The organism is Halomonas sp. I5-271120 (assembly GCF_030553075.1).
Taxonomy (GTDB): Bacteria; Pseudomonadota; Gammaproteobacteria; order Pseudomonadales; family Halomonadaceae; genus Onishia; species Onishia taeanensis_A.
Window position 1 is genome coordinate 1,202,397 of the sequence record NZ_CP130701.1, and the last position, 57,540, is coordinate 1,259,936.

Annotated in this window: 48 protein-coding genes and 3 tRNA genes (2 of these 51 running past the window's edge); 11 read left to right on the forward strand and 40 right to left on the reverse strand. The window is 65.4% G+C overall.

What is annotated here, in order from left to right:
* Positions 1–561, forward strand: partial view of an ion transporter gene (locus Q2K57_RS05290; RefSeq protein WP_304526261.1) — the 3' portion only. It extends 402 nt beyond the left edge of the window; the window shows 561 of its 963 coding nt (coding positions 403–963); its start codon lies off the left edge, out of view; its stop codon occupies positions 559–561.
* 54 nt (positions 562–615) lie between these two features.
* Here Q2K57_RS05290 and Q2K57_RS05295 read toward each other — a convergent pair whose 3' ends face one another.
* Positions 616–1,239: an L-threonylcarbamoyladenylate synthase gene (locus Q2K57_RS05295; protein WP_112053822.1), complete on the reverse strand. Its 624-nt coding sequence runs from the start codon at positions 1,237–1,239 to the stop codon at positions 616–618.
* A 42-nt stretch (positions 1,240–1,281) separates the two neighbouring features.
* On the reverse strand, positions 1,282–2,121 hold the full coding sequence (locus Q2K57_RS05300) for a PHP domain-containing protein (RefSeq protein WP_258395977.1): 840 nt from the start codon (positions 2,119–2,121) through the stop codon (positions 1,282–1,284).
* Positions 2,122–2,334: 213 nt separating this feature from the next.
* Between Q2K57_RS05300 and Q2K57_RS05305 the strand changes: the two genes are divergently transcribed.
* Positions 2,335–2,634, forward strand: coding sequence for a YciI family protein (locus tag Q2K57_RS05305; RefSeq protein WP_092523101.1), 300 nt, complete (start codon positions 2,335–2,337; stop codon positions 2,632–2,634).
* Positions 2,635–2,936: 302 nt separating this feature from the next.
* A complete protein-coding gene (gene mnmC, locus Q2K57_RS05310) occupies positions 2,937–4,994 on the forward strand; it encodes a bifunctional tRNA (5-methylaminomethyl-2-thiouridine)(34)-methyltransferase MnmD/FAD-dependent 5-carboxymethylaminomethyl-2-thiouridine(34) oxidoreductase MnmC (RefSeq protein WP_304526262.1) in 2,058 nt (685 codons plus the stop codon).
* Between the two features lie 142 nt (positions 4,995–5,136).
* Here the strand turns inward: mnmC and Q2K57_RS05315 are convergent, their stop codons facing one another.
* The 7 genes from Q2K57_RS05315 to Q2K57_RS05345 all read right to left on the reverse strand — a co-directional run bounded on the left by Q2K57_RS05315 (position 5,137) and on the right by Q2K57_RS05345 (position 15,116).
* On the reverse strand, positions 5,137–5,331 hold the full coding sequence (locus Q2K57_RS05315) for a hypothetical protein (protein WP_112053825.1): 195 nt from the start codon (positions 5,329–5,331) through the stop codon (positions 5,137–5,139).
* A 16-nt stretch (positions 5,332–5,347) separates the two neighbouring features.
* Complete coding sequence (cydB, locus tag Q2K57_RS05320; RefSeq protein ID WP_112053826.1) at positions 5,348–6,481, reverse strand: cytochrome d ubiquinol oxidase subunit II; 1,134 nt, start codon at positions 6,479–6,481, stop codon at positions 5,348–5,350.
* Positions 6,482–6,484: 3 nt separating this feature from the next.
* Positions 6,485–8,065 (reverse strand): cytochrome ubiquinol oxidase subunit I, encoded by a 1,581-nt coding sequence (locus tag Q2K57_RS05325; RefSeq protein WP_112053827.1) that lies wholly within the window; start codon positions 8,063–8,065, stop codon positions 6,485–6,487.
* A 132-nt stretch (positions 8,066–8,197) separates the two neighbouring features.
* The gene (gene cydC, locus Q2K57_RS05330) at positions 8,198–9,991 is read right to left on the reverse strand and encodes a thiol reductant ABC exporter subunit CydC (protein WP_304526263.1); all 1,794 of its coding nucleotides are present in this window, start codon (positions 9,989–9,991) and stop codon (positions 8,198–8,200) included.
* Positions 9,988–11,787 (reverse strand): thiol reductant ABC exporter subunit CydD, encoded by a 1,800-nt coding sequence (gene cydD / locus Q2K57_RS05335; RefSeq protein WP_304526264.1) that lies wholly within the window; start codon positions 11,785–11,787, stop codon positions 9,988–9,990. The genes cydC and cydD overlap by 4 nt, the downstream gene beginning before the upstream one ends.
* A 282-nt stretch (positions 11,788–12,069) precedes the next feature.
* Positions 12,070–13,974 carry a PhoX family phosphatase gene (locus Q2K57_RS05340; protein ID WP_304526265.1) on the reverse strand — a complete coding sequence of 635 codons (1,905 nt, stop codon included), beginning with the start codon at positions 13,972–13,974 and terminating at the stop codon, positions 12,070–12,072.
* Between the two features lie 224 nt (positions 13,975–14,198).
* Positions 14,199–15,116, reverse strand: coding sequence for a LysR substrate-binding domain-containing protein (locus Q2K57_RS05345; RefSeq protein WP_304526266.1), 918 nt, complete (start codon positions 15,114–15,116; stop codon positions 14,199–14,201).
* 93 nt (positions 15,117–15,209) lie between these two features.
* Between Q2K57_RS05345 and Q2K57_RS05350 the strand changes: the two genes are divergently transcribed.
* Both Q2K57_RS05350 and Q2K57_RS05355 read left to right on the forward strand, forming a co-directional pair.
* Complete coding sequence (locus Q2K57_RS05350; protein WP_304526267.1) at positions 15,210–16,367, forward strand: TauD/TfdA family dioxygenase; 1,158 nt, start codon at positions 15,210–15,212, stop codon at positions 16,365–16,367.
* Positions 16,364–16,951 carry an HD domain-containing protein gene (locus Q2K57_RS05355; protein ID WP_304526268.1) on the forward strand — a complete coding sequence of 196 codons (588 nt, stop codon included), beginning with the start codon at positions 16,364–16,366 and terminating at the stop codon, positions 16,949–16,951. The genes Q2K57_RS05350 and Q2K57_RS05355 overlap by 4 nt, the downstream gene beginning before the upstream one ends.
* Before the next feature lie 112 nt (positions 16,952–17,063).
* Here Q2K57_RS05355 and Q2K57_RS05360 read toward each other — a convergent pair whose 3' ends face one another.
* Positions 17,064–18,629, reverse strand: coding sequence for a DHA2 family efflux MFS transporter permease subunit (locus Q2K57_RS05360; RefSeq protein ID WP_304526269.1), 1,566 nt, complete (start codon positions 18,627–18,629; stop codon positions 17,064–17,066).
* Complete coding sequence (locus Q2K57_RS05365; protein WP_304526270.1) at positions 18,626–19,747, reverse strand: HlyD family secretion protein; 1,122 nt, start codon at positions 19,745–19,747, stop codon at positions 18,626–18,628. Before Q2K57_RS05365 ends, Q2K57_RS05360 begins: the two co-directional genes overlap by 4 nt.
* 197 nt (positions 19,748–19,944) lie before the next feature.
* Here Q2K57_RS05365 and Q2K57_RS05370 point away from each other — a divergent pair, with 197 nt between their 5' ends.
* Positions 19,945–20,613 (forward strand): TetR/AcrR family transcriptional regulator, encoded by a 669-nt coding sequence (locus tag Q2K57_RS05370; RefSeq protein WP_304526271.1) that lies wholly within the window; start codon positions 19,945–19,947, stop codon positions 20,611–20,613.
* A gap of 205 nt (positions 20,614–20,818) precedes the next feature.
* Here Q2K57_RS05370 and Q2K57_RS05375 read toward each other — a convergent pair whose 3' ends face one another.
* The 13 genes from Q2K57_RS05375 to ccmA all read right to left on the reverse strand — a co-directional run bounded on the left by Q2K57_RS05375 (position 20,819) and on the right by ccmA (position 36,011).
* Complete coding sequence (locus Q2K57_RS05375) at positions 20,819–21,082, reverse strand: YheU family protein (RefSeq protein ID WP_304526272.1); 264 nt, start codon at positions 21,080–21,082, stop codon at positions 20,819–20,821.
* Positions 21,079–23,169 (reverse strand): NAD-dependent DNA ligase LigA, encoded by a 2,091-nt coding sequence (ligA, locus tag Q2K57_RS05380; RefSeq protein WP_304526273.1) that lies wholly within the window; start codon positions 23,167–23,169, stop codon positions 21,079–21,081. The genes Q2K57_RS05375 and ligA overlap by 4 nt, the downstream gene beginning before the upstream one ends.
* A 143-nt stretch (positions 23,170–23,312) precedes the next feature.
* Positions 23,313–24,980 carry a cell division protein ZipA gene (zipA, locus tag Q2K57_RS05385; protein WP_304526274.1) on the reverse strand — a complete coding sequence of 556 codons (1,668 nt, stop codon included), beginning with the start codon at positions 24,978–24,980 and terminating at the stop codon, positions 23,313–23,315.
* A gap of 256 nt (positions 24,981–25,236) precedes the next feature.
* The gene (gene smc / locus Q2K57_RS05390) at positions 25,237–28,761 is read right to left on the reverse strand and encodes a chromosome segregation protein SMC (RefSeq protein ID WP_304526275.1); all 3,525 of its coding nucleotides are present in this window, start codon (positions 28,759–28,761) and stop codon (positions 25,237–25,239) included.
* Between the two features lie 2 nt (positions 28,762–28,763).
* Positions 28,764–30,098, reverse strand: a complete 1,335-nt coding sequence (ccmI, locus tag Q2K57_RS05395) for a c-type cytochrome biogenesis protein CcmI (RefSeq protein ID WP_304526276.1) — start codon at positions 30,096–30,098, stop codon at positions 28,764–28,766.
* Positions 30,099–30,545 (reverse strand): cytochrome c-type biogenesis protein, encoded by a 447-nt coding sequence (locus tag Q2K57_RS05400; protein ID WP_304526660.1) that lies wholly within the window; start codon positions 30,543–30,545, stop codon positions 30,099–30,101.
* 89 nt (positions 30,546–30,634) lie between these two features.
* Positions 30,635–31,162 carry a DsbE family thiol:disulfide interchange protein gene (locus tag Q2K57_RS05405; RefSeq protein WP_304526277.1) on the reverse strand — a complete coding sequence of 176 codons (528 nt, stop codon included), beginning with the start codon at positions 31,160–31,162 and terminating at the stop codon, positions 30,635–30,637.
* A complete protein-coding gene (locus Q2K57_RS05410; RefSeq protein ID WP_304526278.1) occupies positions 31,159–33,192 on the reverse strand; it encodes a heme lyase CcmF/NrfE family subunit in 2,034 nt (677 codons plus the stop codon). Before Q2K57_RS05410 ends, Q2K57_RS05405 begins: the two co-directional genes overlap by 4 nt.
* A 12-nt stretch (positions 33,193–33,204) precedes the next feature.
* Positions 33,205–33,705, reverse strand: coding sequence for a cytochrome c maturation protein CcmE (gene ccmE / locus Q2K57_RS05415; RefSeq protein WP_304526279.1), 501 nt, complete (start codon positions 33,703–33,705; stop codon positions 33,205–33,207).
* On the reverse strand, positions 33,695–33,895 hold the full coding sequence (ccmD, locus tag Q2K57_RS05420; protein ID WP_112053844.1) for a heme exporter protein CcmD: 201 nt from the start codon (positions 33,893–33,895) through the stop codon (positions 33,695–33,697). Before ccmD ends, ccmE begins: the two co-directional genes overlap by 11 nt.
* Entirely contained in the window at positions 33,895–34,635 is a 741-nt protein-coding gene (locus tag Q2K57_RS05425) for a heme ABC transporter permease (protein WP_304526280.1), read from the reverse strand. The genes ccmD and Q2K57_RS05425 overlap by 1 nt, the downstream gene beginning before the upstream one ends.
* A 13-nt stretch (positions 34,636–34,648) precedes the next feature.
* Positions 34,649–35,380 carry a heme exporter protein CcmB gene (ccmB, locus tag Q2K57_RS05430; protein ID WP_304526281.1) on the reverse strand — a complete coding sequence of 244 codons (732 nt, stop codon included), beginning with the start codon at positions 35,378–35,380 and terminating at the stop codon, positions 34,649–34,651.
* Complete coding sequence (gene ccmA / locus Q2K57_RS05435; protein ID WP_304526282.1) at positions 35,367–36,011, reverse strand: cytochrome c biogenesis heme-transporting ATPase CcmA; 645 nt, start codon at positions 36,009–36,011, stop codon at positions 35,367–35,369. Before ccmA ends, ccmB begins: the two co-directional genes overlap by 14 nt.
* A gap of 236 nt (positions 36,012–36,247) precedes the next feature.
* Between ccmA and Q2K57_RS05440 the strand changes: the two genes are divergently transcribed.
* Complete coding sequence (locus Q2K57_RS05440; RefSeq protein WP_112053848.1) at positions 36,248–36,718, forward strand: LexA family transcriptional regulator; 471 nt, start codon at positions 36,248–36,250, stop codon at positions 36,716–36,718.
* Positions 36,718–37,335 carry a YigZ family protein gene (locus Q2K57_RS05445; RefSeq protein ID WP_304526283.1) on the forward strand — a complete coding sequence of 206 codons (618 nt, stop codon included), beginning with the start codon at positions 36,718–36,720 and terminating at the stop codon, positions 37,333–37,335. Before Q2K57_RS05440 ends, Q2K57_RS05445 begins: the two co-directional genes overlap by 1 nt.
* Positions 37,336–37,427: 92 nt before the next feature.
* On the opposite strand, the gene Q2K57_RS05450 is transcribed toward Q2K57_RS05445, so the two are convergent.
* The 3 genes from Q2K57_RS05450 to Q2K57_RS05460 all read right to left on the reverse strand — a co-directional run bounded on the left by Q2K57_RS05450 (position 37,428) and on the right by Q2K57_RS05460 (position 40,914).
* Positions 37,428–38,750: a sodium ion-translocating decarboxylase subunit beta gene (locus tag Q2K57_RS05450; RefSeq protein WP_304526284.1), complete on the reverse strand. Its 1,323-nt coding sequence runs from the start codon at positions 38,748–38,750 to the stop codon at positions 37,428–37,430.
* Between the two features lie 12 nt (positions 38,751–38,762).
* Positions 38,763–40,577: a sodium-extruding oxaloacetate decarboxylase subunit alpha gene (gene oadA, locus Q2K57_RS05455; protein ID WP_304526285.1), complete on the reverse strand. Its 1,815-nt coding sequence runs from the start codon at positions 40,575–40,577 to the stop codon at positions 38,763–38,765.
* Between the two features lie 94 nt (positions 40,578–40,671).
* A complete protein-coding gene (locus Q2K57_RS05460) occupies positions 40,672–40,914 on the reverse strand; it encodes an OadG family protein (RefSeq protein ID WP_112053852.1) in 243 nt (80 codons plus the stop codon).
* 159 nt (positions 40,915–41,073) lie between these two features.
* Between Q2K57_RS05460 and Q2K57_RS05465 the strand changes: the two genes are divergently transcribed.
* A complete protein-coding gene (locus Q2K57_RS05465; protein ID WP_304526286.1) occupies positions 41,074–42,087 on the forward strand; it encodes a tRNA-dihydrouridine synthase in 1,014 nt (337 codons plus the stop codon).
* 7 nt (positions 42,088–42,094) lie between these two features.
* Here Q2K57_RS05465 and Q2K57_RS05470 read toward each other — a convergent pair whose 3' ends face one another.
* The 12 genes from Q2K57_RS05470 to Q2K57_RS05525 form a co-directional block, all read right to left on the reverse strand.
* Complete coding sequence (locus tag Q2K57_RS05470; RefSeq protein WP_304526287.1) at positions 42,095–43,057, reverse strand: biotin-dependent carboxyltransferase family protein; 963 nt, start codon at positions 43,055–43,057, stop codon at positions 42,095–42,097.
* Entirely contained in the window at positions 43,054–43,776 is a 723-nt protein-coding gene (pxpB, locus tag Q2K57_RS05475) for a 5-oxoprolinase subunit PxpB (protein WP_304526288.1), read from the reverse strand. The genes Q2K57_RS05470 and pxpB overlap by 4 nt, the downstream gene beginning before the upstream one ends.
* Positions 43,773–44,528 (reverse strand): 5-oxoprolinase subunit PxpA, encoded by a 756-nt coding sequence (locus Q2K57_RS05480; RefSeq protein ID WP_304526289.1) that lies wholly within the window; start codon positions 44,526–44,528, stop codon positions 43,773–43,775. Before Q2K57_RS05480 ends, pxpB begins: the two co-directional genes overlap by 4 nt.
* 535 nt (positions 44,529–45,063) lie before the next feature.
* A tRNA-Arg gene (locus Q2K57_RS05485) sits at positions 45,064–45,140 on the reverse strand.
* Between the two features lie 87 nt (positions 45,141–45,227).
* Positions 45,228–45,304 (reverse strand) — tRNA-Arg (locus Q2K57_RS05490).
* Between the two features lie 56 nt (positions 45,305–45,360).
* Positions 45,361–45,453 (reverse strand) — tRNA-Ser (locus tag Q2K57_RS05495).
* A 263-nt stretch (positions 45,454–45,716) separates the two neighbouring features.
* Positions 45,717–45,917, reverse strand: coding sequence for a carbon storage regulator CsrA (gene csrA / locus Q2K57_RS05500; protein WP_304526290.1), 201 nt, complete (start codon positions 45,915–45,917; stop codon positions 45,717–45,719).
* 199 nt (positions 45,918–46,116) lie between these two features.
* Positions 46,117–47,370 carry an aspartate kinase gene (locus Q2K57_RS05505; protein WP_304526291.1) on the reverse strand — a complete coding sequence of 418 codons (1,254 nt, stop codon included), beginning with the start codon at positions 47,368–47,370 and terminating at the stop codon, positions 46,117–46,119.
* Between the two features lie 102 nt (positions 47,371–47,472).
* A complete protein-coding gene (gene alaS / locus Q2K57_RS05510; RefSeq protein WP_304526292.1) occupies positions 47,473–50,082 on the reverse strand; it encodes an alanine--tRNA ligase in 2,610 nt (869 codons plus the stop codon).
* Between the two features lie 135 nt (positions 50,083–50,217).
* Positions 50,218–50,715, reverse strand: a complete 498-nt coding sequence (locus Q2K57_RS05515; protein WP_304526293.1) for a regulatory protein RecX — start codon at positions 50,713–50,715, stop codon at positions 50,218–50,220.
* Positions 50,716–50,718: 3 nt separating this feature from the next.
* Positions 50,719–51,780, reverse strand: a complete 1,062-nt coding sequence (gene recA / locus Q2K57_RS05520) for a recombinase RecA (protein WP_304526294.1) — start codon at positions 51,778–51,780, stop codon at positions 50,719–50,721.
* 149 nt (positions 51,781–51,929) lie between these two features.
* Entirely contained in the window at positions 51,930–52,436 is a 507-nt protein-coding gene (locus Q2K57_RS05525) for a CinA family protein (RefSeq protein ID WP_369700307.1), read from the reverse strand.
* Between the two features lie 198 nt (positions 52,437–52,634).
* Between Q2K57_RS05525 and mutS the strand changes: the two genes are divergently transcribed.
* Positions 52,635–55,244 (forward strand): DNA mismatch repair protein MutS, encoded by a 2,610-nt coding sequence (gene mutS, locus Q2K57_RS05530; RefSeq protein WP_304526296.1) that lies wholly within the window; start codon positions 52,635–52,637, stop codon positions 55,242–55,244.
* A gap of 304 nt (positions 55,245–55,548) precedes the next feature.
* A complete protein-coding gene (gene fdxA / locus Q2K57_RS05535; protein ID WP_092523025.1) occupies positions 55,549–55,872 on the forward strand; it encodes a ferredoxin FdxA in 324 nt (107 codons plus the stop codon).
* A gap of 704 nt (positions 55,873–56,576) precedes the next feature.
* Here the strand turns inward: fdxA and eno are convergent.
* A protein-coding gene (gene eno / locus Q2K57_RS05540; protein ID WP_304526297.1) for a phosphopyruvate hydratase crosses the window boundary here: on the reverse strand, positions 56,577–57,540 show its 3' portion. Its footprint extends 332 nt past the window's final position; the window shows 964 of its 1,296 coding nt (coding positions 333–1,296); its start codon lies beyond the right edge, outside the window; it ends in the stop codon at positions 56,577–56,579.

Consider the following 57,540-nt stretch of genomic DNA (forward strand, 5'->3'; position numbering starts at 1 on the left):
CTGATGCAGTTCGTCGGCGAGGGCCGGCTGTTGATCGAGGCGCTCAAGCGCAGCTCGCATCAGATCCTGCTGTTCCTGTTCACGGTGTTTATGCTGGTGACCATCTTCGGCTCACTGGTCTACATGATCGAGCCACCCGAGGCCGGCTTTACCAGCATTCCCAAATCCATCTACTGGGGCATCGTCACCCTGACCACGGTCGGCTATGGCGACATCACGCCCACCACCCCGCTGGGGCAGTTCATCTCGATGACGGTAATGCTGATGGGCTACTCGATCATCGCCATTCCCACCGGGGTGTTCTCGGCCGAAGTGATTCGCTCGATTCGCGCCGACCGTTACTCCGATGAAGCCTGCCCGGGCTGCGGCTACGACCGTCACGAAGAAAAAGCCAAGTATTGTATGAAATGCGGGACCTGGCTCGACGAAAACACCGAAGACCCACGCGAGGCCGAGCATCGCGAAGAAGCCGAGCGAGAAGAAGAGGAAGAGCGAGCGAAAGAGGAGGACGACGAACAGGACACAGAGAAGGCCCCGGATAAGGGCTCTGAGAAGGAATAAGGCTCGCGGGACAGCCGGGGCGACACCAGCGCTGGCGTCGCCCCGGCAAGCGGTTCAGACCTGGAAGGGTGCCAGATCGCCACGCCCTTCACGCAGGATCACCGGCGGCAGGTCGCGCAGGTCGATCACGCTGGTCGGCTCCAGGTGGCAGGCGCCACCGTCGATGACCAGGTCCAGGTGCGCTCCGAAGCGCTCGCGGATTTCCTCGGCATCGGTCATCGGCAGTTCCTCGCCGACCGGGATCAGGGTCACGCTCATCATCGGCTCGCCGAGCGCCTCGAGCAGCGCATGGGTGATGCGATGATCCGGCACCCGCACACCGATCGAGCGGCGTTTGGGATGCAGCAGCAACCGCGGCACCTCGCTGGTGGCGTTGAGGATGAAGGTGTAGGCCCCCGGCGTGTGAGTCTTCAGCAGCCGAAATACCGCATTGTCGACCTTGGCGTAGGTGCCGATCGTGGACAGGTCCGAGCACACCAGCGTGAAGTTGTGCTTGTCATCCAGCGAGCGCAGCCACTTGATCTTCTCGATGGCCTTCTTGTCGCCCAGGTGGCAACCCAGTGCATAGCCGGAGTCGGTGGGATAGGCCACCACGCCGCCCTTGCGGATGATCTCGGTCGCCTGGTCGATCAGGCGCTTCTGGGGATTTTCGGGGTGCAGCTGGAAGAATTGCGTCATGCTCGCTCCTGAGTTGCGTGATCCGTGATGATAAACCGCAGGTCAGGCCGCCTGATCAAGAATCGCCGCCAGACGAGGGTGCTGCCAGACAGGGCGCAGCGCGGTGCGCGGCACCGGGCTCATGCTGCCCGGGGCCACCGGCCCGCCGGGAAAGTGGAAGTCGCTGCCCAGCGAGCCATACAGGCCCCGCTCGTCGAGCTGGCGCGCCAGGTCGCGGGTCACATCGGCGTTCTGGAAGCCGCTGACCAGCTCGCAGGCCTCGCCGCCGGCGGCGGTGAAGGCATCCAGCAGCAGACCGCGCTTGCGCCGGGTCAGCCCGTAGCGCAGCGGATGCGCCAGCACCGCCACGCCGCCGGCATCATTGATCCACTCGACCACCTCGGACAGGTACGGCCAGCCGGCCTTGACGTCACCTCGCTTGCCGCTGCCCAGATACTTCTTGAAGGCCGTGCCCATGTCCTTGACCAGGCCATCGGCGACCATCGCGCGGGCGAAGTCCGGGCGCCCCAGCGGGCGATCGCTGCCGGCCTGAGCTCGCGCCTTGGCCAGGGCGTCGTGAAGCCCCAGCTTCTCCATGCGCCGGGCGATCTCTTCACCGCGGGTCACTCGCGCCTTAGCCTGCGCCTCGAGACCGGCGACCAGGCTGCCCTGTGCCCCCTGGGGCAGCAGGCCCACCACATGAATGTTCATGCCCTGCCATTGAGACGACAGCTCGAGCCCCGGCAGCAGCGTCATGCCCAGCGCATCGGCGGCCTCTTGCGCCTCGGCAACGCCATCCAGGGTGTCATGATCGGTGAGCGACAGCCTGGTGAGGCCGCGCTCGCGGCACAGCGACATCAGCGCGGCGGGCGAGAGAGCACCGTCGGACGCGGTAGAGTGCATGTGAAAGTCGATGCCCTGGGCATCGGCGAGAGAAGTATCCGCCTGGGTGGCGGGAGCAGCGGGTGTGGCAGGTGACACGTGAGTCTCGTTCATCGGCATGACGCCGGCAGGCGACTTTGTCAGAATAGGACTACCATGGTGCGCGCCGCGCCGGTTGCGGTCAATTTCAGGTGCGTCGGCGCCTTCCTGCCTCACCCATCGAAGGAAACTGCGATGCTCTACGCCATCATCAGTGAAGATGTGAAGAATAGCCTCGAATGGCGCATGGCCGCCCGTCCCGACCACCTGGCCCGCCTCGAGAAGCTGCGCGATGAAGGCCGCCTGGTGCTGGCCGGCCCGCATCCGGCCGTTGATGCCGAGACCCCGGGCGACGCCGGCTTCAGCGGCAGCCTGGTGGTCGCCGAATTCGAAGACCTGCCCACCGCCCAGGCCTGGGCCGACGCCGATCCCTACGTGATCGCCGGCGTCTATGCCAAGGTGACCGTTAAGCCTTTCAAGAAAGTGCTGCCCTGAGCGGCGCCTGAGACGGCCCGCCGCCGCCTTTTTCACAAGCGCTTTTCCACAGCCAGTTTTGCACAGTGGCTGTGGAAAAGTTTGTTGAAAGCCCGCGGACGCCTTGCCATAAGCCAGCCAAGACGCCCGGTTGGCGAAACTGGTCATTTTCTGATCAATTCTGCGCAGATCAACGCTGTCCAGGTCAATCCTGTTCGGGCCAACACCGTCCAGAGCGACGCTACCCTGACCGACCCCGTCTCGATCAGCCGTACCCCGATCAGCCGTACCTCTTTAACCCTGCCGATTTCCGGAGCCCTGCCTTGAGTGCCGCCGACGAACGCCCCGCGCCCCTGCCTGCCCTGGCCGCCCTTGAGGTCGCGCACCTCGATTGGCCTCGGGACGACAACGACAGCGAGGCGCCCCACTCCAGCGCTTTCGATGATGTCTACTTCTCGCGCCACGACGGCCGCGCCGAGACAGAGCACGTCTTCATCAACGCCAACCGCCTGCCCGAGCGTTTGGCGGCCTGGCAGGGGCCGCGGCCCTTCGTGATCGGCGAGACCGGCTTCGGTACCGGGCTCAACATGCTGTGTGCCTGGGCCGCCTTCGAACGCCACGCCCCGGCCACGGCGCGGCTGCATCTGGTGTCTACCGAGCGCTTCCCGATGACCCGGGACGATCTCGAGCGGGCGCTGACCGCCTGGCCAGAATTTCACGACAAGGCCGCCTGCCTCACGGCCCAATGGCCGGCGCCGGTGGCCGGGGTGCACCGGCTGCGCCTTAGTGAGCGGGTGATCCTGGATCTGCACTTCGGCGACAGCGCCGAGCGGCTTGGCCAGCTCGATGGCCGGGTCGATGCCTGGTTCCTGGATGGCTTTGCGCCGTCCAAGAACCCGGAGATGTGGCAGCCCGCGCTCTTTACCGCCATGGCCCGTGCCAGCCGGCCGGGCGCCACCTTTGCCACTTTCACCTGCGCCGGCGTGGTCAAGCGCGGCCTCAAGGCGGCGGGCTTCGCCTGGCGCAAGGTGCCAGGACACGGACGCAAGCGCGAGATGCTCGCCGGCGAAATTGAAACGCCACCCCACCATCACCCGCGACCCAGCACCCCCTGGTTCACGCCGCCCACAACGAAGCCCGCACGGCATGTCGCGGTGATCGGCGCCGGGCTCGCCGGCACCACGGTCGCCGAGGCCCTGGCGCGACGCGGCGTGGCGGTGACCCTGATCGAGCGCGAAGCCCCCGGCGCCGGCGGCTCGGGTAACCGCCAGGGCGCGCTCTACGTGAAGCTCGCCGCCGAGACCAATGCCCAGAGCCGCATGTATCTCTCTGGGCTCCTGTACAGCCGGCGCTGGCTGGCGACCCTGGACCCCGAGCACACCATCTGGGACGACTGCGGCGTGCTGCAGCTGGCGACCAGCGAGCGGGAAGCCAAGCGCCAGGCGCGCTTTCTGGCCAACCATGCGCTGCCAACGCAAGTCGTGACAGGCGTGGACGCCGAGGAAGCCAGCGCGCGATCCGGAGTGGCCATCGACTCGCCGGGGCTCGACTATGCGGGCGCCGGCTGGGTACGGCCGGATCTGTTGTGCGCCCGCCTTGCCGCCACACCGGGCATCACCCTGCACCGAGGCGAGGTCACCGAACTCATTCCAGGGGCTAATCCCGTGACACATGAAGGCGGCTGGACGCTGAGCTTCAAGGATGGCGAACCCCTCGTCGCCGATCAGGTGGTGGTGGCCACGGCGGCGCTGGCCAACCATTTCGCTCAAACCGCCGCGCTGCCGCTGCAGCCGATCCGCGGCCAGGTCAGTGCCGTCAGGCTGCCCCAGGGCGCTGAGGTACCCACGCTCTCGCGGGTGGTCTGCGCCGGGGGCTATGTGCCCCCGGCGACGGACGAAATTCTGAGCTTCGGCGCCACCTTCGCGCCCCATGACACCGACACGGCGCTGCGCGACACCGATCATGCGGCGAACCTTGCCGAGCTGGAGGCGAGCCTGCCGCACTTCACCGCCGCCCTCAGAAAGGCCGGCGTCGACCTGACGCCTGATCATCTTGAAGGCCGGGTGGCGATCCGCGCGGCGAGCCCCGACAAGACGCCCTACGCAGGCCCGGTGCCGGACGCCGCGCACTGGCGCGAGGCCTACTCGACGCTAGCCAAGGACGCCAGACGCATCCCCGACATGCCCGGCGCCCATCACCCGGGGCTGTGGATCAGCGCCGCGCATGGCTCCCGCGGGCTTGCCAGCGCCCCGCTGTGCGCCGAGGTGATCGCCTCACGAATCTGTGATGAGCCGCTGCCAGTAGAGCGCACCCTGGCCGACCACCTGCATCCGGGTCGGCGGCTGATCAGCGAGCTGATCAAGGGACAAACGAACGGTTGATGGATCAGACAGGGCCCTTCAGCCTCATTCAACCCCATGCAGGCGCGTCAGCAGCGTGATCAAAACCGGAAGTCCCTGGCCCGAAACGCCGACGCCCCGGCAATAGCCAGGGCGTCGGAGAACAGGGTGAACGAGGTATCGTTCAGTACTGGTCGTCGCGATGCTCATCGTAACGGGCATCGATGATCGCCGTACCCGCCGCGGCGATCAGCACGATCATCACCGTGCCCAGCACCCAGGCGAAGTACCAGGCGCCGCGCTCGCCCAGCACGATAGTCAGGGCGATCGCCACCACGGCGACGAGCAGCCAGAAGAGAAAGATCAGGACATGTTTCATGGTGCGCGCTCCGCAATCAGTAGGCGTGTTCGTCGTGGGCGATCGATTCCGGCGTCACCTTGCCGCGCATCACCCAGAAGGCCCAGCTGGTGTAGATGACGATGATCGGGATGAAGACCACGGTGAAGGCCAGCATCCAGCCCAACGTACCCAGGCTCGAGGAGGCGTCCCACACGGTCAGGCTGTGGCTGGGCTCGCTGGACGACGGCATCAGGAACGGGAACATCGCCGCGCCCAGCGTGACCAGGGTGGCAGCCCAGGCCAGCGCGCCCAGCCACCAGGCCAGATGCGACAGGCCGGCACGCGCCGAGGCGATGCCGCCCAGCACGGCCAGGTAGACCGCCGCCGGGACCAGCCACAGTGCCGGATGCGCCATGTAGTTGGCGAGCCAGGCACCGGATGCGGTTTCCACCGTCTTGTTGAGCGGCAATGCCGGGCCGGCGGGATCGCCACCCGCGGTGATCTCGTAGCCGTGCATCATCGACACCCAGATGCCACAGATAGTGAACACCGCCAGAGCCGTCAGACCGGCGACCGTGACCAGTCGGCAGGCGCGCTCGCGAATCACCCCGGTGCCTCGGTTCATCACCATCGCCCCGCCCTGGTAGAGCGCCAGCGCCAGCGACATCACCCCGCACAGCACGGCGAAGGGGTTGAACAGGGTGATGAAGCTACCGGTGTAGTAGGAGATCATGTTCCAGGAGAAGTGGAACGGTACGCCTTCGAGCATGTTGCCCATCGCCGCGCCGAAGACGATCATCGGTACCGCGCCTGAGACGAACAGCATCCAGTCCCAGGCACCGCGCCAGCGATCGCTGGGCAGCTTGCTGCGGTACTCGAAGCCCAGCGGACGCACGATCATCGACCACAGCAGCACCAGCATGACCACGTAGAGCCCCGAGAAGGCGGTGGCATAGATGGTCGGCCAGGCGGCGAACACCGCGCCGCCGCCGAGGACGAACCACACCTGATTGCCGTCCCAGTGCGGGGCGATCATGTTGATCACCGCGCGGCGCTCGCCGTCGGTGCGTCCCAGGTAGCGCAGCGCAGCGCCGACGCCCATGTCCATGCCGACCATCACCGCCAGGCCGATCAACAGCACGCCCAGCAGCACCCACCAGGTCACTTTGAGTAGTATGTACGGATCCATGGCTTAGGCCTCGCTCCACTGGGATGAATGACGTTGGGTCGGTTCGGCAGGCGACTCGAGATTGTCTTCGCTCGGCCCCAGGCGAATGAATTTCACCATCAGGAACATCTCGATAACGATGAACAGGGTGTAGAGCAGGACGAAGCCGACCAGCGAGAAGATCATGTAACCGACGCTGTGGGTGGAGGCGGACAACCAGGTCGGCAGTTGACCGTAGACCGTCCACGGCTGGCGCCCCAGTTCGGCGACTATCCAGCCGGCCTCGTTGGCGATGAACGGCACCGGAATCATCCACGGCGCCAGGCGCAGGAACCAGTTATTGCGATGCAGGGTGCCGCGCAGCGAGTAGATGACCGCGAGGATCAGGAAGGCCATCATCAAGAAGGCCGTCACTACCATGACGCGGAACGACCAGAACACCGGCGCCACTGGCGGGATGGTATCCGCCGCCGCCTGAGCGATCTGCGCATCGGTAGCCTGCGAGACATCCTCGGCGTAGCGCTGAACCAGCAGCGCGTAGCCCAGGTTGTCCTGATGGGCGTCGAAGGTCGCGCGCGCATCGGCATCATCCGGGTTTTCGCGCAGGGTCTTCAGCGCGGTCAGCGCCGGGATACCGTCGCGGATCTTCGCCTCGGCATCGGCTTCCAGGTCGCTTACGCCGGGAATCGACTCGTCGAAGGTGTGGGTGACCAGCGGGGTGAGCAGGTAGGGCACCTGCAGCTCGAAGTCGTTGCGCCGCTCCTCCTGGTTGGGCCAGGCGATCAGATTGAAGCCGGCCGGCGCCTCGGCGGTCTCCCACAGCCCTTCCATGGCAGCCAGCTTGGTGGGCTGGGCGTTGCCGTTGATGAAGCCCAGGGCGTCGCCCAGCGAGATCACGCCGACGGTAGCGAACACGCCGAACAGCGCGGCGACCCGGAACGAGCGCTTGGCCAGCTCGATATGGCGGCGGCGCAGCAGGTAGAAGGCGCTGATGCCCACCACGAAGATCGCTGCGGTCACGTAGCCGGCGATGCTGGTATGGACGAACTTGGCCTGCGCCTCGGGGCTGAAGATCAGGTCAGGCAGGCTGGTCAGCTCCATGCGCATGGTGTCGGGATTGAACACCGAGCCGGTGGGATTCTGCATGTAGCCGTTGGCGACCAGGATCCACAGCGCCGAGAGGTTGGATCCCAGCGCCACCATGTAGGTCACCAGCAGGTGCTTGCCGCGCGACAGCTTGCCCCAGCCGAACAGCATCAGGCCGACGAAGGTCGACTCGAGGAAGAACGCCATCAGGCCCTCGATGGCCAGCGGTGCACCGAAGATGTCGCCGACGAAATGCGAGTAGGTCGACCAGTTGGTGCCGAACTCGAACTCCATGGTCAGCCCTGTGGCCACGCCCAGGGCGAAGTTGATCGCGAACAGCTTCGACCAGAAGTGAGTCATCTGGCGATAGATATCGCGCCCGGTGATGACGTAGATGGTCTCCATCGTCGCCAGCAGGACCGACAGGCCCAGCGTGAGTGGCACGAAGAGATAATGGTACAACGCCGTCGCCGCGAACTGAGTCCGCGACAACTCGATGACGGTGTCTAGTTCTTGCATGGCGGAAGTGCTCTCTATGATCCCTGCGGAGGAACCGGCGCCCGATGCGAGACACAAGCGAGACCGGAGAAAGATACCTAATCAGGGTAACCCAATGCCTGGGCGGGCTTTTTGACCTGCATCAAGGGCCGTTCAGGGGTAGACGCCGGCAGGCCGCGGCGCGGCGTCGCAGGCGCTGTCATAGTCACCGGCGCCACCCGACAGCCCACCACCGGCGAGACGCCGGTAATCGGCGCAGTCGTGCGCCAGCATGGCATGACCGCCCTCGGCCAACAGGCGACCGCGCTCGAGCATCAGCACGCGGTCGACCTCGCGCACCCAGGCCATGTGGTGGCTGATCAGCAGCAGTGTGCGCCCCGCGAGATAGCGGTCGAGATTGCGCCATAGGCGGGCCGCGGTGGCGTTGTCCAGCCCCTCGCAGGGCTCGTCGAGGATCACCAGTGGCGCGTCGCGCAGCAGCGCCCGGGCGATGCCCAGGCGGCGGATCTGGCCACCGGAAAGCTTGAGCCCTTCCTCGCCCACCAGGGTGTCGTAACCCGCGGGCAGTGCCAGGATCTCGTCGTGCAGGCAGGCCAGCCGCGCGGCCTCGATCATCGCCGCCTCGTCGGCCTCGGGATCGCCGATCAGCAGGTTGTCGCGCACCGAGGCGTGGAACAGATAGATCTTCTGTGGCACGTAGGCGATGCGTGCGCGCAGGTCCTCGCTGCGATAGTCGCCGATCGGCCGGCCGTCCCAGTGGAGCGTGCCGCGCTCGGCCTCGACCAGCCGCAGCAGCAACTGGGCGACGGTACTCTTGCCGGCGCCGCTGGGCCCGACCAGGGCGACCCGCTCGCCCGGCGCGATGGTCAGATCGAGGCCATCGAGCGCCGCGGCGCCCTCCGGCGCATGGCGCACGCCGACGCCCACGAAGCGCAGCGCGTCGCCGGCCGGCGCGCCGGCCGGTGTTTCGGGTTCGGCCACCCCCGGACGCAGCGCCTCGAAGGCGCGTAGCCGGCGCGTCGCAGCGCGCATCTGGCCCAGTGCCTGCCAGGCCCCGGGCAACTGGGCCACGGCCTCGAAGCAACCCATCGCCAGCAGCACCACCGGGGCGAAGTCCACCGCGTCAAGCCCCGACGACTGCAGCCGCGGCACCATCAACCAGGCGGTGGCCAGCACCGCCAGATGGGTGAAGACCAGCACCCCGGCCTGAGACAGCCCCGAGAGCCGCGACAGGCGCGCCTGACAGGCGATCCAGCGCCGGCCCAGAGTATCCACCCGGCGCCGGCGTTCATCGAGCCCACCGAACACCGTCAGCTCGCCGAGTCCTTCGACGGCATCGACCACCTCGGCCTTGAGCGCCGCGCCGACCTCGACCGCCTCGGCCCCGGGACGACGCCCGAGCCGCTCGACCAGTGCCGGCAGTAACGCCCCAGCCGCCAGCAGCAGCGCCAGATCGACCAGCGCCACCGCCGGGCTGTAGACGGCGAGCACGGCCACCGCCCCAGCCACGCAGACCAGCGCCACCACCGCGGGAGTCAGCAACCGCAGGTAGACGCTATCCAGGGTGTCGATGTCGGCACGGATGCGCGCCAGCAGGTCGCCGCTGCGCAGGCCCTGCAACTGCAGCGGCGAGAGCGGCTCCACCTGGCGGTAGAACCACACCCGCAGGCCGGTGAGCAGGCGCAGCGTAGCGTCGTGGCTGACCAGACGCTCAAGATAGCGCCCGGCGGTGCGGGTGATCGCCAGGCCGCGGATCAGCGCCGCCGGGGTGAAGTAGTTGAAGTCAGCCGCGGCGAGCCCCGCCGCCGCCATGCTGGCCAGAAACCAGCCCGATACGGCGAGCAGCGCCATGTTGGCGGAGACGGTCACCACGCTGAGCAGGATGCCCAGCGCGAAGTAGCCGAGATAGGGGCGGGCCAGAGTCAGCCACCAGCGCAGATCGCTCATGACAGCGCCTCCCCGGCAGCGCCTGAAACCAGCCGGGCATAGAGCCCGCCGGCCGCGAGCAGTTCATCGTGGCTCCCTTGCTCGCGAACGCGTCCGGCCTCGAGTACCACGATGCGATCGGCGTGGCGCACGGTCTCCAGCCGGTGGGCGATGACGACCAGGCTGCGGCCCTCGCCCAACGCCTTGAGGGCCGTGACTAGCGCACGCTCGTTGTCGGCATCGAGATGGGCGCTGATCTCGTCGGCGACCACGAAGCCGGCGTCGCGCACCAACGCCCGGGCGATCGCCAGACGCTGCGCCTCGCCGCCGGAGAGGCGAACACCGCGCTCGCCGAGCGGGGTGTCGAGTTCCTGCGGCAGGGTCGCAACGAAGTCCCTTGCCTGTGCCTGCTCGAGCGCACGCCACAGCGCGGCGTCGTCGACGTCTCGCCCCAGGCAGAGGTTGTCGCGCACCGTGCCGAAGAACAGCCGCGGCTGCTGCGGCACCCAGGCCAGCGACTCACGCCAGGCGGCGATGTCGATCTCGTCGAGGACCACGCCATCGACCGTCACCGCGCCGCGGTCGGGGCGCAGCAGGCCCAGCAGCATCAGCGCCAGGGTGCTCTTGCCGGCGCCCGAAGGGCCGACGATCGCCACCGTTTCGCCGGGGGCAATGCCCAGCGAGACGTCATCGAGCGCCGGCTTGCGCGGCGCATGCGTCTCGCCGGCGGAGGAGTCGTCGTCGCCGAAGACCTCATCGGCGGGATACGCATAGCCGAGCCCGGTCAGCTCAACGCGCGGCACCTGCCCCGCGCCGAGGCCGTCGCGCCGCGTTCCGGTCCACTCGAGGGTCGGCGCGTCGAGCAGTTCGACGATGCGCTCGGCGGCCCCGAGCGCTTCCATGCGCGCGTGATAGACCCCGCCCATGTTGCGCAGCGGCAGGTAGAACTCCGGCGCCAGCAGCAGCACCAGAAAGCCCGACTCGAAGTCCAGCTCGCCCCACAGCAGCCGAAAACCGATCAGCACCGCGACCATGGCGATGCTCACCGTGGCCAGGAACTCCAGGACCAGCGACGAGACGAAGGCCAGGCGCAGCACCTTGAGCGTACTGGTGCGGTACTCGTCGGAGAGCCGTTCGATCAGTCGCGCCTCGCGCCGCCCCAGGTTGAAGACCTTGAGCGTGGTCAGCCCCTGCAGGGCGTCGAGGAAGTGCCCGGAAAGCTGGCCCATGCGCCGCCACTGGCGCTGGTTGAGCTTCTCCGCGCCCTTGCCGATGAAGATCATGAATACCGGAATCAGCGGCGCGGTAACCATCAGGATCAGCGCCGAGACCCAATCGATGGGCAGGATCACCGCCAGGATCGCCAGCGGGATCAGCGCGGCCAGCGCGGTCTGCGGCAGATAGCGGGCATAATAGGCCTCGAGGTGCTCGACGCCGTCGGTGACGGTGTTGACCACGTCACCGGTCTGCGCGCCGCGCTGCCAGACCAGCCCCAGCGCCTGCAACTGGCGCATCAGGCGCTCGCGCACCGCGAGCTTGACGGTGCTCGCCGCAGTGAAGGCGAAGTGTTCAACGGCGTAGGTCAGCCCGGCGCGCAGCAGCAGGATCGCCAGCATGGCGGCGAACGCCGGCCACAGCGTGGCGAGCGGCGTCTGTTGGAAGATCGCGCCATCGGCGACATGGGCGAGCAGCGTCGCCTGGACGATGAGTAGCACGCCGCTGGCGAGTCCCAGGCCGATGGCCCAGGCGACGGGCGTGCGCACGCGGCGGCTCTCCTGCTTGAGCCAGCCGAGGGGTTTGGTCGTTGTGGTTTGCATCGCGAAGCCGGAGTCAGGGAGTCAGTCTCGTTATGGGACGCGACATGCCATCGGGCGCACCGCAGTCCGTTTCGAGCCCAGTCTACGCGTTGCGCTTTGTAACCCCTTGACCTGAATCAACATGGCTCGCGATGCATCGCCTCGAGGGCATCGCTCAGACTCCGCTGCGCGCCGAGGTGATCGCCTGATGATTCAGGCGGGCTCACAGTCGCGCTGTCAGATGGGAAGACACCCTCGGCCGAAGCCGGCCGAGGGTGTAGGAGTAACGCGGGACAGGAGTGATCAGCCGAGCTTGGGCATGCCGGTGATGTAGCCCACCGCGGCACCATAGCGGTCCTTGAAATTGGCGCGCACATAGGGGTCCAGGGTCTCGCGGACCTTGTCGTGCAAGGGGCTGTCCCAGTCTCCCGGATGCTGGAAGTTGCTCATGATGTAGGTCCAGCCATTGATCGCATCGACGGCCTGCAGCCCGGTGGACTCGGCGCCGGCCGGACAGGACAGCAGACGCGTCAGGTCGCCGCTGTCGACGTTGTAGGCCCACAGGAAGTTGTTGACGTGATTGCCGCTGTCTTCGCCGATGAACAGCGTGCGCAGCGCCTCGGAATACTTGATGTTGTCGGGGTTGGCAATGCGTTCGGCATGCGCCGTGTTGCCCAGCGCGTCGGGCTCGGCCAGGTCCTCACCGATGAGGTTGGGCGGCACCGCCATGTGCACCGACATCCACTCGCTGTCGATGGGCTGACCATCGCTGTCCTTCTGGCCGCCGCGCAGGGTGTGCTCGTAGACCGCACCGGCGGTCGGGCCTTCGACGTGGATCTCGTTGCTGCCGTCGGTCATCGTCTTATAGACGTAGGACATGGCCGAATAGGCCTTCTTGTCGGCGGCATTGACGGTGGTGCCCTCCATCTTGGTAAAGCCCATCGAGGCTCCCATCAGCGCCGCGTAGCGATGGGTCTCGAGGAAGGCGGCGGCCTTTTCCATGCCCGGCTTGAGCTTGACCCAGTTGAGCTTGCCGCTGAAGGGAATGCGGGTGAAGCCATCGTCCTGGGGATCCTCGGTGCGGATGTCCATGATGTCCGCCGCCTGGATGCCGTCGTCGATCATTGTCTTGATCTCGGCACTGCTGGCATGTCCCAGGCGAATCCAGCTGATATCGCCTGCGCCGGGCCCTTCGCCCGAGACCTGGGTCCACTTGCCCACGTACAGGGTACCGGACGACAGATCCCGCGGCTGGTCGGCGACGAACATGAACAGGCCACCGTTGGTGGCGTCGTCGCCCATCAGCACGGTGCGCTCGTCCGGCATCACCTCGATCAGCTCATGAGAGATGCGGCCCAGGTTGTAGTGTTTGGCAAGGGTGCCGCTGCCGTCGGGGTTCACCGTCACTTCCGGCAGGTGGCCATAGTGATAGGGGTTGCCGCGACTCTCGTCGCCGAACAGGTGCTTGCAGAAGCTCCTGAAGGTGTCGTCGGGCGCCGAGGCATCCGGCTCGTATTCTTCGCTCGACAGGTGCGTGCCCCAGGGCGACAGACTGGCACCGCAGGTGATCCACAGGCCGTTGACCGGCGAGGTATCGACGTTGTGGTACTTGACCAGCGTCAGCTCGCCGGTTTCCGGGTTTTGATCAAGCGTCAGCACCGCGATCGGCGAGGGCAGTTGACCGTACATCCCTTCTTCCGCGCCGTTGCGGGTGGTGTACTCGAACTGCACGACGGCAAACACCGGGTTGCCGTACACGCCATCGACCCGGGCGTTCTCGACCGTCAGCAGGCTGGTGCCGTCCGGGCAGTCGGAGAAGAACTGGCGATTGTCGGCCGACGGATCCAGGATCGGCTGGTTATCGATATCGTAATAGCCGCCGGCGACCACGGTGCCGCCCTGGCCGTCGGGCACGCGATCACCGGTGATGAAGAAGGGATGATAGGCCAGCTTGACCTGGCGACTGGTGCCGTCGCTCATCTTCAGCTGCATGGCCGAACCAATGGTGGTGGTCGCCATGGCTGCCGGATTGCTCAACGAAGGCGCCGCCATGGGCAGGAACTTGACGGACGTCACTGTCGCCTGGCTATCGGCGAAGGCTGAAGTGCTGGCGCCTAGGCTGGCAAGGCCCCCGGCGAGGGGCAGCAGGGGCGCTCCCGCCATGAAGCCGAGGAGACGGCGGCGATTTCTGTCGACAGACTGAGTCATTGGAACGTCCTTGGTCATCAAGAGGATCGAGATCATCACGGGTAGAGGTCATGTCGAACGGCGACGCCTTCGCCTCTCGGCGAGCACCGACGCCGTTGACCGGCACTAAGAATAGTCTCTCGATTTGATGACATATCGCTGACAGTTCCATGTCCGCCGGGTGTAACCGTCGTGACAGGATCAAGGTCAAGGGAGGGCATTCGCCGCCGGGGTACGCCCGCAGCTTAGGCGGGCGCGCGGCCGATTTCCGCCGTGACCCAGCGCATGATTTCGCCGATCAGGGCACTGTGGGCATAGCGGGTGCGCAGAATATAACCGTGGCTTTCGCGCCGGATCGGCGGCGCCAGCGGTATCAGACTACCGTCCTTGAGCGCATCTTGGACCAGCAGGTCCCAGCCAAGCGCGATCCCCTTGCCGGCCTGGGCCGCGTTAAGCAGCAACGGATAGTTGTTGTACTTGAAGACGGCCCCCCGCTCTTCATAGGGCACCTCATAAGTCACCCCAGCCAGGGCGCTCCACTCGCGCCAGTCGATCCAGCGCGAATTGCGCTCGTCCATGTGCAGCAGCGGCAGCGCCGACCAGCGCGCCGGGGTGTCGCCCTCGAGCAGGCCGTGCAAAGCGGCGAAGGCGGGGCTGCAGACCGGAAACACCTCTTCCGGAGTGAAGATATCGTCCTGCTCGCTATCGCGGTCGCAATGAATGGCGATATCGGCGCGGTGGTCCTGATCGTCCTGATCGACGGCCAGCACCTCGATATCCACCTGCGGAAAGGCCGCTTCGAGCCTCGAGAGCCTGGGCAGCAGCCAGAGATGCGCGAAGCCGAAGTTGGCGGCGATCAGCACCCGTTGGCGGGTCGAGCGCGCCCGGGCTCTGAGCGAGTGAACGGCGCTGTCGATGCGGTTGAGCGCAGGGGCGATATCGTCATAGAAGCGCAGCGCCTCGCGGGTCGGCGCGAGGCGGCCGCCACTTCGCTCGAAGAGCACCAGCCCCACCTGGCTCTCCAGCCCGCGAATGCGCTGGGAGATCGCCGGCTGGGTGGCGCCGAGCACCTTGGCGGCGGCGGTCAGCGAGCCCAGGCGAAGGGTGGTTTCAAAGGCGATGAGTGCCTTGAGGCTAGGCAATGACTCGTCAATTTCGGCCATAAGGCAACTCTATGGGATGCATAAGATGGGCGCGCCTTCCCGGCATTTGCGCGATGCGTAAAATGCCGGCCCACACGTTCCGTCAGAGCCGAGATGATGTCAGAACCCGCTTTTCACGTCCAAGAATCCCCCGCCAAGGTCTTCGCCACGGACGCCGCCGGCACCCGCACCGAGCTGCCGGCCCTGTGGCTTCGCGAACGCTGCCAGGAACCGGAGAGCCTGGACGTCGCCACCCAGCAGCGCCTGTTCAACCCGCACCACCTGGATGAGGACCTGACGCTGGTAGAAGCCGAGCTTATGGACGACCAGGAGGTACGCCTGAGCTTCAGCGACGGCCACAGCGGGCGCTATGATCTGCGGCATTTCGCCGATGACTTCGATGATGACGACGGCCTGCCTGCCCCGCGGCTCTGGGACAGCAGCATCGACTTCGCAAGCATCACCCGCGACTGGGAGAAGATCGACGATCACGACTACTTCCGCGAGGCCCTCGAGACCTACCTGCGCCATGGGGTGATCATTCTCAAGAATGTGCCGACCGACGGCGGCCACCTGGTCGATGTCGGCGAAACCTTTGGCCACGTGCGTTCCACCAACTTCGGCAAGTACTTCGAGGTCTGCTCGCGCCCCGAGTCCAACGATCTGGCCTATCGCAGCGTGCCCCTGGCGCCGCACACCGACAACCCCTATCGCGAGCCGGTCCCCGGCATCCAGCTACTGCACTGCCTGACCAACGAGACGACCGGTGGCCTGTCGACGCTAGTCGACAGCCTGGCCGTCGCCGAGCAGTTGCGCGCCGAGGACCCGGAAGGCTACCGGCTGCTGTCCACTATCCCGGTGCGCTTTCGCTTCATCGACGATGGCGTCGAGCTGATCGAGCGCCGGCCGATGATTCACCTCGATGCCATGGGCAAGATGGACGGCGTGCACTACAGCCCGCGTCTGGACTACCTGCCGCTGATGGACGAGGAGAGCACCAAGGCCTTTCATCGTGCCCGGCGCCGCCTCGGCGAGCTGTTCGCCCACGCGGACTATGAGATCCAGTTTGCGCTGGGCGATGGCGAGCTGATGATGTTCGACAACAACCGGGTGCTGCACGGCCGCACCGCCTACGATCAGAACGAAGGCTTTCGCCACCTGCAGGGCTGCTACATCGACCGGGACGGCCCCACCGGCCATTTCCGGGCGATCGTCAAGCAGGAGCGCGCCTTTCAAGCCACCGTTTCAACCGAGAGCGCGACTGCCGCATGAATACCGTAACGTTCACCCAGATGAAGGATGGCACCAAGGACGAGTACATGATGCTCGGCGAGCTCGAGGAGCGCTTCGTCGAGGGCCTGCCGGAGCGCATTCTCGAAGCGCTTCGGGCGCTGGAGAATACCCTCTCCGGCTACCGGGTCTCGCGGCTCGATCATGTGCTGCAGTCCGCCACCCGGGCCGAGGAAGACGGCGAAGACGAGGAAATGATCGTGGCGGCGCTGATCCACGACATCGGTGACGACCTGGCGCCCCACAATCATTCGCAGTATGCCGCGTCCATCATCCGCCCCTATGTGCGGGCCGAGGTTACCTGGATCATCGAGCACCACGGACTGTTCCAGAACTACTACTACATTCACCACTTCGGCGGTGATCCGCTGGAGCGCGACCGCTACCAGGGCCACCCCTGGTATCAGCGCTGCGTCGACTTCTGCGAGCGCTGGGACCAGGCCTCCTTCGACCCGGACTACCCCACCCGGTCGCTCGAGCACTTCGCGCCCATGGTCCGGCGTATCTTCAGCCGCCCGGCTTTCGATCCGGCCTATGTCGGCGACGAAAGCGCCCGCCACCTGTGAGGCGCTGATAGCGCGTCCTGGCGCTTGATACCGGCAGGTCATAAAAACGACGCGGCCCCTGTTTGTGCAGGGGCCGCGTTTGCATGCGAGGCTCATCTGACGCGTCGGCGAGTCAGGCCGATAGCCGCCGCAGCAGAAACACCAGCGGCACGCTCAACAGATAGATCAGCCCCATCCAGGTGAAGATGTCGTTGAAGGCCAGCACCTGCGCCTGCTGCGAGACCCGCTGCACTAGCATGCCAACGGCGGCGTGGTAGGCATCGGGCACCGAGCCTGCGAGCATTGCCTCATACTTGGCGATTTCCGCCACCACCACCTCACGGCCGGTATCGATGGCCGGGGCCAACTGGTTCCAGTGAAAGTCCTCGCGGATGTCACGCACCGTATCGAGCAGCGCCAGCCCCATGGCGCCACCCAGGTTGCGCATCACGTTGAAGAGCCCGCTGGCGTTACCCACTTCGCTGGGCGGCAGGGTGCCCAGCGCGATGCGCGAGGCCGGGATGATGCACATGATCAGTCCCATGCCGCGCACGATCTGCGGCACGCAGAACTGCCAGAACCCCGACTCCACGGTGAGATTGGCGTTCATCATGGTGCCCACGCCGACCAGCAGTAGCCCAAAGAACAGCAGCACCCGCAGGTCGAGACGGTTGGAAGCCTGGCCCACTATCGGCGCGCACAGGAACATCGTCAGCCCGGTGACGAACATCACCTGGCCGATCTGCAGGCTCGAATAGCCGCGCACATAGCCGAAGAACAGCGGCATGATGTAGACAAGCCCGTAGAGCGCAATGCCGATGATGAAGCCCATCCCGGCGCCGATCGCGAAGTTGCGATTGGCGAAGGCGCGCAGATCAACGATCGGATGGTCGCTTCGCAGGGTGCGAGTGAAGAACCACACCCCGGCCGCCAGACAGGTCAGGCTAAAGAGGATAATACGGTCGCTGTCGAACCAGTCATCGCCCGGACCCTCTTCGAGCACGAACTCCAGCGAGCCCAGAAACACCGCAATCAGCACCAGGCCGATCAGGTCGAGATGGCGCGCCACCGCATGGTTGGGCTTGTCGATATCGAGATAGGTCCAGGCGGCCCAGCACACCAGCACGCCGGGGATCACGTTGGCCAGGAACAGCCAGTGCCAGCTCATCGCCTCGGTGATATAGCCGCCTACCGTGGGGCCGATAGAGGGCGCCATGGTCACCACCATGCCGATCACCGCCTGCACGCTGCCCATCACCCGCCGGGGAAAGATCGAGAAACTCACCGCCTGGGTGATCGGGATCATCGCCCCGCCCATGAAGCCCTGGATGGCGCGCAGCACGATGAGCTGTTCGATCGAGGTGGCCAGCGCACAGCCAAAGCTTGCCAGGGTGAAACCGGCACAGGACAGGGTGAAGGCTACCCGGGTCGAGAGGATGCGCATCAGCATGCCCGACAGCGGAATCATCACGATTTCAGCGATCAGGTAGGAAGTCTGTACCCAGGAGATCTCATCTTCGCTGGCCGAGAGCCCCGACTGGATCTCGTTGAGCGAGCTGGCGACGATCTGGATGTCCAGGATCGCCATGAACATGCCGAACACCGCGGCGATGAAGCCAACGCGCTGCCGCCAGGGCGGCATGTCGCTGACCGGCGCCGCCAAGGCTGAGACGGCCGGACTGGCGGACCGCTCGCTCACGAGTCGGCCTGATCGTCGGAGAGAGAGTCTGCTGCCTGGGCCACGCCTTTAGCGGGACCACCAGCGTCAGGGGAGCCTTTGTCGGGGGTCAGGTCACGGGTGTCCACTTCAGGCACCGCCGACAGCCCGGCGCGCAGCTGGCCAAGCGACTCAACGGGGCCGGTAATGCGGATATTGACCGGCACCCGCTGCACGATCTTGTTGAAGTTGCCGGTGGCGTTGTCCTGGGGCAGCAGGCTGAACTCGGTGCCGGTAGCCGGTGACAGGCTATCGACCACGCCATCAAAGGTAGTGTCCGGGTAGGCATCCAGATGCACCTCGACCGGCTGGCCAACGCGTATCCGCTCGAGCTGGGTTTCCTTGAAGTTGGCCGCCACATAGGCCGACTCGATGGGCACCAGCTGCAAAAGCGTCAGCGACGGCTGGGCCAGGGTACCGGCCTCGACCCGCAGGTTGCCGACGACGCCGTCGCGAGGTGCGACGATGCGGGTCTTGTCGAGCTGATGGCGGGCATAGTCGAGATCGGCGTTGGCGGCGTCGAGGTTGGCCTCGGCGCGGGTCACGTCGCTCTCGGCTACCGCCAGCTGACGCTTGGCCGAGACCACCGCCGCACGGCTCTTGGACAGGTTGGCCTCGGCGACCCGCAGCGCCGCCTGGTCGTCTTCGCGCTGCTGGCGTGAGCCGTAGTTGTTGGCGGCAAGCGATGACGAGCGCTCGAGGTGCTGGCGGGCCTGATCGCGATAGGTCTCGGCGTCCAGGCGCACCAGCAAGTCGCCCTGCTTGACCGTCTGGTTGTCGTCCACCGCTACCTCGGCGACCCGCGCCGACAGCTCGGCCCGCACGGCCACGCTGTCGGTGCGCACATAGGCATTGTCGGTCTCTGCGATGAAACGCCCGGTCTGCCACCAGCCCACGCCCCACCAGCCAAGCGCCGCCAAGGCGATGAGCACCGCCAGCGCGACCAGCATCTTGCCGCTCGATTTCCCGCTGGGCCGGGTATCTGGGCGCGCGACCGAATCGTCGCTCTGGTGCGCGACCGAGCCCTCGCTCTGGTGCGCGACCGAACCCTCGCGCTGGTGCTCGTCCGGGGTTTCGCCCTGCTTGCCATCCGATGTCATGGCCACTCCTCAATGCATGTCGCCCCGACGGACGTCTCTGAAAAGTCGGCTCCTCGGGAGGGAAGCCCTATAGTGTAATGAATGCTACACTACATGACCACCATGGAAGAGCCCGCGAAATGGGCGCATTCCGCAAGGACCGACCTCACAGCCGTGGCCACCCCAGGTGCCACTGACATGCCGCGACAGGAATGTGAATGACCCGCTCAGCCTCTCCCGATCCCCACGATATCGCTGACAAGACCGACGCCTCCCTCACCCCGCGCGGGGTAGCGAGACGCGAACGGCTGCTGGATGCCGCCCGGGATGTCTTTCTCGAGCAGGGCTATGCCGGCGCCAGCGTCAACGAGGTGGTGGCCCGCGCCGGCGGCTCACTGGCCACGCTGTACAAGCAGTTCGGCAACAAGGAAGGACTGTTCACGGCGGCCATGGAGCGCCATATCGCCACCGCCTGGGCGGTGCTGGAAGAAGGGCGACGGGATCGCCAGGCTCCCGAGCAAGTGCTGTACGAACTGGGCCGCCGCATGCTGGCGCTGGTGTTCGATCCGGGCGTGATCCGCCTGGTACGCGGCCTGGCCTTCGAGGCCGAGCGGGCGCCCGAGCTTGGCGAGCTGTTCCTCACCCGCGGCCCCGACCAGACCCGTCAGGCACTTGCCACCTATCTCGGAGACCAGGTCGACAGCGGCCGCCTCGATCTGGATGACCCGCGCGAAGCGGCCGGCATGTTCATGGGCATGCTGCTCGGTGAATGGCACATCGACGCCCTGCTCGGCCGCGACCTGCGCCTCGATGAGGCACAGCGCGACGCCCGGGCCATGCGCTGTGTGGCGATCTTTCTCTCGGGGGTCACCCGTCCGTCGGCCTAGGGCTTTCTCCCGGTCCTTATCCAGGACTCAGCCGGAGGCTGCCAAGGCCTGCAGCGCCTGATGATCGAGGCAGCGATAGCGGAACGACAACGGCCCCGCCTGGCGGGGCCGTTGTCGTGTGCAGGGTCTCAGTGCGCTCGAGAAGCCTCTTTTAAAGCCCTCTTGATCGCCCTTTGTGATCGACCCTTTTGATCAAAAGAGTTGATCAATCCTCTTCGTCGTCGGCGATATCGCGTCCGAAGGCGCGCCACTGAGCAAGCGTCATCACCTCGGTGAGCTCGGTCTGCAGGTCATGGGCGATCAGCAGTTCGCCGCGTTCGAGCTGACTCTTGAGCTCGCCGGCCCAACCGCGCATGCCCTCGCCGGTATCGGTGGTGTCATAGCCCTGACGGGTGACGAAGGCCTCGAGCAGGGCGTCCAGGGTCTCGCCGGGCAGCATGCGATAGGGGACTTCCACGAAACGGCTCATTGCGTCTCCTCTTCATTGTCAGCGTCACATTCAGAGCCGAAGGATTCGCCGCGCTCCCAGGCGGCCAGGCGGCTCAGGAATTCGGCCTCGTCGATCACCTGTACACCGAGATCCGTCGCCTTGGTGAGCTTGCTGCCGGCGGCCTCGCCGGCCACCAGGCAGGCCGTCTTCTTCGACACGCTGCCGGCGACCTTGGCGCCCAGCGCCTGCAGACGCGCCTTGCCCTCGTCGCGGGTCAGGTTCTCGAGGGTGCCGGTCAGCACCCAGGTCTCGCCGGTCAGCGGCTGCGGACGTTCGCTCACAGCTTCTTCCTGCCAGGTGAGACCCTGCGCGATCAGCGCTTCGATGGTCTCCCGGTTGTGGGGCTGGCGAAAGAACGTATGCAGATGGGCGGCGACGATCGGTCCCACGTCATCCACGGCCTCGAGGTCCGCCTGCTCGGCGGCCATCAGCCCCTCGAGGCTACCGAAATGGCGGGCCAGATTGTTGGCGGTGGCTTCACCGACCTCGCGGATGCCCAGGGCATAGATAAAGCGCGAAAGAGTGGTCGCTTTGGCCTTCTCCAGCGCCGCGACCAGGTTGGCCGCCGACTTCTCGCCCATCCGCGGCAGACCGGCCAGGACCTGGGCCGACAGGGTAAAGAGATCCGCCGGGGACGTCACCCAGTCGCGCTCGACCAGGGCATCGATCAGCTTCACGCCGAGCCCTTCGATATCCAGGGCGCGACGGCTGGCGAAATGCTTGAGCGCCTCCTTGCGCTGAGCCGGGCAAAAGAGCCCGCCGGAGCAGCGCGCTACGGCCTCGCCTTCCAAGCGCTCGATCTGCGATTCACAGACCGGGCAGCAGCTGGGGAAGACGATCTCGCGGGCATCTGCGGGCCGCTCTTCCTCGATCACCCTCACCACCTGCGGGATGACGTCACCGGCGCGGCGAATGCTGACCCGGTCGCCAATCTTCACGCCCAGCCGCGCGATCTCGTCCTGGTTATGCAGGGTGGCATTGGACACGGTAACGCCGGCCACCGAGACCGGTGCCAGCCGCGCGACGGGGGTGATGGCGCCGGTACGCCCGACCTGGAATTCGACGTCTTCGAGCGTCGTGACCTGTTCCTGGGCGGGAAACTTGAAGGCGATAGCCCAGCGCGGCGCCCGAGCCACGAAGCCCAGCTCGCGCTGAAGGCGCAGGTCATCGACCTTGATCACCGCGCCATCGATATCATAGCCAAGCCCGTCTCGCTTCTCGCCGAGGCGTCGGCAGTAGTCGATGATGCCTTCAGCTCCCTCGACCACTTCCAGTTCAGGGCTAACGCGAAAGCCCCAGTCACGCAGCAGGGCCATCTGCTCACTGTGCGTGGGTGTATCGATATTGGCCAAACTGACCGTTCCCTGGACGAGCTGGTAGGCGCTGAATTCCAGGGGACGCTTGTCTGTGATGCGCGGGTCGAGCTGACGCAGGCTGCCGGCGGCGGCGTTGCGAGGGTTGGCGAAGACCTTGGAGCCCTCCTCCCTGGCCTTGTCATTCATGGCCTCGAAGTCGGCGTGACGCATGGTGACCTCGCCACGTACCTCGAGCCGATCAGGCCACTTTTGGCCACGCAGACTAAGCGGAACCGACCTGAGCGTCTTGAGGTTAGAGGTAATTCCCTCACCGGTTTGGCCATCGCCTCGGGTGACGCCGGTATCAAGTTCACCTTGCCGATAGACCAGCGATACCGCCGCGCCATCGAGCTTGGGTTCACAGCAGAAAGACAGGGAATCGGGGGCGACCTCCAGGCGGTCGGCGACTCGCCGCACGAACTCGGCCAGCTCATCCTCATCGAAGGCGTTGTTGAGCGACAGCATGGGGACTTCATGCTGCACTTCGGGAAAACCATCGGCCGGGGCCGAGCCGACGCGCTGGGTCGGCGAGTCCGGCGTCACCAGCGCGGGGTACTCGGCCTCGATCTCCTGCAGGCGGCGCAGCTTGAGGTCGTAGTCCGCGTCGGTCAGCTGCGGCTCATCGAGCACATAGTAGCGGTAATTGGCGTCATCGAGGGCGGCACGCAGCTGGGCCACCTCGTCGAGGGTCTTGGTGTCAGGCTGGCTCATGAAGGGGTGGCATCACGTCAGGGAAGCAAACGGGCATTGTAGCGGATTGGCGGCGGGTCCCAAACGACGCGGCGGATCCCAAACGACACATGGGCTCCCGAAGGAGCCCATGTTGAGGGTCGTGACGGCAGAAGCTGCCGATATCAGTTGGCCTGAGTGCGATGCAGCCGGTGGCGGCGATCGAACTCCTGGACCCGCTCGCGGGCGAAACCCACGGTCTGGGCGGTCATCACGCTCTGGTTCTCGTCCTTCAGCTCGCCGCCCAGATGGCGCACCACCACCATGGCGGTCTCGACCATGGCCTCGAAGGCCGCGGAGCTGTCTTGCGCCCCGGGCAACGGCATCAGCAGACTGATGCCCGGCGTGGTGAAGTCGCCGCCGTCGGCGAGCGGGAAGGTCCCCGGCTTGATCACGTTGACCATCGAGAACTGCAGCTCGCTATGCGGGTCCTGGGTCTCGAAGCGATGGAAGATCTGCATGTCGCGGCAGTAGCGCAGACCGCAGGCCAGCATCAGATCCAGCAGTGCAGTGCCGGAGAAACCGTCCTCGTCGCGGGACATCACGCTGATGACGATGATTTCCTCGGCGTTGCCGAGGGTCTCGCGGGCATGCTCAACCTTGACGCCATTGCGCAGCGCACGCTGGATCGTAGGATGCGGTGGCTCGACGCCGTCGGTTAGCTCGGCCGCCTCGTCAGCATATTGAGAGGGGTCAAACGCGGCATAGCTCTCATCACCTCTTTCCTGTCTCTCGCTTTGGCGCATCTCATCCCGGCGTGCACTATCGCTTGCCTGCGCACTTGCCTGCGCGCTTTTCTGCGCAGACAACCGTGATGAAAACAGCGGGTCGTCGCCGTCGCGCTCTGCGGCGGCTTCGGCCGCGCGGCGAGCCTCACTTTCACGTTCGGCCTGTTCCTGCTGTCGACGGCTGGTTTCGCGTGCCTGACGCTCGGCCTTCTGACGCTCGCGCTCCAGCTTGTCCTTCTTACGCTTTTCCTTGCGGCTGGCCATCTTCTGCTGGATCGAGGAACCGAAGCGATGCATGGAATCACCTACCCTCGCCGAGCGGTCGCGCAGCGAATCGGACATGCCGTCGAAATCGACGAGCTGATAGCGCTCCTCATCATGGAAGCCTTCATGATCCGCGGGATCGGCGGCAAGACCGGACAGCACATCGTCCTGATGCTCCGTCGCGAATTCCTCCCGGGCATCGAAATCCATCCGTGCATCGGCGCCGACATTGGTCTCGCCTGGCTCGTCTATTACAGGCTGCTTGCCCTTCGGCTGAGTGTCAGCACGGGACATCTGACGGGCGTCGTCTTGCGGCGGTCCCGTATCCTGATAGCGCGGCTCTTGATGGTGGGGCTCTTGATGGTGGGGCTCTTGATGATGAGGCTCGTGATGGCGAGACTCTTGACGACCAGACGCCTGGGTGACCGTGGGTTCGCCGTCGTGCTGGCTCCCCTGACTCTGGCCACCCTTACTCTGACTTTCCTGGTCCTGGCGCCAACTGGACAGCACCCGAGACGGGCCCGGGTGCTCCTGGCGCTGCAGCTTGGGTTTCGAACGCGGCTCGTAGGCGGCGGGCTTGACGACCCGTGCCCCGCCATTGGGCAGCTCGCTGCGCACTTCGGCATCCCGAGCTTCCTGCTCAGGGTCGGTGTCTGACCCCGATGCTGAATCGATCGATGAGGCATCGACCTGATCCAGTCGGGGGACGCGACGCTGACGCTGGAGGCGACGTACACCATCGATCACGATGATGGTCACCAGCGCCAACCCCAGAATGATCAGCCACTCTCTAAGTTCCATGAGTTGTCTTGCCTGTCTGCTAGGGGCACCATGCCGGAAAGATTAACAGCCATTAGCATAGCGCGATTACCAAAAAAAGGGCCATGTCTTTTTTGATTGTCAAGCAACATTCGTTGCCTGACAGCATGTCGAATGGCCAGCGTAATCACCCTATGTGTGCGTCACCGACGTCGTTCATAACTCCCGTCTTGGTACCCGCTTTCGCGATCAGGTGCAAGCGTCGCATTTCACCGACTCGCCCCAGCCTGCGCCGTCTTCAGGCCTCGGCAAGTACCGCTGCCTCTTCGACACCGACCGATACCAAGCGCGAGACCCCGGGCTCCTGCATGGTCACACCCATCAAACGTTCAGCCGCTTCCATGGCGATCTTGTTGTGGGTGATATAGATGAACTGCACGGTCTCGGACATCTCCTTCACCAACTTGGCATAGCGTCCCACGTTGGCATCATCCAGGGGTGCATCGACCTCATCCAGCATGCAAAACGGGGCGGGGTTGAGCTGGAAGATGGCAAATACCAGCGACAGAGCAGTGAGCGCCTTTTCTCCACCCGACAGCAGATGAATGGTGCTGTTCTTCTTGCCCGGGGGCCTTGCCATGATGGCGACCCCGGTCTCGAGCAAATCCTCGCCCGTGAGGGTCAACCATGCGGTCCCGCCGCCGAAGACTTTGGGGAAAAGCGCCTGCAGACCGGCATCGACCTGATCGAAGGTCGCCTTGAAACGGGTGCGGGTCTCCTGATCAATCTTGCGGATCGCCCGGTCGAGAGTCTCCAGAGCCTCGGTCAGCTCGGCATGCTGGGCCTCCAGGTAGTCGCGCCGTTCGGCCTGCTGGTCGTATTCCTCGATGGCCGCGAGGTTGATGGCGCCGAGCCGGCGGATCTTGTCGCCCAGTCCGTCGAGGCGCTCGCGCCAGGCAGATTCGGTGGCGTTAGGGTCGAGGTGCTCGGCCAGGGCGTCGGCATCGTGGTTGAGCTCGGCCAGCTGCTCATCCTGGGCGTCGGCCTTCAATGCCAGGGCCTGAACCTGCATGCGCGCTTCCTGCAACCGCTCGCGGATTCCTTCCAGGTTACGCTCGTGCTGCTGACGAGCCTGCTCGTCCTCGCGAAGCTGTTCAGTGAAGGCGGCGGTCTTGTCGCGGCAGGCGGTTAGAGCCCGCTCGTCACGATCACGCTGGTGCAGCAGCTCTTCCAGGCGCTCGCGATTCTCCTCGTCAGGCTCGCGCAGCATCTCACGGCTCTCTTCGAGCTCGGCGCACTTCTCCTCGAGGCGGGCGCGGGATTCCTCGGCACGACCTTGCTGCTGACCGAGACCGGCGCGCTCGGTGGTCAGCCGCTGATGATCGAGCGCCAGCTGCTGGGCTCGCTGGGCCAGCGGACGCTGGCGCGTGCGCAGCGAAGCGAGCCGTTCCTGGGCCTCGCGGCGGGCGCGCTCTAGGCCCTCACGCTCGGCGCTGTCGTCTTCCAGACGCGCCATCGCGGCCTGCCACTGTTCGCGGGCTTCCTCCAGCGCCAGGGCACGCTCCTCGCGCTGCTCTTCGATGCGCTCAAGCTCTTCGTCGATCTCCCGGGCACGCGCCTCCAGATGTTCGAGACGGGTGGCGAGGTTGGCCTCGGCGAGCGTCCACTGCTGATGCCGCCCCTGCTGTTCGGTCTCGTCGCGCCGGCATTGCTCCAGGGTCGCCTCGATGTCCTGGTCGCGACGCTCGAGCGTTGCCAGCTGTTCGTCCAGTGCTGCCAGGGTGACGACGACCTCGTCGAGTTCCGCGGCTACCTCGTCCCGGCGACGGCGGCTGGTCAGCAGGCTGTCGCTGCCCTGCGCCTCGCCACGCCGGCGCACGAAGCCTTTGCCGAGCCACAGGCCCGCAGGAGTCACCAGGCTCTCGCCCGGCGGAAGGCTCGAGACCCGCGACCAGGCCTCTTGCTCGTCGGCGACGCAGTGAATACCGGTGAGCAGCAGCGCTGCAGCACCGGCGCCCTGCACCTTGCCGGCCAGGCCATCGGCATCCAGGCCCTCCAGAACATCCGAGGCCTCAAGGTCGCCATCCAGCAGCGCCAGGTCACCGAGCGCGGCGGTCTCCGCACTGGCGCCCAGCGCCTGGCGGGCGGTCGCCAGATCGACCAGTCGTGTATTGAGCCAGGGGGCGAGGATCCAGCCGACGACGTCTTCCCACTCGGTCTCCACCGACAGCCGCTCCCCGAGACGCGGGGCATCATCGAGGCCATGCTCGGCAAGATGCGCTTCCAGGGCGTCGTCGTGATCGGCAAGCGCCGCTTCGATCAGCGCATCTAGAGAGGCAAGTTCGCCCTGCAGGCTGTTGCGGCGCTGGCGTTCGGCCTCCCGGCGCGCCTCGGCGTCGCGACGCTCGTCGCGGGTCTGCTGGCGGCGATCCAGCGCCTGCTGACGGCGGTCTTCCAGGGCCTCGCGCTCCAGCTCGGCTTCGGCCAGGCGCTCGGCAAACTCGGCGCGCTGCTCGCGAAGCTCGCTGGCATCGGGCAGTTCTGCGTGCTGCTGACGGCGGCGCTGCACCTCGGCGGCCAGTGTCTCGACGCCCTGCTCGAGGTTACGCACCCGGTCCTGGGCGCGGTCGGCTTCGTGGCTCGCCTGCTGATGACGCTCGTTGAAGGCCTCCCAGCGCTCGCTATGTTCGGTGTTGGCGGCCTCGGCTTCCTCGAGAGCCTCTTCGAGCTGGGCCAGCTCTTCGGCGACCTCCTCCTGCTCGGGCCCCAGGGTCTCGAGGCGTTCGTCCAGCGCGGCCAGGCGCTCGCCGTCGCTATCGTTCAGCCGGTCGAGGTCGGCGAGTTCGGCACGGGCGCTTTCCAGATCACGCGCCAGCTGCTGCTCGCGGGTACGGGCGTGCTCGAGGCTCTGCTCGAGGCGGGCGATGGCGGTGGTGGTTTCATAGAAACGGGCCTGATGGCTCTCGAGTTCCTCGGCGAGGCGATCATGCTCGCTTCTTGCCTGTTCGAGCCGGGTCTCGCACTGACGTGCACCCAGCACCTCGCGCTCGACGCCGGTCTCGAGTTCGCGGACGCGACTCTCCTGCTCGTTCTGCTCGGCGCGCAGCGCACGGCCGCGCAGCAGTGCCAACTCGCCCTTGAGCCGGTATTCCTCCTGCTTGAGGGTCTGGTAGCGCTTGGCGGCGTCGGCCTGACGCTTCAGCCGTTCGAGCTGCTTGTCGAGCTCTTCGCGGATGTCGTCGAGACGCTCCAGATTCTCCTGAGTGCGCCGCATGCGGTTCTCGGTCTCGCGACGGCGCTCCTTGTACTTGGAGATGCCGGCGGCTTCTTCGAGGGTCGAACGCAGCTCTTCGGGGCGCGCCTCGACCAGCCGCGAGATCATGCCCTGGCCGATGATGGCGTAGGAGCGCGGCCCCAGGCCGGTGCCCATGAACAAATCGGCGATGTCGCGGCGCCGGCACTTCTGGCCGTTGAAGAAGTAGCTGGATTGGCTGTCGCGGGTCACCACGCGCTTGACGGCGATCTCGGCGTACTGGGCATAGACCCCACCCATGCTGCCGTCGCGGTTGTCGAACAAGAGTTCGATGGAAGCCTGGCCGACCGGCTTGCGGCCGGTGGAGCCGTTGAAGATGACGTCGGTCATCGACTCGCCGCGCAGGGTCTTGGCCGAGGATTCCCCCATCACCCAGCGCACGGCGTCGATGACGTTGGACTTGCCGCAACCGTTGGGGCCGACAATGGCGGTCATGTTGCTGTCAAAGGGCACGGTGACCGGATCGACGAAAGACTTGAAGCCGACCAGTTTGATGGACTTGAGCTGCATGGTTAGTCGTCGGCCTCGCTGCTGCTGGTGGCGACGACCCGGTCGATGATCACCTCGACCGGGGCGCCCGCCTCTTCGACACCCGCCGCTGAAACAGGTACCGCCGCGTGCTCGCCGACCAGATCGCCGGGTTGAGGCCTTGCCTGACCGCTGGGCGAGACCCGCACCACGAGGCGCGCCTCTGCCACCTGGGAAAGCTTGGCCATGGGGCTCATGGCATCACCGTCATCGAGGCGAACCGTCAGCGGCAGGTCACCAACCGTGGCGCGCACGATGGCCAGCGGCGGACGCTCTCCGGCCACATCGCGAGCCACCACGAAGACGCTGGCCCCGGCACCGACCCGTTCGGCGAGGCGCTCATCCAGGCGCACCCGCACGCTTATGCCGGGACCATTGGCGGCCGCCTGGCTAGCCGCGTTCTGGCTAGCGGCTACCTGGCCAGAGGCTGTCTGATCACGTTCTGTCTGACCCGGTGCTGCCTGACCCAGCCGCGACTGCGCCACGGCGATGCCCTGGCGCAGGGACTCGGCGGCGGCCGGATTGTTGAAGCCGGCCACGGCGCGCCGCCAGTAGTCGATGGCCTCTTCATAACGCCCGTGGTCGAAGGCCTCGATGCCCAGCATGCCAAGGATGGTCGGCTCACGCGGGTCCTTGTCGAGGGTCTCGTCGACCAGCGCCTGCACCTCAGACGTCAGGGTGCGGTTGGCGGCGAAGAACTGGATCTGCGCCAGCTGGGCGAGCAGCGACGGCTGGCGGCCTTCCAGCGCGATCAGCCGCTCCAGGGCGGCCACGGCCTGTGTGGGCTGACCATTGTCACGGTACAGCGGAAAAAGAGAGGCCCAGACGTTGGGGTTGTCGGGCTGACGGGTGGCTTCCTCTTCGAGGCGATTGATCATCATCGCCGGCGAGCCGTCGGGGGCCTGACGCACCTCCTGCTGCACGGCATAGAGGGCCAGATCGCCGGAGGCGCCCTGCTGGCTGTACCAGACGAAGGCCGCCACGGCCACCGCCACCATGGTGATCGGCACCATCAGTCGGCCGGCGCCGGCTGGCTTGAGCGGGCGCGTGGCTCGTGTTGCGGTGTCCTCGAGCAGGCTGCGTTCGAGCTCCAGGTGATCCTCGTCGAAACGCGCATCATCGATCTCGCCGCGCTCCCTTGCGGCCTCCAGAGAGGCCCGGCGCCGGCGATAGATGGCCAGGTTCTGCTCGGCGCTATGATCGGCATCCTCATAGGAACGCTGGGCCTTGGCGAGAGCACTGGCGCGGCGCAGCGGCAGGGCCAGCAGCCACAGCGCCGGCAGCAGCAGCACGGCCAGGGCGAGCCAGAGTAGGGTCATTCAGTGATCTCCTGATGGATCAGGGGGTCGATTGATCAGGGCATCCAGGCGCGCGCGCTCCTCGGCCGAGAGCTCGCGGGCCGACGCGCGGCGCCGGCGGCGCACGATCAGCGCCACCAATACGCCGCCGAGCAGCACCAGAGCGGCGGGCAGGCCCCACAGCAGCAGGGTGCGATCCTCCAGGCGCGGATTGTAGAGCACATAGTCACCGAAGCGAGCGACCATGAAGTCCTGAATCTCGCGGTCGCTGCGGCCTTCGCGCAACAGCGCCGCGACCCGCTCGCGCATGTCCTTGGCCACCGGCGAGTTGGAATCACCGATCGCCTGGTTCTGGCACTTCGGGCAGCGCAGGGCGCCGGTCAGGGAACGGTAACGCTCGGCGGTCACCGGGGAGTCGAAGTCGCGCACCTCGACCGCCGCTCGGGCCGGCTCGACGGAAAGCCCCATCAGCAGTGAAAGCAACAGCGCCGCGAGCAGCGTAAGGCCGAGACGACGCCTGACGGCAAGCAAGGTCGCAACGGGAGACGCGGCGGAGGTCATTGCCATTTGCGCACCTCCGGCATGATGGTCTCGGTGACGTCCTCGGGGGTGATATAGCCGGTGTGGTGATAGCGGATCACCCCGTCGGCATCGACCAGGAAGGTCTCCGGCGCGCCGTAGACGCCTAGCTCGAAGCCAAGTTCGCCCTCGGGATCGAACAGGTTGACCTCGAAGGGGTTACCGAACTCCTCGAGAAAGGCGCGCCCCTTCTCGCGGCTGTCCTTGTAGTCGACGCCGACCAGCCGCACGTCACGCTCCGCAAGATCAAGCAGCTGCGGCATCTCCTGCTTGCAGGTGGGACACCATTCGCCCCAGACGTTGACCAGGGTCACCTCGCCGCGAAGCAGCGAAGCGTCGAAACTCGCCTCAGGGTCCTCGAGGCTCGACAGCGTGAAGGCTGGGAAGTCCCGAGCCAGCAGCGCCGAATCCCGGGACGAGGGGTCCAACGACAGGCTGCGGTAGAGAAGCCCCGCCAGGGCGATGAAAAGCAGCAGCGGAATGGCCAGCAACAGACGACGCTTCATGCCCGTGCCTCCTTTCGCGTATCCCGCGGCGAATCGTCAGGCGCGGCGCCCAGCTCGCCCTGTGGCCGGGCGCTGCGCGCCTTGACGCGCTTGCGATAGCGCCGGTCGATCACCGCCACCAGCCCACCGGTGGCCATCAGCAACGCTCCGAGCCACAGCCAGCGCACGAAGGGCTTGAACTGAATGCGCAGCGCCCAGGAACCGTCGTCCAGCTCTTCGCCCATCGCCACATATAGGTCGCGCAGGAGCCCGGGACGCAGGGCGACCTGGGTCATCGGCATGCCGCGGGCGATATAGACGCGCTTCTCAGGGTGCATGGTGAAGAGGCGCGCCTCGCCGCCGCGGCTGACCGCAATGGTCGCGGTATCGGCCAGGTAGTTGGGGCCTCGCTGCTGGCCAAGTCCGGTCATGGTGAAGTCATAGCCCGCCACGGTGACGCTTTCGCCCACGTCGAGGCGCACGTTGCGCTCGACGTTGTAGTGCGAGACCACGGTGACGCCGACGATCGTCACCGCAAGGCCCAGATGACCCAGCACCATCCCCCAGTAGGCCGGCGACAGACGCCTGAGGGCCGAGAGCGGCGCGTCCGAACGCCGAACCTTGTCGACAAGATCACGCACCAGCGGGAGCACCACCCACAGCGCCGAGACCAGCCCGAGCGACACCCAGAGGTTCCACTCGCCGCCATAGATCAGAGGGGCCAGAAGGCCGATCACCAGCGCGGTGATGCCGGAAAGCGCCAGGCGACGGGCAAGCTCGCGGCCCGGCATGGCCTTCCAGCTCGACAGCGGGCCCAGACCCATGAACACGCAGAGAGTCACCGTCAGCGGCACGAAGAGCGCATTGAAGTACGGCGGGCCGACGCTGATCTTGCCAAGGTCCAGGGCATCCAGCACCAGCGGGTAGAGCGTGCCGAGCAGCACGGTGACGGTCATGATCACCAGCAGGATGTTGTTGATCAGCAGCAGCGCATCCCGCGACAGCCAGCTAAAGCGCACCGCATGGCTGACTCTGGGCGCGCGCAGGGCGAACACCGCTAGCGACGCGCCCACGGTGATGCCCAGCAGCGCGAGGATGAACATGCCCCGCGACGGGTCGTTGGCGAAGGCATGCACCGAGGTCAGCACCCCCGAGCGCACCAGGAAGGTACCGAGCAGCGACAGCGAAAAGGTGGTGATGGCCAGCAGCACCGTCCAGCTCTTGAAGGAGCCGCGCTTCTCTGTCACGGCCAGCGAATGGATCAGCGCGGTGCCGGCCAACCAGGGCAGCAGGGAGGCGTTCTCGACCGGGTCCCAGAACCACCAGCCGCCCCAGCCCAGCTCGTAGTAGGCCCACCAGCTGCCCAGCGCGATGCCGACGGTCAGAAAGGCCCAGGCGATATTGGTCCAGGGACGCGCCCAGCGGGTCCAGGCGGCATCGAGCCGGCCGCCGAGCAGGGCGGCAATGGCGAAGGCGAACACCACCGAGAACCCCACATAGCCCATGTAGAGCATCGGCGGATGGATGATCAGGCCGAAGTCCTGCAGCAGCGGATTGAGGTCGGCGCCATCCTGTGGCGGTATCGGCAGCACCCGCGTGAAGGGGTTGGAGGTCACCAGCACGAAGGTCAGAAAGCCAGCGCTCACTAGCCCCATGACCCCCAGCACCCGCGCCAGCATATCCCTTGGCAATTCCCGGGAGAAAAGGCTGGCGGCGAAGCCCCAGGCGCCGAGCAGCAGGCTCCACAGCAGCACCGAGCCCTCATGATTGCCCCAGACGGCGCTGGCCTTGTAGTACCAGGGCAGCATCGAATTGGAGTTGTTGGCGACGTTGGCGACGCTGAAGTCATCCAGCAGGTAGCTTGCGGTCAGGCAGGCGTAGGCGATAAACAGAAACAACAGCTGGCCCGCCGCCATGGGTTGGGCAAAGGCCATCCACAGCGGGCGGCGGGTGGCCGCCCCGGCCAGCGGCACCACCGCCTGGACCAGGGCCAGCAGCAGGGCCAGCACCAGCGCGAAGTGGCCGAGTTCGGGAATCATCTCAATCAGCATGGCAACTCCGGGTCAGTAGGCACCGCCGATCGCGCTACCGGCCTTGGGGGTGCTGTCACCGCCGGCGGACGAATAGTCGGCAGGGGAATAGCCGGCGGCCTTCAGGGCGTCGGCGACCTCGCTGGGCATGTAGTTCTCGTCGTGCTTGGCGAGCACCTCGCTTGCCGTCAGGTGGCCCTCGCCGTCGAGCTGGCCGACTACCACCACGCCCTGCCCCTCGCGGAAGAGGTCGGGCAGGATGCCGCTGTAGCGTACCTCGAGATCCTCGACGAAATCGGTGATCACGAAGGTGACATCCAGGCTCTCGGGGTCCCGGGCGACGCTGTTCTCCTTGACCATGCCACCGGCACGCAGGGTGCGGCTTACCGGCGCCTCGCCGGCGGCGATCTGCACCGGACTGAAGAACAGGTTGATGTTGCTGCGCAGGGCATACAGGGTCAGGCCGATCGCCAGCGCGGCCAGGGTCACCAAGCCAAGGATGACGAAGAGCTTCTGCTTGCGCTTAGGATGCATCGCGGTCGGTCCTCGGGTTGGCGGCTTCACGGCGCGCCCGGCGTTCAAGATCACGGAGCAGGCCGCGGCGTTCTCGCCGGGCATGCAGCACGCTGCCCACCATGGCGAGGGCCGTGACTGCCCAGGCGGACCACACGTAGGTGCCATAACCGCCCATGGCGAAGAAGGCGTCGAGGGAATCGAAAGCCATCAGGCGCCTCCCGCGGCGAGTTCACGCACCCAGTGCTTGCCGGCCTCGCGGCGCAGGATCTCGCTGCGGGTTCGCATCAGGGTCATGGCCGTAAAGAAAGCATAGAAGCCCAGGACCATCAGCAGCAGCGGCCACCACATCTCGACCGGCATCGAGGGACGCGAGGTGATCGAGAAAGACGCCGGCTGATGCAGGGTGTACCACCAGTCGACGGAATACTTGATCACCGGAATATTGATCACCCCGACCATGGCCAGCACCGAGGCGGCCCGAGAACCGCTGTCGCGGCTGGCAAAGGCGCCGCGCAGGGCGATCACGCCCAAGTACAGAAACAGCAGAATCAGCATCGAGGTCAGGCGGGCATCCCAGATCCACCAGGTGCCCCAGGTAGGCATGCCCCACACCGAGCCGGTGAACAGCGCAACGAAGGTCATCACCGCGCCCAGCGGCGCCATCACCGCGGCCGCCATGTCGGCGACCTTGATCTTCCAGACCATGAACACCAGCGCCGCCGCCGCCATGGAAACGAAGATCGACTGAGCGAGGAAGGCCGCCGGCACATGCACATAGATGATGCGAAAGCTGTCGCCCTGCTGGTAGTCGGCCGGGGCAAAGGCGAGCCCCCAGACGCTGCCAATGAGGATCAGGGCCACCGCCAGGGTCCAGCACCAGGGCAGGAGCCTTCCGCTAATACCATAGAACCACTTGGGTGATCCCACCTTGTGAATGAACGCCCACATACCCCGACATTCCTTATCCATTGATACTGATGCGTAGCGAAGCGGCAATGGCAAAGGGCGCCAGCATAAGCGCCCCGCAGCAAAGCGCGCCGAGTATCGCCAGGTGCGGGCCCACCGGATCGCCGATGATCGTCGCCTGCACGGCGCCGGTGCCGAAGATCAGCACCGGAATATTCAGCGGCAGCACCAGCAGCGAGAGCAGTACGCCGCCCCGGGACAGGCCGACCGTCAGGGCCGCGCCGATGGCGCCAATCAGGCTCAGGCTGACGCTACCCAGCGCCAGTGACAGCGACAGCACCAGGTAGCTCTCGGCCGGCAGCCCCAGCAGAAGCCCCAGCAACGGCGCCATCAGCGCCAGCGGCAGCCCAGTCATCAGCCAGTGCACGGCGACCTTGCCGAGCACCAGCGCCGACAGCGGCTGAGGCGCGAGCAGCAGCTGCTCGAGGCTGCCATCTTCGAAGTCGGCGCGAAACAGCGCATCCAGCGACAACAGCGTCGCCAGCAGCGCCGCCACCCACAAAAGCCCCGGCGCGATGGTGGCCAACAGTGCCTGCTGCGGCGAGATCCCCAGCGGAAACAGGGTAATCACCAGGGCGAAGAACGCCAGAGGGTTCAGGATATCGCTGCGCCGGCGCGCGGCGAGGATCAGGTCGCGCTTGAAGATGGCGACCATGGCGACGCCGAGGCCGTCGCGGGGCTCGACCATCTCGACCGCACTCGACGGGCCCCTGTCAGAGGATGACATGCTCACCCCCTTCACCGAGCTGAATGCGCTTCACGGAACCCTGGACGGCAAGGTCGTGATGGGTGGTCAACAGCACGCTACCGCCGGCGGCGACATGGCCATGCAGGCGCTGCTCCAGTGCGGCGACGCCCGGCTTGTCGATGGCGGTGAAGGGCTCGTCGAGCACCCACAGCGGCCGAGGCGTAAGCTCAAGGCGCGCCAGAGCCACCCGGCGCTGCTGCCCCGCCGAGAGCTGAGCCACCGGCAGGTCTTCGAAACCGGCCAGGCCGACCGCATGAAGCGCGTTGAGACGCGCCGCTTCGCTGCCCGTTTCACCCGCCAGCGCCTGATACCAGGCAAGGTTTTCAAGCGCCGTCAGCGCAGCCTTGATGCCGCTGGCATGCCCCAGATAGACAAGGTTGGACAGGAAGGCCTCCCGAACACGGGAAAGGGGCGCATCGCCCCAGCGGAGCTCGCCCTGGTAATCATCAAACTGACCCGAGAGAATCTTCAGAAGCGTGGTCTTGCCGCTGCCGTTGGGCCCTTCGACGCGTACCAGCTCGCCGGGGCCGATCACCAGATCAAGGTCACGAAACAGCATGCGTCCGTCGCGTTCACAGCTCAGGTTTCGCGCTTGCAGGCGAGCACTCACGAGGGTCTCCCAGGGTCGGTAATCCGCTCGGCACTGTACACGCTGCGGCCATTTCTCGCCAGCACGGGCCTTGCGGCAGCGAGTCGCATTGGCCTGTCATGACGCGGTTTTAGCGTGATTCCCTTGCGAGCCTCGCTGCCCTTGCTATGATGCAGGAGCACCGCCAAGAATACTGTAAATAACAACAGCTATTGAGCCATGGGCTCACTTCGACGCCGCGCCTAGGGAGAAAGATCATGCCGCACACCGCACCGCATTATCTGCACCGTCTACCCAACCTACCGCTCAGCAATGCCTGGGAGGAGATAACGGCCAGCGACATGGTCGAGGTCGAGCTACTTGGCAAGGTCGCCGCCGGCCTGCCCATCGAGGCCTGTCCCGACCAGGCCAGCGTGTTCATCCCGTCCCGCATGGTGCGGCGCAATACCTACGCGCTCAAGGTCTGCGGCGACTCGATGATCGACTGCAATATCTTCGACGGTGACGTGATCATCATCGAGCGCCAGGAAAGCGCCGAGAACGGCGAGACCGCCGTGGTGCTGATCAACAACCAGGAGGTCACCCTGAAGAAGCTCTACATCGAGAAGTCCGGTGTGCGCCTGCAGCCGGCCAACGAGACCATGGCACCGATCTATCTCAAGAACGACGACATCCAGGTGCTTGGCCTGGTCATGGGCGTGGTGCGCCAGCCGGCTCAGGCGGCCTGATGCGCTACCCGATTCCCGATCTCCCCCTTGGCGACTGGCGCGAGACCGAACTCGAGGTCGAGAAGAGTCGCTTTCTGACCTGGACCTGCCACGCCCCGGATACGGCGAGCTTCGAGGCCCTGCTGGCCGAGGCCCGGACGCGCCACCCCAACGCCAGCCATCACTGCAGCGCCTTCGTCGCCGGCCCGCCCGGCGAGCAACAGGCCATCGGCTTCTCGGATGACGGCGAGCCCGGCGGCACCGCCGGGCGCCCCATGTTTCAGGTGCTCGAGGGCGCCGGCATGGGCCAGGTGGGCTGCGTGGTCATTCGCTATTTCGGCGGCACCAAGCTCGGCACCGGCGGCCTGGCCCGCGCCTACTCCAAGGCCGTGGCTCAGGCTCTGGAGACACTGCCGAGCCGCGATTTCACCCAGCGCACCCCGCTGCGCATGAAGCTCGGCTTCGCCGGCGAGGCCGAGGCCCGCTCCTGGCTCAATGAGCAAGACATTCCCGTCGAGCAGGCCGACTACGGCGCCGATGGCGTCGTGCTCACCGTGGGCTGGCCCTCTGACCGGGACGCGGACCTCAGCGCCCTGGACAGCCGGCTCAAGGGGCAGCTTGAGCATCTGACCGACTGACGCCCGCCCCGGCATCTGCGCGCCTGATCGCCACAAAAAACGGCGCCCCAATGGGCGCCGTTTTTATCAACCGGCGGCGTAAACCGCGAGGCTCAGCCCAGGTACTTGATCATCACCCCGGCGGCGACCGCCGAGCCGATGACGCCGGCCACGTTCGGGCCCATGGCATGCATGAGCAGGAAGTTGTGGGGGTTGTACTCAAGCCCCACCTTGTTCGACACCCTTGCTGCCATTGGCACCGCCGACACGCCGGCCGAGCCGATCAGCGGATTGATCTCCATCTTGCTGAAGGTGTTCAGCAGCTTGGCCATCAACACGCCGCAGGCGGTACCGATTGCGAAGGCGATGATGCCAAGACTCAGGATCCCCAGGGTCTCGACGGCCAGGAAGCGATCCGCGATCAGCTTGGAGCCCACCGACAGGCCGAGGAAGATGGTCACGATGTTGATCAGCGCATTCTGTGACGTATCCGACAGACGCTCGACCACGCCGCATTCGCGCATCAGGTTGCCGAAGCAGAACATGCCGAGCAGCGGCGCGGCGTCCGGCAGGAACAGCACTACCAGGATCAACAGCACCAGCGGGAAGCAGATCTTCTCGAGCTTGGACACCGGCCGCAGCTGGGTCATGACGATCTGGCGTTCCTTTTCGCTGGTCAGCGCACGCATGATCGGTGGCTGAATCAGCGGCACCAGCGCCATGTAGGAATACGACGCCACGGCGATCGCCCCCAGCAGCTCAGGCGCCAGCAGACTCGACACATAAATCGAAGTCGGGCCGTCGGCCCCGCCGATGATGCCGATGGCGGCGGCCTGCTTGAGCGAGAAGTCCATCCAGCCAAGTGAGGTCAGCCCCACCGCGCCGAGCAGGGTGGCGAAGATACCGAACTGAGCCGCTGCCCCCAGAAACAGGGTGCGCGGATTGGCCAGCAGCGGACCGAAGTCGGTCATGGCGCCCACGCCCATGAAGATCACCAGCGGCGCGATGCCCGAAGCAATGGCCACGCTGTAGAAGTTGTAGAGCATGCCGTTGGTGAAGCCCACATCCTGAGCCACGTCCTGCGCGGCCCGCACCAGGTTGGGTGCGGTATCGCCATGCACCACCGCGGCGATGGCATGACGCGTGGTCTCAAGCGACGCCGAAGGGTCCAGGTTCATGCCCAGCGCACCGGCCATGCGCCCCAGCACTTCAGGAGTCGCCAGGTGCGCCGCCTGCTCGGCAGCGGACAGGGCAAGCCCGGCTTCGGGGATGTTGGCCAGTATCCCGCCGAAACCGATCGGCACCAGCAGTAGCGGCTCGAACTTCTTGTGGATCGCCAGGTAGAGCAGCAGCAGGCCGATGACGATCATCGCCGCCTGCCCAAGGCTCAGGTTGTAGAGTCCCGAGCCGTACCAGAGAGTCAGCAGTTTATCCATGAATCGGCGCCCTTACAGGACGACCAGCGCATCACCCACGGATACGCTGTCGCCTTCTTTGACTTTGACCGCAGAGACCGTGCCGGCGCTTGCCGCGCGGATTTCAGTCTCCATCTTCATGGCCTCGAGAATGATCACCACGTCGCCCTCGGCGACCTGATCGCCCGGCTTGACGTTGACCTTGAAGATATTGCCGGCGAGCGGCGCGCTGACGGTCTCACCGCTGGAGGCGGCCGGCGCCGCCGGGGCGGCGGCCTGACCGGCGTCATCCTGGGACTGAACCTGGCCGATTTCGCCCCCTTCAGCGACCTCGACCACATACTGCTTGCCGTTGACGGTAATAGTGTAGGTCTCGGGGCCCGCCGCCGGTGCCTCGCCGCCTGACTTGGCAGGAGCGCTGGCCGCCGGCACACCCGCCGCCTGGGCCTTGGGCGCTGGCTCGAAGGCATCGGGATTGTCGCGGTTCTTGAGGAACTTGAGCCCGATTTGCGGGAAGAGCGCATAGGTCAGCACATCGTCGATGCGTCGCTCGCCGTCTTCCAGGCGAATATTTTCTTCCTTGGCCTTGGCCTCGAGTTCCTGGGTCAGGCGCTCGACCTCCGGCTCCAGCCGGTCGGCCGGACGGCAGGTGATTGGCTGCTTGCCTTCCAGCACCCGCGACTGCAGGTCCTGGTTATAGCCCGAGGGCGCCGCGCCGTACTCGCCCTTGAGCAGCGCCTGGACCTCCTTGGAGATCGACTTGTAGCGGCTGCCCATCATCACGTTCATCACCGCCTGGGTGCCGACGATCTGCGAGGTCGGGGTCACCAGCGGAATGAAGCCCAGGTCTTCGCGGACCCGAGGAATCTCGCTGAGCACGTCATCGAGCTTGTCGCCGGCGCCCTGCTCCTTGAGCTGGCCTTCCATGTTGGTGAGCATGCCACCGGGCACCTGGGCGACCAGGATCCGCGAGTCGATGCCCTTCAGCGAGCCCTCGAAGGCGGCGTACTTCTTGCGCACTTCGCGGAAGTAGGCGGCGATATCCTCGAGCAGCTCGAGATCCAGGCCGGTGTCGCGGTCGGTATCCTTGAGCATCGCCACCACGGACTCGGTGGGGCTGTGCCCATAGGTCATCGACATCGAGGAGATGGCGGTATCGATATTGTCGATACCCGCCTCGACGGCCTTCAGGGCAGTCGCCGTGGACATGCCGGTGGTGGCATGGCACTGCATATGGATGGGGATCGACAGTTCCCGCTTGAGCTTGGATACCAGCTCGTAGGCGGTATAGGGCGCCAGCAGGCCGGCCATGTCCTTGATTGCCAGGGAGTCAGCGCCCATGTCGGCGATCTGCTTGGCGAGCTCGACCCAGCCGTCGATGGTGTGCACCGGGCTCACGGTATAGGCGATGGTGCCCTGGGCATGGCCCTCGTTGGCACGCACGGCCTTAATGGCTCGCTCGAGGTTGCGGGGGTCGTTCATGGCATCGAAGACGCGGAAGACATCGACGCCGTTGGTGCGGGCGCGCTCGACGAACTTGTCGACCACGTCGTCGGCATAGTGGCGGTAGCCCAGCAGGTTCTGGCCGCGCAGCAGCATCTGCTGCGGCGTATTGGGCATCGCTTCCTTGAGGGCACGAATGCGCGCCCAGGGGTCTTCACCCAGATAGCGAATGCAGGCATCGAAGGTGGCCCCGCCCCAAGACTCCAGTGACCAGAAACCGACCCGATCGAGCTTCTCGGCGATCGGCAGCATGTCGTCCAGGCGCATGCGAGTGGCGAACAGTGACTGGTGGGCGTCGCGCAGCACCACGTCGGTGATGCCCAATGGGCGTCGAGTCTCACTCATAACGGTTTATCCTTGTCTTTATCGATAATTCTGTCTGGCAGGCGGCGAGGCTCCCGACCTGCTAGCGGCGTGGCGTGGCGTGACGTCCGCCGGCCTAGCGACGATGACGCTGGCGATAGCGGTGCACGGCCGTGCTGATCACCACCATCAGATCATCATCCTGAGCGGCAGGCGCCGGCGCGCGCGCGGCTTCAGGCTTGGCCGGCACCGGCGCCCAGCGCGCGACCAGCTTCGACATGCCGGTGGTGGCGATGACCAGCACCGTCAGGAAGACGAAGACGAAGCCCATCCCGAACGCCATCAGCATCAGGCCTTCCTGCATCAGCGAGTCTTGCATATGAAATCCCCTTACTCGGTCGCGCCCAACCATGACTGTCCTGGGCATGCTATTCGACTGGTACAATAACCTGCCTGAACCTACCGATAATGCAATGACACCATGGTTGAGCAGAACGTAGTTAATTTACTACATGAAGGCCGCATCGGCCTAGCGCCCATGGAAGGCGTGATCGATGCCCATACCCGCGCCCTGCTCACCGAGCACCCAGGCTTCGACTGGACGGTGACGGAATTCGTGCGCGTGGTCGACGTGCGCCTGCCGCCGCGGGTCTTCTACAAGCACTGCCCGGAGCTTATTCAGGCGCCCGACTCCGCGCCTGGCCAGCCAAGGGTCATGACGCCCCATGGTATTCCGGTGCACCTGCAACTGCTGGGCTCGGATCCGGAGGCACTGGCCGCCAATGCGCGTCAGGCGGTGAGCCTTGGCGCGATCAGCCTCGACCTTAACTTCGGCTGCCCGGCCAAGACGGTCAATCGTCACGACGGCGGCGCTTCGCTGCTGCGCGACCCGCGCCGCCTCGAGCGGGCCGTGGCCGCGGTGCATCAGGCCGTGGACGGCGCCGTGCCGGTCACCGCCAAGGTGCGCCTGGGTTTCTCGGACCGCCTGCGAGCCCTGGACTGCGCGCTGGCCGCCGAGCGCGGCGGTGCCGCCTCGCTGGTGGTACATGCCCGCACCCGCGACGAGGGCTATCGACCGCCGGCCCACTGGGAGTGGATCGGTCGCATCCGTCATGCCCTGCGCATCCCGGTGATCGCCAATGGCGATATCTGGACGCTCGAGGACTACTGGAAGGCGCGCACCCTGTCCGGGTGTCCGGACGTGATGCTTGGCCGCGGCGCGCTCGCCGATCCCTTCCTGGCCCCACGCATCCGCCACTGGCAGCGCACCAACGAGCGTCTGCCCGCTACCCCATGGGCGGTTCGTGCCGACATTCTTGCCACCTATGCTGCATTGCAGCGTAGCACACTCCCCGAGCGTGTCGTGGTCTCGCTGCTCAAGCAGTGGCTGAACCAGATGCGCGCCCGGGACCCGGAAGCCGCCGGCCGCTTTCAGGTGCTGCGCCGCGAGACTCGCCTGGATCCCTTCCTGGCCGGCCTGACCGCCAAGAGCGCACCGGCAGAGAGCACCTCTCTCAAGCAACGGCGGCCAGCCACCACCTTAGCCACCTGAATCCGCCTCAGGCCTGCAGGGCGGCGAGAAAGCGTCGATAGTCACTCTGCGCCGCGCCCAGCGCCACCGGGGTAAGATGTACCGCCTGGCCGGGCTGGCACTGGGCAAGCCGTGCGCAGCCCAGGGGCGTCAGGGTGCCAAGCCTTGGATAACCGCCGACGGTCTGGCGATCATTGAGCAGCGCGATGGGCTGCCCGTCCGGCGGCACCTGCACGGCCCCTAGCGCAATACCCTCCGAGATCATGCTGGCGAGCCGGCATTCGAGCCTGGGCCCGGTAAGCCGCACGCCCATCCGGTCCGCCCGAGCATCGACCCGCCATTCGGCGTGAAAGGCACGGAATAGGCTCGGCCCGGTGAAGTCGGCGATCTGGGCGCCGGGAATCAGCCCCAGCACCGCCGGCGCCAAATAGTCGAGTCGCTCCTGCATCGGTACCGCTCGCGTCTCGCCGGGTGAGACGCCATCCACCGCATCGGCATCGACGCGCAGGGCCTCGCCCTCGACCAGCGGCGTGCCCGCTCCGGTGTGCCCGCCGAGCCCTTCACGGGTCACGCAGGCCAGGCTGCCAAGCACCGGCGAATCCTGAAAGCCACCGGGCACAGCCAGATAGGCACGCACCCCGGCCCGTGGAATACCGAAAGCCAGACGCTGCCCTTTATGCAGGGTAAAGGCCTGCCAGGGTGCCAGCGGCTCGCCGTCGAGAGTGGCGCTCAGGTCGGCGCCGCACAGCGCCAGACGAAGGTCCCGCTCGGCGATCAAGGTCAATCCGCCAAGGGTGATCTCGAGCACCGCAGCGCCCCAGGTATTGCCCAGCAGGTAATTGGCCCAGGCGAAGGCGTGCAGGTCGGCAGGGCCGCCCTGGGTCACGCCCAGTCGGCGCACGCCGAATCGTCCGGCGTCCTGCAGGGTGGCCAAGGGTCCGGCTTTCTCCACGCGCAGTGCGGTGGCACCCGTCATCGACGTCTCGCTCATGGGCGGGCCTCCTGACTCGAGGCGACTGGACGGGCATCGCCGCCCAGGCGTTCGAATGCGGCTCGGTCCACAGGCTTGAAGTGCACCCGATCGCCGACCTGCAGGTAGCTCTGCTCCCCGCGATGCTGATCGAAGAGCGTGAGCGGCGTGCGCCCGATCAGGTTCCAGCCCCCGGGCGACTGGCGCGGATAGGCGGAGGTCTGGCGCCCGGCCACCGCCACGCTACCGGCCGGCACCCGCTGACGCGGGGTGTCGAGCCTGGGCATTTCAAGGCGCTCATCGAGACTGCCCATGAAGGCGAAGCCTGGCGCAAAGCCCAGCGCGAAGACCCGGTATTCATGGCCTGAATGCAGCTCGATCAGCGTCTGGCGATCAAGCCCGGTGACGGCCATCAGGCGTTCAAGCTCGGGGCCAACACTCTCGTCGTACCAGACCGGAACCTCCTTGATGGCACCTGCTGCTGCCCCCTCGTCCGGACGCAGGTCGGCGAGAATGTTCGCCAACCGCGCGCGGGCCTCTGCTGCCGTGAGGCGCGCGGCGTCATAATGAACCAGCAGGGTGGTATAGGACGGCACCAGATCGACCAGCGCCGGCCCGAAAGCGTCTTCACAGCGACGACACAGGGCCATCAGCCACGGCATATTGGCTTCATCGATGGTGTCGAAGAGACGGACCAGCCAGGCATCGACGCCGGCATTCTCGAGACGTGGCAGCCTCATGAAGCGGCCTCGATATCCGTGAGGGCCTGGCGAATGGCCTTGACCGCGGCGATCGATTCCGGATTGTCACCGTGAACGCAAAGGGTATCGGCTTCGAGCACCAGCTCACTGCCATCGGAGGCGGTGAGGGGCGAACCGATGGCGATTCGCCGCGCCTGATCGATGATCACCTCGGGGTCGTGATGCACGGCCCCGGGCTCGCGGCGGCTGACCAGGCGCCCCTCGGCATCGTAGGCGCGATCAGCGAAGGCTTCGAGCCACAGGGTGAGATCGTGCTCGGCGGCCAGGGAGCGAGCCGCCGAGGGATCGCGGGTCGCCATTACCATCAACGGCAAGTCGGCATCGAAGGCGCGCAGCGCCCGCATCACCGCAGACAGCTTGTCCGGGTCGCGCATCATGTCGTTGTAGAGCGCACCGTGGGGTTTCACGTAGCCCAGGCGCGCGCCCTCGGCGCGGCACAGCGCAGCCAGCGCGCCGATCTGGTAGAGCACCAGATTCTCGATTTCCTCGCTCGAGCAGGCGATTGAGCGGCGACCAAAACCGACCAGGTCGGGATAGGCCGGGTGCGCCCCGACGGTGACGCCATGGGCAGCGGCCAGGCGGACCGTTGCGCGGATGGTATCGGGGTCCGAGGCATGGAAACCGCAGGCCACGTTGGCCAGGTCGACTACCGGCATGACCTCATGATCGAGCCCCATTTTCCAGGGGCCGAAGCTTTCGCCCATATCGGCATTAAGCAGTAGTCTGGTCATTGGAGTCCTCTCTTGTTGAATTTTTGTTATGACAATTTATAGACAATTTATCGTCAAATTGCCAGCAAAAGACAGAACACCCCTAGGCGAATACTTATCTCCTTGGGTAACAATCTTTCTACCCACCCAGCCACGGGGTTCTCGCGCCCGACAGCTCTTGTGGACATGGATGACCAGACACCATTGGTCACTGGCCCTGCACGATGACACTTAGCATGCGCCAAGGCTAAGGGTCATGGATAGGGCTTTGGCTGGGGCTTTAAGACAGGGTTTTGACTAGCGGCATGGATAGAGCCGTCGTCGAAAGCCCGGCTGCGAAGAGCAATCCAGGATAGGCCCGTGGACAGGATCAGGAAAGATCGGCAAAAAAAGGCGCCGTACGCGATTGCGACGACGCCCGAAAAGATCAAGACCGAGCCACCAGACAGGGCTGGCAACGCTGGGATCGATATCAAGAAATGCGGAGGCGCTCGGGCTACCGACAGTAGCGAGGCCAAAAACACGAAACCCGCCCTCGAGAGGACGGGTTGAAATCTGGCGCGCCCGGGAGGATTCGAACCTCCGACCCTCTGATTCGTAGTCAGATACTCTATCCAGCTGAGCTACGGGCGCGTATCGGGTAGTACTCGTGTTGGAAGGGCGACAATCTAAGCCACAACCAATATCCGGCGAGAAAATGCTTTCACGCTGGAGGGAAGATGGCGCGCCCGGGAGGATTCGAACCTCCGACCCTCTGATTCGTAGTCAGATACTCTATCCAGCTGAGCTACGGGCGCGTGCTTATGCATTACATCTTCGTTGTGCTGATGTTACTGCGACGCATCACAGTTAATGGCGGAGAGAGAGGGATTCGAACCCTCGATGAGGCTATAAACCCCATACTCCCTTAGCAGGGGAGCGCCTTCAGCCACTCGGCCACCTCTCCCTCATCAACACGGCGCGTATGTTACCGTTTCTGAAGGTGTTTGTCCAACCCTTCGGGCAACTTTTTTGCGCTTACCATGACCAGATCACGTCTGAGACTCAGGACGAACGCTGAACCACGGTTTACCGGGCCTTGAGTGTTTTACAACCACCACTCCTGCAACCCAGCGGCGATAGCCTACCACACTTTATCGGCCACCGCTTCCCATGCAGGCACCTTCTTCACACCCGACTCTGACAGCGGTTCGGGTGCCGCCGGGGGATTTACAACAACGATTCCTGCTCGCCGTCTTCCTCGGTCTTCTCGCGCTGGATGCGCTGATAGATTTCTTCACGGTGTACTGCGACATCTTTGGGAGCATTCACGCCAATGCGTACCTGATTCCCTTTCACGCCCAGCACAGTCACGGTGACTTCATCACCAATCATCAAGGTTTCGCCAACACGGCGGGTCAGGATGAGCATGACCGATCTCCTTCTCAGACTTCTTGCAACGGGATATGCACGCTTATGTCCAAGCGAGGCAAGATTATGCGCGACACACGGCTTCAAGCCAAACGCCCTTCCATTGCGACGCCGCTCACCACCCTATGAGTGTGGCCACCACCAAAGGCGGTGGCCATCACTATAGCGTAGTGAAAGTGGTCGGCGTCACCAGCGGCGATCACTCTTGCTCGATGTCATCCTTGTCCAGGCCGAAGGCTTTGTGCAGGGCACGTACCCCAAGCTCCATGTGTTTCTCGTCGATGACCACGGAGATCTTGATTTCGGAGGTGGAGACCATGCGGATGTTGATGTTCTCGTCGGCCAGCACGCGGAACATCTTGGCGGCAACGCCTGCATGGGAGCGCATGCCGACACCGACCAGCGAGACCTTGGCGATATTATCGTCGCCGCGCAGCTCACCGCCGCCCAGGTCCGGAATCACCTGATCCTTGAGGATCTTCATGGTCTGCTTGTAATCGCCCTTGCCGACCGTGAAGGTGAAGTCGGTGTAGTCGCCGGCCGGCGCAACATTCTGCACGATCATGTCGATTTCGATGTTGGCATCGGCGATCGGCCCGAGGATCCGCGAGGCCACGCCCGGCACGTCCGGGGTGTTGAGCAGGGTGAGCTTGGCTTCGTTGGCGGTAAAAGCGATACCGGAAATCAGCGGTTCTTCCATGGAATCCTCTTCGTCATCTGAGTCTGCAATGATCAGGGTGCCGTTACCGCCGTCCTCGAAGCTCGAGAGCACGCGCAGCGGCACGTTGTACTTGCCGGCAAATTCGACGGCACGAATCTGCAGGACCTTAGAACCGAGACTTGCAAGCTCGAGCATCTCCTCGACGGTGATGGTCTCGAGCCGGCGCGCCTTGGAGCAGACCCGCGGGTCGGTGGTATAGACGCCATCGACATCGGTGTAGATCTGGCACTCATCGGCCTTTAGCGCCGCGGCCAGCGCCACGCCGGTGGTATCGGAACCGCCACGACCGAGGGTCGTGATGTTGCCTTCCTCATCGACGCCCTGGAATCCGGCCACCACGACCACCTGGCCATCATCCAGATCGGACTGGATCTCGTCGGTCTCGATACGCTGAATGCGCGCCTTGGTGTAGGCACTGTCGGTCTGGATGCCGACCTGGGCACCGGTGTAGGAGGTCGCCGGCACACCCAGCTTCTGCAGGGCCATGGCCAGCAGCGAGATGGTCACCTGCTCGCCGGTGGAGACCAGCATGTCCAGCTCGCGCGGGGTCGGCTCGTCGTTGATCTGACTGGCCAGATCGACCAGACGGTTGGTCTCGCCGCTCATCGCCGAAACCACCACCACGATCTGATGACCGTTGTCGCGGAAACGTTTTACCTTCTCGGCCACAGCCTTGATGCGCTCGACCGAGCCCACCGAGGTGCCACCGAATTTCTGTACGTATAGCGCCATATGCGATTGCCTTGAAGTGAAAGGGTGAAAGGAAAGCGCCGTTTGTCGGACGCGCAAATAATAAGGGGGTCCGGGCAACACTGCCCGCGACCCCCTGTGAGCTTAGCCCAGCTGAGCCTCGACCCAGGCCGGCACACTGGCCAGGGCCTCGGGGAGGGCTGAGGGATTACTGCCCCCGGCCTGCGCCATGTCGGCGCGGCCGCCGCCCTTGCCGCCCACCTGGGCGGCGACGTGTTTGACCAGATCGCCGGCCTTGAGACGCCCGGTCAGGTCGTTGGTCACACCGGCGATCAGACTGACCTTGCCACTGTCGGCATCGGCCACCCCGAGAACCACCACGCCGGAACCCAGCTTCTGCTTGAGCTGGTCCATCACGGTTCGCAGCTCCTTGCCGGACACGCCCTCGAGCTGCTTGGCGAGCAGGCGAACACCGGCGATGTCCTGCGCTTCGCTCAGCATGTCGTTTCCGGCACTCGATGCGAGCTTGGCCTTGAGGCGTTCAAGCTCTTTCTCGAGGCCGCGATTGCGTTCGAGCAGCGACTCGACGCGGCTTTCGACCTGCTCGGGCTTGGCCTTGAGGCGCTCACCGACCCGCGCCAGCTGGGCCTCCTGGCCCTGGAAGTAGGCCAGAGCCGCCTCGCCGGTGATGGCTTCGATGCGGCGCACGCCGGAGGCGATGCCGGTCTCGGTGACGATATGGAAGCAGCCGATATCACCGCTGCGCGCCACATGGGTGCCGCCGCACAGCTCCACCGAGAAGTCGTCGGCACCGATGGTCAATACCCGCACATCGTCAGCGTACTTGGCCTCGAACAGCGCCGCGGCGCCCTTGGCCTTGGCCTCATCGAGGGTCATGTTCTGGATCTGCGTCGGCGCATTGGCCAGCACCTGGGCGTTGACGATGGCCTCGACTTCGGCGAGCTCCTCAGGCGTCACGGCCTCGAGGTGGCTGAAATCGAAGCGCAGCCGCTCGGCGCTGACCAGTGAGCCCTTCTGCTGGACATGCTCGCCGAGCACCATCCGCAGCGCCTTGTGCAGCAGGTGAGTCGCCGAGTGGTTGCGCACCGTGGCGGCACGCAAGCTGGCATCGACCGTCGGCGTTACCGTGGCGCCAATCTTGAGGCTGCCCTCGATCATCAGTCCCTGGTGCAGGTGGTGACCGGCCTGCTTCTGGGTATCGGTGACCTGGAAGCGGCCGCCGTCGACCACGAGGTAGCCGGTATCGCCCACCTGGCCGCCGGACTCGGCGTAGAAAGGCGTGCGGTCGAGCACCACCACACCCTTCTGGCCTTCTTCCAGTGCCGCCAGTTCGTTGCCCTCTGTATCGACCAGCGCCGTGATCTTGGCCTCGTCCTCGAGGCGATCATAGCCGGTGAAGGCGGTCTCGCCCTCGAGCTCCAGGGTAACGCCGTAGTCGGCGCCGAACTGGCTGGCCGCCCGAGCCCGCTCGCGCTGCGCTTCAAGCGCCGCCTTGAAACCGGCCTCGTCGAGAGAAACGCCGCGCTCGCGGCAGACGTCGGCAGTCAGGTCATAGGGGAAACCGTAGGTGTCGTAGAGCTTGAACACCGTCTCGCCGGGCAGCACGTCGCCATTGAGGGCGTCCAGCGCCTCGGTCAGCAGCCCCATGCCGTGATCAAGGGTGCGTGCGAACTGCGCTTCTTCCTTGGCCAGCACGGTCTCGATCTGAGCGCGTGCCTGGCGCAGTTCCGGATAGGCATCGCCCATCTCGGCGTCCAGCGCCGCTACCAGCGTATGGAAGAAGCTGCCCTTGGCGCCAAGCTTGTGGCCGTGGCGCACCGCGCGACGAATGATCCGGCGCAGCACGTAGCCGCGACCTTCATTGGACGGCAGAACGCCGTCGACGATCAGGAAGGCGCAGGAGCGGATATGGTCGGCGATCACCCGCAGCGACGGTGCGCTGGTATCAGTGTGACCGGTCGCCTCGGCAGCAGCCGTCAGCAGGTTCTGGAACAAGTCGATCTCGTAGTTCGAGTGCACGCCCTGCATCACGGCGGCCACCCGCTCGAGGCCCATGCCGGTATCGATGGACGGCTTGGGCAGCGGGTTCATGTTGCCCTGAGCGTCGCGATCGAACTGCATGAAGACCAGGTTCCAGATCTCGATGTAGCGATCGCCGTCTTCTTCCGGGCTGCCGGGAGGGCCACCCCAGACCTCGGGGCCATGATCGAAGAAGATTTCCGAGGACGGCCCACAGGGACCGGTATCACCCATCTGCCAGAAGTTGTCCTCGTCGAGCTTGGAGAAACGCTCGGGGTCGATGCCGATCTCGTCTTTCCAGATGCGCTCGGCTTCATCGTCGCTTATGTGGACGGTGACCCACAGCTTGTCCTTGGGCAGCCCTAGGCGCTCGGTCAGGAAGGTCCAGGCGAACTGGATGGCTTCGCGCTTGAAGTAGTCGCCGAAGCTGAAATTGCCGAGCATCTCGAAGAAGGTGTGGTGCCGAGCGGTGTAGCCGACGTTATCCAGGTCGTTGTGCTTGCCACCGGCGCGCACGCAGCGCTGGGCCGAGGTGGCGCGCACGTAGGGACGCGGGTCGCGCCCCAGGAAAACATCCTTGAAGGGCACCATGCCGGCGTTGGTGAACAGCAGGGTGGGGTCGTTGTCCGGCACCAGCGAGCTGGACGGCACGTTGGAATGTCCCTGCTCTTCGAAGAAGGTCAGAAAGGCCTGTCTGATCTCTGCGCTTTTCATATCTAGTCCGTGGCGATAAGCGTGTTGACGCTGCGGGCGAGCGGCCGCCGAGGCGGACCGACACGGCACGCCGGTGTCGTCGCAAACCTTGGAGTATAACGAGTCGGCGGGAAACTTTCAGGGGGGAAGCGCGGGCTAGTCGACCTCGGGGGCGTCCCAGGCATGGGCCAGGGCATATTTGAGCTGGTCGAAGTCAAAGCCACGGCCGGCAAGAAAACGCTCGCGCTTGGCGCGTTCCTTGGGCGCGTCACCGGGACCACTGAAGCGCCGAGCGAGGGTCTCGGCGGCCAGCTGATACCAGTCGACTTCAGCATCTTCGAGGGCCTCATTGGCCATCTCGCGCCCCACGCCGCGCTGATCCAGTTCGGCGCGCACCTTGCGCGGCCCCTGGCCGCGCAAGGTGCGCGAGCGCACGAAGTGCTCGGCAAAACGCTCATCCGACTGCAGGCCCTGCTCGGCCAGGGCATCGAGGCAGGCCGCCACGTCCTCGTGAGCATGCCCCTTGGCTGACAGGCGGCTCTCGAGCTCGTGGCGGGAATACTCTCGCCGCGCCAGCAGTCGAATGGCGTCGTCACGGGGTGACGACTGATCGCCGCCCCCGCCGCGTGTCGCATTGCCGGACTCGAACGCCATGGATCAGGCCTTGTCGTCGAGCTCGTCGCTGGCCACGGCTTCGCTTTCGGCCTTGTCGTCCTTCGGCTCGGCCTGAGTGAGCAACTGGGCGCGGATCTGGCTCTCGATCTCTTCCATGATGGTCGGGTTATCCTCGAGATACTGGGCGGCATTGGCCTTGCCCTGACCGATCTTGCTGCCCTTGTAGCTGTACCAGGCGCCGGCCTTGTCGACCAGGTTGCACTGCACGCCCAGGTCGACCACTTCGCCGGCGTGGTAGATGCCCTTGCCGTAGAGGATCTGGAACTCGGCCTGGCGGAACGGCGGCGCCACCTTGTTCTTGACCACCTTGACGCGGGTCTCGTTGCCGGTCACCTCATCGCCCTGCTTGACCGAGCCGGTGCGGCGAATATCCAGGCGCACGCTTGAGTAGAACTTCAGGGCGTTGCCGCCGGTGGTGGTCTCGGGGCTACCGAACATCACACCGATCTTCATGCGGATCTGGTTGATGAACACCACCATGCAGTTGGCGTTCTTGATGTTGCCGGTGATCTTGCGCAGCGCCTGCGACATCAGACGCGCCTGCAGGCCCACGTGGGAATCGCCCATCTCGCCTTCGATCTCGGCCCGCGGCGTCAGCGCCGCCACCGAGTCGACGATGATCACGTCGACACCGCCGGAGCGCACCAGCATGTCGCAGATTTCCAGCGCCTGCTCACCGTTATCCGGCTGCGAGACCAGCAGGTCATCGAGGTTGACGCCGAGCTTCTCGGCGTAGCTCGGGTCTAGCGCGTGCTCGGCGTCGACGAAGGCACAGGTCTTGCCCTGCTTCTGAGCCTGGGCGATCACCGACAGGGTCAGGGTGGTCTTGCCCGAGGATTCCGGCCCGTAGATCTCGACGACCCGGCCCAGCGGCAGCCCGCCGATGCCCAACGCGATATCCAGGCCCAGTGAGCCGGTGGAAACCGAAGGCATCACCACGCGCGGCGCGTCGCCCAGGCGCATCACGGTGCCCTTGCCGAACTGGCGATCGATCTGGGTGAGCGCCGCGTTCAGTGCCTTGGAGCGATTGTCGTCCTGTGCCATGGATGGCCTCCTGGAGTCATCAAAGGGAAAACGATGAGTTCTGAATACTGGGTCTAAATACGGATAGCAAACACTGTATGACTGCACAGTATTATGGAGAAAAAAACCGGCCGCGCCTACCGCTCAAACAACTTTTCCTGAGTGGCCTGCTAGCCCTCGAGCCGAACGATCAGCCCAACCAGCGCCGCCCGCAGCGCCTGCTCGCGCACCGCGTGGCGATCACCCTCAAAGTGCCGACATACGGCCTCCTGGGCAATACTGTCGCCCCAGGCCAGCCACACCGTCCCCACTGGCTTGGCCTCGCTGCCGCCACCGGGGCCGGCCACGCCGCTGATGGCGACGGCAAGGCTCGCGCCGCTATCGCGACAGGCCCCAGCTACCATGGCATTGACCACCTCGCGACTGACCGCACCATGCGTTTCAAGGGTCGCCTCCGGCACGCCCAGCTGGCGCGTCTTGGCCGCGTTCGAATAGGTCACGTAGCCGGTCTCGAAGTAGCCGGAGCTGCCGGCGATCTCGGTGATGGCATGGGCGACACCGCCACCGGTACAGGACTCGGCGGCGGTTACCGACGCGCCTCGGGCCCGGCAGGCCTCGCCCAGCCGAGTGGCGAGCGTGAGCGTGTCAAAGGCCTCGAGGGCCTCAGTGTTCCCCATCATCTTGCCTCCCTGACGGCTGGCGGAGCAATGCTCTCGGAATGGCGGGTCAGCGCCTGACGAGGCGCGCCTGAGCGGGTAGAATATCGCCTTTTGCCGGTCCCTGACGAGTCACCCGTCCAGGCGACGCCATGTCCTCGCTGTCACGTCCAGCCGCGCCCTGCAGCGCCACGCACGCCAGAGCAATCAAGGAAGCCCATGACCCAGGCCAGCGCCCAGCACACCCCGATGATGAGCCAGTTCCTGAAGATCAAGCGCGAGCACCCCGAGGTGCTGCTGTTTTATCGCATGGGGGACTTCTATGAGCTGTTCTTCGACGACGCCAAGCGCGCCGCCGCCCTGCTCGACATCACCTTGACCCAGCGCGGCCAGTCGGCGGGCAAGCCGATTCCCATGGCGGGCGTGCCCTACCACAGCGCCGAGGGCTACCTGGCACGACTGGTCAAGGCCGGCGAGTCAGTGGCGATCTGCGAACAGATCGGCGACCCAGCCACCAGCAAGGGCCCGGTGGAGCGCAAGGTGGTGCGCATCGTCACCCCTGGCACGCTCTACGATGAGGCGCTGCTCGATGCCAGCCGCGATAACCTGGTACTGGCCGCCTATTCGCGTGGCGAGACCTGGGGCATGGCCTGGCTGGAGCTGTCCAGTGGGCGCTTCAGCGTACTGGAGGTCGAGGGCGAGGCCGAGATGCTCGCCGAGGTCCAGCGCCTCGATCCCGCCGAACTGCTGATCGCCGACAGCCAGGACCTTCCGCCCTCGATTGCCGAGCGCCGCGGCCTGCGCCGCCAGAGCGACTGGCTGTTCGATCTCGAGTCCGCGACCCGCTCCCTATGCGACCAGTTCGCGGTACAGGACCTGCGCGGCTTCGGCTGCGCCCACCTCGAGGCCGCCATGACCGCCGCCGGGGTGCTAATCGACTATGCCCGTGACACCCAGCGCTCCCAACTGCCTCACGTTACCGCCATCGGCGTCGAGAACCGGGACGACGCCGTGGTCATCGACGCCGCCAGCCGGCGCAATCTGGAGATCGACACCAACCTGGGCGGCAACAGCGACAACACCCTGGCCAGCGTCCTCGACACCACCGCCACCGCCATGGGCTCGCGCCTGATGAAGCGCTGGCTGAACCGGCCGCTGCACGACCGCCCGCGTGTACTGGCCCGCCAGGCCGCCGTGGCGCTACTGCTCGACGACGAGGCCTTCGTGGCCCTGCGCGAGGATCTGAAAGCCATCGGCGACGTCGAGCGCATCCTGGCCCGCGTGGCGCTGCGCAGCGCACGCCCCCGCGACCTGGCCCGGCTGCGTGACGCACTGAACGCCCTGCCCGGCCTCGAGGCGAGCCTCGCAGGCTTCGACGAGGGCACCGCGCTCGACGAGCTCAGGCGCCATATCCGCCCTTATCCCGCGCTTGCCGAGACGCTCACCCGGGCACTGGTCGAGAACCCGCCGGTGGTGATCCGCGATGGTGGCGTGATCGCCACCGGATATGACGAGGAGCTCGACGAGCAGCGAGGCCTGGCCGAAAACGCCGGTGACTACCTGATCCAGCTGGAGACCCGCGAGCGCGAGCGCACCGGCCTGGCCGGCCTCAAGGTCGGCTACAACCGGGTGCACGGCTACTACATCGAGATCCCACGCGCCCAGGCTCGCGAGGCGCCGGCAGACTACATCCGCCGCCAGACGCTGAAGAACGCCGAGCGCTTCATCATCCCCGAGCTCAAGGAGTTCGAGGACAAGGCGCTGTCGGCCAAGTCGCGGGCGCTGGGTCGTGAGAAGCTCCTCTACGAATCGCTGCTCGACACCCTGGGGGCCGAGCTCGACGCCCTGCAGCAGACGGGCCGGGCGCTGGCCAGCCTCGATGTGCTGGCGAGCTTCGCCGAGCGAGCCCAGGCGCTCGACTTCGTGCGCCCGACCCTCACCGAGGCCCCCGGCATCAACATCCAGGGCGGGCGCCACCCGGTGGTCGAACACGTCAGCGAGGCGCCCTTCGTGCCCAATGACCTGGCCCTGGACGACAACCGGCGCATGTTGGTGATCACCGGCCCCAACATGGGCGGCAAGTCGACCTACATGCGTCAGGCGGCGCTGATCACCCTGCTGGCCCACACCGGCAGCTTCGTGCCCGCCGATGCCGCCGAGATCGGCCCGGTCGATCGCATCTTCACCCGCATCGGCTCCTCGGATGACCTGGCCGGCGGTCGTTCGACCTTCATGGTCGAGATGACCGAGACCGCCAACATCCTGCACAACGCCAGCGACAAGAGCCTGGTGCTGATGGACGAGATCGGCCGCGGCACCTCGACCTTCGACGGCCTGTCACTGGCCTGGGCCAGCGCCGAGCAGCTGACCCGCTCGCGGGCCTTCACGCTGTTCGCCACCCACTACTTCGAGATGACCGCCCTGCCCGATCAGGCACCGGGGGTCGCCAACGTGCACCTGACCGCCGCCGAGCACAAGGACGGCATCGTCTTCATGCATCGGGTGGAAGATGGCCCAGCGAGTCAGAGCTATGGCCTGCAGGTCGCCCAACTGGCCGGGGTGCCCCAGCACGTCATCGCCCGGGCGCGCGAGAAACTCGCCGTACTCGAACAGCAGGAAATCGACCAGGGCCAGCGCCAGACACCCCTGGCCGACCCGGCAGCAGACATCGGGTCGAGTGCGCCCCCCTCGGCAGCGGCGCCTCGCCAGGACGACCTGTTCGCCAGCACGCCACATCCGCTGCTCGACGAGCTGGCCGGCCTGGATGTCGACGGCCTGAGCCCACGCCAAGCCCTGGAACTGCTCTACGCCTGGCGGGAGAAGGTCTAGAGGCCTGGGCAGAGACGCCCCAGGCGTGCGCACCAGACAAGCCGACCGTCAGCTGAACAGGGCGGCACGATCAACGGGGAAAGTGTCCGCAACGCAGCACAACAGGCATGGATTCATGCCGAAACGTTCTGCCCGCCGGCCGCTGCGATGACTTGCTGGCCCTGCACGCCACGACTAGAATATTCGCCCATTAGAATGGCGGCTTCTAATGATCAAGCCGCTTATAACTAGACTAGGCAAACGACTCATTCAGGGACACGGCGCATCATCGATGCCCCTGACAGCTAACGATCGAGGAAGCCCCATGACATTCGTCGTCACCGAGAACTGCATCAAGTGCAAGTACACCGACTGCGTGGAGGTCTGCCCGGTAGACTGCTTCTACGAAGGTCCCAACTTCCTGGTCATCCACCCAGACGAGTGCATCGATTGCGCTCTCTGTGAGCCCGAATGTCCTGCCGAGGCCATCTTCTCCGAGGATGAACTTCCTGAAGGCCAGCAGGAATTCATCGAGCTCAACGCCGAGCTGGCCGAGGTATGGCCGAATATCGCCGAGAAGACAGACCCGCTACCCGACGCCGAGGAATGGGATGGCAAGAGTGGCAAGAAGGAACTGCTCGAGCGCTGAGACACGGCCATCGACGATGGCCAGGCGTGATCCACCAAAAAGGGCCGGCGAGAAATCGCCGGCCCTTTTTCATGCTGCTCCGTCCTGACTCGCGCTGAGCGCGCTGGTGATTGACGAAGAAGCGTCTAAACACCGCTGCCATGCCATCAGAAAACGGGTCGAGTCGTCAGCTGCAGGACTTGTACGGCTCAACTTGCGTGCAGGCAAGCGTGTAAAAAACGGGCACAAAAAAGGCGACCCGAAGGTCGCCCGCTCCTAGCCGTTCCTTGAGCATGTCCCTATGCTCGACTCCTGAGGTGACTTCCTTGCCCGGGAACGACTTCCTGTCGCACCAGGCGCACCCGACTACCATCCCGTTGCATCCTGCCGGGAAAGCATCCTGCTTTCCCACATCCCAAGCACATTGTGGCAGCTATGACGGGGTTCTCAAGCCGGCCTAAGAGGGAGAAAACACCTTGCTCCTTATGTACTAGAAACCTAAAAACCATTTTTATCAGATACTTATAAAAAAACAAGCGTTTTAGAAGCGATCATTTATTGATCAATGCCAAGTATATCGGGTGCAAGTTGTCGGTAATCTCTTACAAGCAATGAGGACATGAGGCGCACTCGCTCGAGCGCATACCATTGCCAGACACGAAAAAAGGCGCCCGCAGGCGCCTTTTCGTCTTACCTTTTTTGTCATGTCACTGAGTATAGCGAGCTCAGCCCTGACCCTTGATGGCAGCAAGCCCCGGGTAGCGCACCGCCTCGCCCAGCTGCTGCTCGATCACCAGCAGGCGGTTGTACTTGGCGACGCGGTCGGAGCGGCACAGCGAGCCGGTCTTGATCTGGCCCGCCGAGGTAGCCACGGCCAGGTCGGCGATGGTGGTGTCTTCGGTCTCACCGGAGCGATGCGAGATCACCGCGGTGAAGCCGGCGTCCTGCGCCATCTTGATCGCATCCAGCGTCTCGGACAGCGAGCCGATCTGGTTAAACTTGATCAGGATGGAGTTGCCGATCTTCTCGTCGATGCCACGCTTGAGGATCTTGGTATTGGTGACGAACAGGTCGTCGCCGACCAGTTGCACCTTGTCGCCGAGCTTGTCGGTGAGCGCCTTCCAGCCGGCCCAGTCGGATTCGTCCATGCCATCTTCGATGGAGACGATTGGGTACTGGTCGGCAAGCTCGGCCAGATAATCAACGAAGCCCGCCGCGTCAAAGCTCTTGCCTTCTCCGGACAGGTTGTACTGACCGTCCTTGAAAAACTCGCTGGACGCGCAGTCGAGCGCCAGGGTGATGTCGCTGCCAAGCGTGTAGCCGGCGTCTGACACCGCCTGCTTGATCACCGCCAGGGCCTCGGCGTTGGAGGCAAGGTTAGGCGCGAAGCCACCCTCATCACCCACCGCGGTGGACAGGCCGCGAGCACCCAGCACCTTCTTCAGGGCGTGGAAGATTTCGGCGCCCATGCGCAGGCCTTCGCGGAAAGAAGGCGCGCCCACCGGCTGGATCATGAATTCCTGGATGTCGACGTTGTTGTCGGCATGCTCGCCGCCGTTGATGATGTTCATCATCGGCACCGGCATCAGGTACTTGCCCGGCGCGCCATAGAGCTCGGCGATGTGCGCATAGAGCTCGACGCCCTTGGCGCTGGCGGCGGCCTTGGCGGCGGCCAGAGAGACGGCGAGG

Bases quoted from the DNA above. Each gene is read 5' to 3' on its own strand.
- Q2K57_RS05370 (WP_304526271.1), top strand. From the start codon at position 19,945: ATGACCCGCTCAGCCTCTCCCGATCCCCACGATATCGCTGACAAGACC.
- Q2K57_RS05315 (WP_112053825.1), bottom strand. From the start codon at position 5,331: ATGAAACATGTCCTGATCTTTCTCTTCTGGCTGCTCGTCGCCGTGGTG.
- Q2K57_RS05410 (WP_304526278.1), bottom strand. From the start codon at position 33,192: ATGCTGATTGAGATGATTCCCGAACTCGGCCACTTCGCGCTGGTGCTG.
- zipA (WP_304526274.1), bottom strand. From the start codon at position 24,980: ATGGAACTTAGAGAGTGGCTGATCATTCTGGGGTTGGCGCTGGTGACC.
- Q2K57_RS05375 (WP_304526272.1), bottom strand. From the start codon at position 21,082: ATGAGCCGTTTCGTGGAAGTCCCCTATCGCATGCTGCCCGGCGAGACC.
- ccmE (WP_304526279.1), bottom strand. From the start codon at position 33,705: ATGCATCCTAAGCGCAAGCAGAAGCTCTTCGTCATCCTTGGCTTGGTG.
- ligA (WP_304526273.1), bottom strand. From the start codon at position 23,169: ATGAGCCAGCCTGACACCAAGACCCTCGACGAGGTGGCCCAGCTGCGT.
- Q2K57_RS05470 (WP_304526287.1), bottom strand. From the start codon at position 43,057: ATGAGCGAGACGTCGATGACGGGTGCCACCGCACTGCGCGTGGAGAAA.
- Q2K57_RS05440 (WP_112053848.1), top strand. From the start codon at position 36,248: ATGCCGCACACCGCACCGCATTATCTGCACCGTCTACCCAACCTACCG.
- Q2K57_RS05525 (WP_369700307.1), bottom strand. From the start codon at position 52,436: ATGGGGAACACTGAGGCCCTCGAGGCCTTTGACACGCTCACGCTCGCC.
- ccmD (WP_112053844.1), bottom strand. From the start codon at position 33,895: ATGGCTTTCGATTCCCTCGACGCCTTCTTCGCCATGGGCGGTTATGGC.
- Q2K57_RS05445 (WP_304526283.1), top strand. From the start codon at position 36,718: ATGCGCTACCCGATTCCCGATCTCCCCCTTGGCGACTGGCGCGAGACC.
- ccmB (WP_304526281.1), bottom strand. From the start codon at position 35,380: ATGTCATCCTCTGACAGGGGCCCGTCGAGTGCGGTCGAGATGGTCGAG.
- Q2K57_RS05450 (WP_304526284.1), bottom strand. From the start codon at position 38,750: ATGGATAAACTGCTGACTCTCTGGTACGGCTCGGGACTCTACAACCTG.
- Q2K57_RS05295 (WP_112053822.1), bottom strand. From the start codon at position 1,239: ATGACGCAATTCTTCCAGCTGCACCCCGAAAATCCCCAGAAGCGCCTG.
- cydB (WP_112053826.1), bottom strand. From the start codon at position 6,481: ATGGATCCGTACATACTACTCAAAGTGACCTGGTGGGTGCTGCTGGGC.
- Q2K57_RS05405 (WP_304526277.1), bottom strand. From the start codon at position 31,162: ATGAAGCGTCGTCTGTTGCTGGCCATTCCGCTGCTGCTTTTCATCGCC.
- pxpB (WP_304526288.1), bottom strand. From the start codon at position 43,776: ATGAGGCTGCCACGTCTCGAGAATGCCGGCGTCGATGCCTGGCTGGTC.
- mutS (WP_304526296.1), top strand. From the start codon at position 52,635: ATGACCCAGGCCAGCGCCCAGCACACCCCGATGATGAGCCAGTTCCTG.
- Q2K57_RS05505 (WP_304526291.1), bottom strand. From the start codon at position 47,370: ATGGCGCTATACGTACAGAAATTCGGTGGCACCTCGGTGGGCTCGGTC.
- Q2K57_RS05480 (WP_304526289.1), bottom strand. From the start codon at position 44,528: ATGACCAGACTACTGCTTAATGCCGATATGGGCGAAAGCTTCGGCCCC.
- Q2K57_RS05425 (WP_304526280.1), bottom strand. From the start codon at position 34,635: ATGTGGGCGTTCATTCACAAGGTGGGATCACCCAAGTGGTTCTATGGT.
- smc (WP_304526275.1), bottom strand. From the start codon at position 28,761: ATGCAGCTCAAGTCCATCAAACTGGTCGGCTTCAAGTCTTTCGTCGAT.
- cydC (WP_304526263.1), bottom strand. From the start codon at position 9,991: ATGAGCGATCTGCGCTGGTGGCTGACTCTGGCCCGCCCCTATCTCGGC.
- Q2K57_RS05460 (WP_112053852.1), bottom strand. From the start codon at position 40,914: ATGCAAGACTCGCTGATGCAGGAAGGCCTGATGCTGATGGCGTTCGGG.
- Q2K57_RS05300 (WP_258395977.1), bottom strand. From the start codon at position 2,121: ATGCACTCTACCGCGTCCGACGGTGCTCTCTCGCCCGCCGCGCTGATG.
- alaS (WP_304526292.1), bottom strand. From the start codon at position 50,082: ATGAAAAGCGCAGAGATCAGACAGGCCTTTCTGACCTTCTTCGAAGAG.
- Q2K57_RS05340 (WP_304526265.1), bottom strand. From the start codon at position 13,974: ATGACTCAGTCTGTCGACAGAAATCGCCGCCGTCTCCTCGGCTTCATG.
- Q2K57_RS05345 (WP_304526266.1), bottom strand. From the start codon at position 15,116: ATGGCCGAAATTGACGAGTCATTGCCTAGCCTCAAGGCACTCATCGCC.
- fdxA (WP_092523025.1), top strand. From the start codon at position 55,549: ATGACATTCGTCGTCACCGAGAACTGCATCAAGTGCAAGTACACCGAC.
- Q2K57_RS05365 (WP_304526270.1), bottom strand. From the start codon at position 19,747: ATGACATCGGATGGCAAGCAGGGCGAAACCCCGGACGAGCACCAGCGC.
- ccmI (WP_304526276.1), bottom strand. From the start codon at position 30,098: ATGACCCTACTCTGGCTCGCCCTGGCCGTGCTGCTGCTGCCGGCGCTG.
- Q2K57_RS05350 (WP_304526267.1), top strand. From the start codon at position 15,210: ATGATGTCAGAACCCGCTTTTCACGTCCAAGAATCCCCCGCCAAGGTC.
- recA (WP_304526294.1), bottom strand. From the start codon at position 51,780: ATGGCACAGGACGACAATCGCTCCAAGGCACTGAACGCGGCGCTCACC.
- cydD (WP_304526264.1), bottom strand. From the start codon at position 11,787: ATGCAAACCACAACGACCAAACCCCTCGGCTGGCTCAAGCAGGAGAGC.
- Q2K57_RS05305 (WP_092523101.1), top strand. From the start codon at position 2,335: ATGCTCTACGCCATCATCAGTGAAGATGTGAAGAATAGCCTCGAATGG.
- Q2K57_RS05465 (WP_304526286.1), top strand. From the start codon at position 41,074: ATGGAAGGCGTGATCGATGCCCATACCCGCGCCCTGCTCACCGAGCAC.
- Q2K57_RS05515 (WP_304526293.1), bottom strand. From the start codon at position 50,715: ATGGCGTTCGAGTCCGGCAATGCGACACGCGGCGGGGGCGGCGATCAG.
- Q2K57_RS05400 (WP_304526660.1), bottom strand. From the start codon at position 30,545: ATGGGGCTTTCCGTCGAGCCGGCCCGAGCGGCGGTCGAGGTGCGCGAC.
- Q2K57_RS05355 (WP_304526268.1), top strand. From the start codon at position 16,364: ATGAATACCGTAACGTTCACCCAGATGAAGGATGGCACCAAGGACGAG.
- Q2K57_RS05325 (WP_112053827.1), bottom strand. From the start codon at position 8,065: ATGCAAGAACTAGACACCGTCATCGAGTTGTCGCGGACTCAGTTCGCG.
- csrA (WP_304526290.1), bottom strand. From the start codon at position 45,917: ATGCTCATCCTGACCCGCCGTGTTGGCGAAACCTTGATGATTGGTGAT.
- oadA (WP_304526285.1), bottom strand. From the start codon at position 40,577: ATGAGTGAGACTCGACGCCCATTGGGCATCACCGACGTGGTGCTGCGC.